The organism is Lutaonella thermophila (assembly GCF_055387725.1).
Map to the genome: position 1 here is coordinate 115,344 of NZ_AP043783.1, position 57,517 is coordinate 172,860.

Sequence of the window (57,517 nt, forward strand, 5' to 3'; positions counted from 1 at the left end):
TTGGGTTGTATTGTAAAGTTTTTAATTGTACGCTCATGCGCCAGCTTTCTGTATTTTTCTCCTTCTACTGTTTGTATGGTAATTAACTTTACAACAACCAAAATTGCAAACAAGAACATAGAGCCTGCAACAACATACAAACGGTTCATTATGTTTTTTTCTGCAATTGGCATACTTGGTTATTTTGCGTTAACTACATAAATTTTTTTTGGTGGATTTTTTGAAGGTTTTAAACCTTTACCCTCTACAGCTTTAAGCACAGACGACTCTAACTTTAATTGCTGCATTGTTGCCCTAACATCTACAAACTCACTCCTTAATTCTTTAACAGCTTCATTAAGCCTTGCTATATCATGCACTTTTTTATCAGCACTGTGCGAACTTGCAATCATAATAACTGCCAAAAAAGAAGCAAACAGAATAAAACGCCAGTTTTTAACTGAGTCTTCACTCACTAAAAACTTACCTTTAAGCACATTTAAAATGTTCTTTTTCATATGCGTTCTGCTATTCTAAGTTTTGCACTTCTGGCTCTATTATTTTCTTCTATTTCTTTTGCAGTTGGCACTATAAGCTTCCCTATCCTTTTAAACGGAACAAGTGTGTTACCGTAAAAATCTTTTTCTGCCTGCCCCTCAAAAACCCCATCTCTTATAAAACGCTTAACCAGCCTGTCTTCTAAAGAGTGATAACTAATTAAGCTTAACCTTCCTCCTTTTTTTATCACTTCGGGCATTTGCAACAAAAATTCTTTTAGTGCTTCTATTTCTTGGTTCACCTCTATTCTAATTGCCTGATACACTTGGGCCAACATTTTATTTTCTCTGCCTTTTGGCAAATACCCCAACAATACCTCTTTTAGTTGTTGCGTACTTTTTATAGGTCGCTTTTTTCGCTCGCTAACTATAGCTCTTGTTAACTTATATGCACTCTTAAGCTCCCCATACTCCTGAAACACTTTTCGCAAAGCCTCCTCTTCATATTCATTAACTACATTGTAAGCAGATATTGAGTTTTTAGCACTCATCCTCATATCTAACTCTGCATCAAAACGAGTAGAAAACCCTCGTTTAGCTTCATCAAACTGATGAGAAGAAACCCCGAAATCTCCCAAAACACCATCTACTTGCTGTATTCCATAGAACTTTAAAAAACGTTTTATGTACCTAAAGTTTTCATTAATTAACATAAAGCGCTCATCATCAATTGCGTTTGCTAAAGCCTCCTCATCTTGATCAAAAGCAATCAATCTTCCTTTAGCCCCTAACCTGCTTAAAATTTCTCTGGAGTGCCCTCCTCCACCAAAGGTTACATCAACATATACTCCGTCTTCTTTTATATTTAAGCCATCTACGGTTTCTTGTAATAATACTGGTTTATGATACATCTTCGTCATTATCTTCTCCCATTACTTCTTCTGCCAATTCTGCAAAATCTAAAGCAGCATCGTCTATTGCTTTTTCATAACTTTCTTTATCCCAAACCTCAATAATATTTATAGCAGAAGACAACACCACTTCTTTATTTATTTTGGCAAACTCAACTAAATCTTTTGGAATTAACAACCTGCCTGCAGCATCTACCTCAACTACTTTAACCCCGGCAGTAAATCTTCTAATAAAATCGTTGTTCTTTTTCTTGAACCTGTTAAGTTTGTTGATTTTTTGCATGAGCTTGTTCCACTCATCTATTGGGTACAACTCTAAGCAAGGCTGAAAAACAGCACGCTTTAAAACAAAGCCTTTTTGCAATACGGGAGCCAGCTGGTTTTTTAAAGCAACCGGCAACATAATTCTCCCTTTTGCATCTGCCTTGCACTCGTATGTACCTATAAAACTGATCAACAGATAGTTATTTTTTTAGCTCTTACTGTTCAAATATATGGAATATTTTACCACTTTTTACCACTTTTTACCACATTGTTGATAAGTTTTAACAATGAAGCTCTAAAACACTCATTTTTAATCGCTTAAAATCTCTTGTAATCATTTAAAAGTTTATACAATTAAAGCCTTTAATTTTCGGGGTGTTTTTAATACTTTTTATTATGATGTAATTGTTTATATTTGTTTTTTAGCTGAACCATAACTAACCATTGATGGCAAATAATTTAAAGAAAGAAGGAGCGTTTAGTTATCTGGATACTGGTGAGGGAACACCAATTATAATCCTACACGGCTTAATGGGAGGCCTTAGTAATTTTGAGGCTGTAACCGAGTTTTTTTCTAAAAAAGGCTACAGAGTTTTAATCCCAGAATTACCGGTTTACAGCATGTCTTTGCTAAAAACCAATGTGAAAAATTTGGCCGTTTTTTTAGAAAAATTTATAGAGCATTTGCAGTTAGACCAAGTAATTTTGTTAGGCAACTCTTTAGGAGGGCATATTGGTTTACTGCACACCAAACTCTATCCAGAAAAAGTTAAAGCGCTTGTAATAACAGGAAGTTCTGGATTATATGAAAGTGCTATGGGTGATGGTTACCCTAAGCGTGGTGATTATGAGTTTATAAAGAAAAAAAGTCAGGATGTTTTTTACGATCCGAAGGTTGCTACTAAAGAAATTGTAGATGAGGTTTATGCCACGGTAAACGACCGAAATAAACTTATAAAAACTTTAGCCATTGCCAAAAGCGCAATCAGGCATAACATGGCTAAAGATTTACCACACATGCACACACCTACCTGCATTATATGGGGTAAAAACGATAGTGTTACACCTCCAAACGTTGCAGAAGAGTTTCATGAGTTGCTTCCTGACTCTGATTTGTTTTGGATAGATAAATGCGGGCATGCACCTATGATGGAGCATCCCGAAGAGTTTAATAGAATTCTTTACGATTGGTTAAAGAAACGTAATTTTTAATAGCCGAAATGCAAATTAAATCGGCAGAATTTATAGTTAGTAACACAGATGTTACTAAATGCCCAAAAGAAGCATTACCTGAATATGCTTTTATTGGGCGTTCTAATGTTGGAAAATCTTCATTAATTAATATGCTTACCGGAAGAAAGCATTTGGCTAAAACTTCCGGTAGACCCGGAAAAACTCAATTAATAAATCATTTTAAAATTAATAATGAATGGTTTTTAGTTGATTTACCGGGATATGGTTACGCCCGAGTTTCTAAAAGTGTAAAAAAAACATTTCAGAAGTTTATTACCAACTATTTTGAAAAAAGAAAACAGCTTGTATCTGCCTTTGTTTTAATAGACGTTAGGCATGAGCCTCAAAAAATAGATTTAGAATTTATGCAGTGGCTTGGCGAGCACCAAATTCCTTTCTCAATAATCTTTACAAAAGCCGACAAACTAAAGCCTAATGCACTAGAACGTAATGTAACAAACTACATTAACTATTTACTAAACGATGTATGGGCACAAGCTCCTAATTATTTTATAACCTCTTCTGCAAATGCTATGGGACGTGACGAGGTTTTAAAATATATAGATGCTATAAACCAAGAAATTAAACAGTAGTTTTTAATCTTTTGGTTAGCAGATTTATTAACTGTGGTAATGTTTTTAGTTTATTAAGCTCTTGTGGTGTAATTAGAATTTCTGTAAAATCTTGTTGCATTAAAAGCACAATAGGATACGATAATTTATATTGATGAAACTTGCTTTTGTATAAGTTTTCAAATTCATCTTTATGCAAAAAAACCAATTGCTCTTTGTACTCATCAACAAAGCTTTTCCACTCTTTTTTTGCTGAAAATAAACCGTGTGTAATGGCACACAAATTACACTTATATGTTTGCGGACTAACCAGTTTGTGAACGCTATCTAATATTATGTTTTTAACACCAGAATTGGCATTGTAAACAAAAACAACTTTGTTATTCATAAACCGGTTAGTCTACAAAAAAAATAATTACTTACCTTTTTTTAACTCTAATTTTTCGGCAAAGTAATCGCAGAAGTCTTTCATGGTTTCTGTCATTTTCTCATCGTTTGTAGCTCTGTAATAGGTATCACTCATTGCAACAAGTGTTTGATGAAAAAATATTCGCATCTCGTCAATAGGCATTTCTTTAGTCCACAAATCAATACGAAGCGTTTCTTTGTTTTTACTATCCCAAACAGAAAGCAGCATTGCTTTTGCTTCTTCGTTTTCTACTCCTCCGTCTTTAGCAGTCCAATATAATTTTTCAGGAATTTTATTTTCGTCTAATTCTACTTGTAATAAAATATCAGATTTATGCGCACTCATTATTTACTTGGTTTATAATTAGCATTTTTAAAAATCTCTTCGGCAGGCATTTTTAGCATTTTCTCTACAGAAACATCATTCTTATCCATAAAAGATCGAACAATTTGCCATCCTATAAATTTTCCTATCATTCCGGGCGACTCATTATCTATTGCTAAATAAAATTTAGAGAATGGTGCCGGATAAACAAATCTTGCCAACAGCTTACTGTTTGTATCAAACAATAATTCTCGTTCTACAAAATAACGCCAAATTTCACTCTCGTTAGCCTTGGCCCACTCTAGCTCTTGTTTTGTGTAACCAATTCTATCGGATTCCGGTTTAAACGGAAGCAAAAGATCTTTCAAATAAAGCTCTTTCCCATAATAAATCATATGGCTTAAAAAGGTGCGGTCTTGTGCCGGTGATATTTTATTTGTTGCAAATTCAGACGCCACATCACTCACTATTAGTTCGGGGCGTAAATTTTTGCGAATATATTTTTGAATTCCACCATAAAACTTATGGTCTTCACCTAAATAGGTGTCTAACGAAATAAACAACAAACTATCTGCAAGAAGTACTTTTTGCTGATAATCTACATTATTTGTGATAGTTATTATTTTAGGAACTTGAGTTTCGGGAAAATAATAAAGCACATGTTTGTAAAAAAGCGTAAGCTCTTTATTAATAAAATCTGCATCCGGAAAAGCTTTGTTAACCTCACTATGAAGTTCTTGCTGCAAAGTATCTGTTACTTTAGCAATCCATACACTATCTGCATATTGTGCCGGAAACAAGTACGGATATTCTTTTTTTAGTTGATGAAGGTTTTCTGGTGTTACCGACGCGAATTTTTGGTCAAATCTATCTATAGTAACACTTACGTCTATAGCTTCTATCTGTTTGTTACTGGCGTTTTCTGTTTTACATCCGGCAAAAAAGAGCACTAAAACAATTAAAACAAAGCAGGTTTTTCTCATAGTTTTTAATAAACTTTGCATAAATTAACAACTGTTAGTTTGTTCTGCCAAACTGCTGTTTAATTTATACGTACAATGTAAATTTGCCACAAAGGTACAATTCATAAAAAAACACAATACTATGAAAACCCAAAAAGTTATTACACACATAGTTACTTGGTTAAAAGGGTATGCAGAAAATGCCGGCATTAAAGGTTTTGTTGTTGGTGTATCTGGCGGTATAGATTCTGCTGTTACCTCTACCCTTTGTGCTAAAACCGGGTTAGATGTTTTGTGTTTAGAAATGCCCATACACCAAGCTCAGAGTCAAGTTACAAGGGCTCAAAACCATATTGCTTGGTTAGAAAAAAACTTCACGAATGTTACCGGGCGTACCGTAAACTTAACCGATGTTTTTGATACATTTACTAATGTAGTCCCAACAAGCGATAACACAGAAAAATACAACTTAGCCATGGCAAATACCAGGGCAAGATTAAGAATGACTACATTGTATTATTTTGCCGGACTTAACGGTTATTTAGTTGCAGGAACCGGAAATAAAGTTGAAGATTTTGGTGTTGGTTTTTTTACAAAATATGGTGACGGAGGAGTAGATATTAGCCCTATTGCTGATTTAATGAAAAGTGAAGTTTATGAGATTGCAAAATTTTTAAATGTTAACCAAGATATAATTAAAGCTGCTCCGACTGACGGTCTTTGGGGAGATGATAGGACAGATGAAGACCAATTAGGAGCAACTTATAACCAACTTGAATGGGCCATGAATATGGTAGAAGCAGGTAAAAAAGCATCAGATTTTAATGGAGAACAATTACGTGTTTTTCAGCTTTATAAGAAATTAAATACAGCTAACAAGCACAAAATGATGGCAATTCCTGTGTGTAAAATACCAGATGAACTAAAATAAATTACCTTAGGACGATTTTAACTTAACTTTTACATAATCCGTAAATTTTTATATAATTTTACAATAAACAACTACACCCCAAACCTAAACAATAGTAGGTCTTTATCGATGAACGGCTTAACATATTGTGGTGGTTTTATAAGACTAACAAAAAACCAAAAATTATGATTAACGTATTAGTAGCCGACAATCATCCAGTTGTAAGAGAAGGAATTAAGCATGCACTTCCTGAGTCAGAATTTAATATTATTGGTAGTGTAAGTACCACGAGCGAACTTTTTGCATTTCTTTCTAAGAAAACTCCTGATGTAATTGTCATGGAAATGGACATCCCAGAAATTAATGGTGTTACTGCACTACGCAAATTAAAGAAAGAATTCGCAGGAGTTAGAGTACTTATGTTTAGCGCTCAATCTGAAGACGTTTATGCCATGAGTACCATAAGAGCCGGAGCCTCCGGTTATCTTTCTAAAGAAGCAAGTTTACATCAATTACAAGATGCTATTAAAAAAGTTGCCGAAGGAAATATGTTTATAACCAACGAACTTGCGCAACGTTTGGCGTTTGATGAAGGTACTCAACGTCCAAGACGTTTCTTTAGAAAACTTTCTACTCGTGAGGTTGAAGTGCTAAAGCTTCTTGCTGCCGGAAAACGTAATAAACATGTTGCCGAAGAGCTAAACCTTAATGAAAAAACAGTTAGTACCTATAAAGCCAGATTAATGCGTAAGCTTAATGTAGATAACATGGTAGATTTACTACAACAAGCAAAAGCACTTGAGCTTTATTAATCTTTTACAACACTCGGTTTAACTTTTTAGATAAAATTATTTTTAATTGATGGTAATTCATGATTTCTTCTAAGATTTCATGATTACCATTTTTTGTTTGAAGTGTTTCTTGCTGTAGCTGCTCTACACGTTTATTAATTAAATGACACCGTAAACTTAAAATAGTTTCGCTAACCAATTGTGCAATACCACTCTCTTTGGGTTTTACATAAATATTTTTTCGGTCCCAATCATGAAGCACATACTTTTCATCGTCCATTAAAATAGATGTAACTTCTTGAGCCATGTCCGGCTCTAATTCTTGCACAAATTCTGTTATTGTAAAATCAGGATTTTCGTTTAATTGCGTAATTAGCTTGTAGTAAATAGACCTGAATATTTGGTTTGTTAAATCTACTTCATCTGCCTGTAAGTCTAAAAATATTTTTTCGAAGACTTTACATTCTTGTAATTCTCTTTCAAGCTTAAGTTCACCTGTTTCTGTTTCTTTAAAAACTAAATCTTCAAATGTTTCTGTACAATTTCCATACAGCAATAAAATCTCAATTATTTTACGTTCAAGCTCATACTGTACATCTACTTTTTTAATGTCTTGCTCCTGATCTCTAACAACCTTAAAAGCTTCTTGTTGTTTTTTAAATTTTTTATTGGCGTCTGCCAGCTCTTTTTTACCAATTTGAGCAAGTGTATTAAACAATACATCTTCAGAAATGTCCATAATTCTGGAACACTCCTGAATATAAACCTCGCGTTTAATCCTATCAGGTATTTTAGCGATACTATTTACAATATCTCTAATTATTTCTGCTCGTTTAATAGGATCATTTTGAGCTTCTGCAACCAGCAATGAAGCTTTAAACTGAATAAAATCTTTGGCGTTTTCTTGTAGGTAAAGAACAATCTCTTCAAAATCATTCTTTCTAGCAAAACTATCAGGGTCTTCTCCTTCCGGAAAAGTACAAACCCTAACATTCATCCCTTGTTCTAAAATTAAATCAACCCCACGCAAAGATGCTCTTAATCCGGCTGCATCGCCATCAAACAGAACTGTAATATTATTTGTTAATCGGTTTATTAACCTTATTTGATCTGGTGTAAGCGCAGTACCACTTGACGCCACCACGTTTTTTATGCCGGCTTGATGAAACTGAATAACATCTGTATAGCCTTCTACTAAATAGCAATTATCTTCTTTTGCAATAGCTTGTTTGGCCTGATATATACCATAAAGTATTTTACTTTTTTGATAAATTTCACTCTCAGGAGAATTAATATATTTAGCCGCTTTTTTAGTGTTGGTTAAAATTCTGCCTCCAAAGCCCAACACTCTTCCACTCATTGAATGAATCGGGAACATTACTCGGCCTTTAAACCTATCAAACTGTTTGTTTTCTTTAACAATAGTAAGCCCAGTTTTCTCTAAAAATTCTAGCTTATACCCTTTTTGTAATGCCGTTTTTGTAAAAGCATCCCACTCATCCGGAGAGTAGCCCAAACCAAATTTTTTAATAGTTTCTGGCGTAAACCCACGCTCTTTAAAATATGTAAGTGCTATTGCCTTGCCTGCCTCAGAATTCCATAGGGTGTCTTGAAAGTATTCTTGTGCAAATTTGCTCACTAAGAACATACTTTCACGCTCATTAATAAGGGCTTTATCTTCTTGTGATTGTTTGGTTTCTTCTACTTCAATATTATACTTTTTAGCTAAGTATTTAATAGCTTCAGGGTATGTAAAATGTTCGTGCTCCATTAAAAAAGCAACTACATTACCTCCCTTTCCGGAAGAAAAATCTTTCCAGATTTGCTTTACAGGAGAAACCATAAAGCTTGGGGTTCGTTCATCTGTAAACGGACTTAACCCTTTGTAGTTAGAGCCTGATTTTTTTAATTGAACAAAATCTGAAATAACTTCTTCTACTCGGGCAGCTTCAAATACTTTATCTATGGTAGATTTAGATATCACTTACAACTTAATTTTTTTGTGTTGATGAAGCGTTTTGCACTTACTAAAAATAGTAATTATTTGCCTAATTACTTTTTACGATCTATAACATAATTTACCATTAAAGTTAGTGCTTCTTTGTAAGGAGATTCAGGGTATGAATTTAAAAGTTGCAAGGCTTCTTTTTGGTAGTCTTTCATTTTTTGCTCTGCATAGTCTAAACCACCTTTTTCTTTTACAAAATGTATAACCTCTTTAACTCGTTTTTTGTTCTTATTATGATTTTTAACAGAGTTAATAAGCCATTTTTTTTCTGCTTTAGAGCAATTATTTAACACGTGAATTAATGGGAGCGTCATTTTCTGCTCTTTAATATCAATCCCTGTTGGTTTACCAATTCTATCTTCGCCATAATCAAACAAATCATCTTTTATTTGAAATGCCATCCCTATAAGCTCTCCAAACTTTCTCATTAAAGCCACTTCTTCTGAATTAGGTTTAACAGAGCAAGCTCCTAAGGCACAGCATGAGGCTATTAAAGTTGCCGTTTTTTGTCTAATTATTTCATAATATACGTCTTCTGTAATGTCTAACCTTCTGGCCTTTTCTATTTGTAAAAGTTCGCCTTCGCTCATTTCTCTCACTGCTACAGAGATTATTTCAAGCAAATCAAAATCATTGTTATCTATAGAAAGCAATAGGCCTTTAGACAATAAATAGTCTCCAACTAAAACTGCAATTTTGTTTTTCCAAAGTGCATTTATAGAAAAAAACCCACGACGTCTATTAGAGTCATCAACCACATCGTCATGCACTAAGCTTGCAGTATGAATAAGTTCTATTACCGATGCGCCTCTGTATGTTCTATCGTTTACAGTACCTCCAGAAACCAATTTTGCCACTAAAAAAACAAACATTGGGCGCATTTGCTTGCCCTTTCTGTTAACTATATAGTACGTAATTCTGTTAATTAGTGGTACCCTTGAAGACATGGATTCATGAAACTTTTTCTCGAAAAGTTCCATTTCTTCATGAATTGGGGCTTTAATTTGCTCTACAATCTTCATGCTCTGATAAAGGTACTATTTTCTGTTAAAGTGTTTGGCTAAACTTAAGATTTGTTGGCTAACTGACCACAAGCTGCATCAATATCTTTTCCACGAGAACGCCTAACTTTTACAACAATTCCGTTATTTTCTAGCGCTTCTATATAGGCTTCTATGGCTTGGTTTGATGCTTGCTGAAACTGGCCATCATCTATTGGGTTATACTCAATTAAATTTACCTTACTGGGTACATATTTACAAAACTTCACTAAAGCAGCTATGTCTTTGGGAGTGTCGTTAATTCCTTTCCATACTACGTATTCGTAAGTAATTTTACTTTTAGTTTTTTTATACCAGTACTCTAAAGCCTCTCTTAAATCTGTTAAGGTAAAAGTTTCATTAAAAGGCATTATACTAGTTCTTACTGCATCTATTGCAGAGTGTAACGATACCGCTAACTTAAACTTTACACCATCGTCTGCTAATTTTTTAATCATTTTAGGAACTCCAGAAGTAGAAAGTGTTATACGTTTTGGAGACATTCCTAATCCTTCCGGCGATGTAATTTTATCTATGGCTTTTAGCACATTGTTGTAATTCATTAATGGCTCTCCCATTCCCATAAACACAATATTAGATAGGGGTCTGCCATAGTATAATTTGCTTTGCTTATCTATTGCTACTACTTGATCAAAAATCTCGTCTGGATTTAAGTTGCGCATTCGTTTTAGCCTTGCTGTTGCGCAAAACTTACAATCTAAGCTGCAGCCTACCTGACTTGACACACAAGCTGTGGTTCTGGTTTCTGTTGGGATTAAAACCGATTCTACCACTAACCCATCATGCAATTTAACGGCATTTTTTATAGTGCCGTCTGAGCTTCGTTGCATATGGTCTACTTGTATGTGATTAATCACAAAATTATCTTCGAGCATTTTACGCGTAGCTTTAGACAGGTTTGTCATTTCATGAAAAGAATGTGCTGATTTATTCCAAAGCCATTCATACACCTGATTTCCTCTAAAAGCCTTATCACCTTGAGACACAAAAAAAACCCTAAGCTGCTCTTTGCTTAATGCTCTAATATCTTTTTTGGTAGTTTGCATATGCTGCAAAAGTACTTAGAATTTTAGTTATTCTTACAAAAAGGGAAGTAATACGATAGCAGTATTAATTTGCAGTTTAATCTTTATGAAATTAAAAAAGCCTCGTTTTAAACGAGGCTTTTATTTTTAAAGTATTAGCATGGCATCGCCATACGAGTAAAACCTATATTTTTCTGCGATTGCTTCTTTGTATGCTTTCATGGTTAAATCATGACCTGCAAATGCAGAAATCATCATTAACAATGTAGATTTTGGTGTATGAAAATTTGTAACCATACAGTTAGCAATGCTAAAATCGTATGGAGGGAAAATAAATTTATTAGTCCACCCCTCAAACGTATTTAATGTTTTTTCTGAAGAAACAGAACTTTCTAAACCTCGCATAACAGTTGTACCAATAGCACAAACTTTACGCTTATTTTTCTTGGCATTATTTACAATTTTAACAGCTTCCGGGCCAATATAGAGCTCCTCGCTATCCATTTTATGTTTAGAAAGATCTTCTACCTCAACCGGATTAAAAGTACCTAATCCTACGTGAAGTGTAAGTTCTGCAAATTCAATTCCTTTAATTTCTAAACGCTTAAGTAAGTGCTTAGAAAAATGTAGCCCGGCCGTTGGCGCTGCTACTGCACCTTCGTGCTTTGCATAAATAGTCTGGTAGCGCTCTTCGTCTTCTGGCTCTACATCACGCTTAATATATTTTGGAAGTGGAGTTTGCCCCAATTCTTTTAATTTTTTTCTGAAATCTTCATACGATCCATCGTATAAAAATCTAAGTGTACGGCCACGAGATGTGGTATTATCTATAACCTCAGCAACTAAGCTTTCGTCTTCACCAAAGTATAATTTGTTTCCAATTCTAATTTTACGAGCCGGATCTACCAATACATCCCATAAGCGTTGTTCTTGGTTAAGCTCTCTAAGTAAGAAAACCTCAATTCTGGCACCGGTTTTTTCCTTGTTCCCGTATAATCTTGCCGGGAAAACTTTGGTGTTATTTAACACCATTACATCGCCTTCATCAAAATAATCTATAATGTCTCTAAAAAGTTTGTGTTCTATTTTTCCGGTATCTCTATGAACAACCATTAAACGAGACTCGTCTCTGTTCTCTGCCGGATGTTCAGCTAATAACTCTTTTGGAAGATCAAACTTAAAATTAGATAATTTCATAGGGTTTGTTTTAATAGGGCGCAAATATACAATCTCAACATAGGGGTTGTCAAGGATTTTGACAATTAATTTACATTGAGTAGCAATATGTTAAATAAGCTAAAGCTCAGATATGGTAAATGATAGTTGCTTTAAATCGTTCCAAAAGTTTGGGTAAGACTTTGTAACAACCTCTGCATCATTAATTATAATAGGTACTTTCAATGCTAAAGGCGCAAAAGCCATTGCCATTCTGTGATCATTATAGGTAGCTATGGCAATGTTTTCGTTAATTTTATTTGAGGCTTCTAAATACAATTCTGAAGCTGTTGTTTTTACTTGTGCTCCCAGCTTTGAGAGTTCGGCTTTTAGTGCCTCTAACCTATCAGTCTCCTTAATTTTTAAAGTATGTAGCCCTTTTAAATAGCATTTAATTCCTAAACCAAAACACGTTACAGCTATGGTTTGAGCAATGTCTGGAGCATTTGCTAAATCTAAATTAATTAGCTCAGGCAGATTATTATGCTGCTTTTTAAGCGTTATAGTATTACGATTAAAAACAGTTTCTACCCCAAATTGCTTATAAATTCTAGATAATACGGCATCTCCTTGTAAGCTATTGGGTTTGTATGAAGACAATGTTACTTGAGAGCCTACACCTGAAAGTGCTAAAATGCTATAAAAATAAGATGCAGAAGACCAGTCTGATTCTACAGTAATAGTTATTGGTTTACTTATATTTTTTAATGGACTGATAGAGATTTTATTGTCTGAAAAACTTGTTGTTACACCAATTTCTTGTAACAGCGAAAGTGTCATATTTATATAGGGCACAGAGGTTATTTTGCCTTCTAATGTTAATTGTAAACCATTAGATAATTTAGGTGCTATAAGCAACAGTGCCGATATATATTGACTGCTAATATTTGCGTTTAATGAAACTTTATTCTTGTTTAGTGCTTTTCCTTTAATGCTTAATGGCGGATACCCGTCTTCTTTTAAATAAGTTATATCTGCTCCTAATTGACGTAATGCATCTACAAGTATTTTTATGGGGCGTTCTTGCATGCGCTCAGAACCAGTTAAAACAACTTCTTTATTAGGGTTGGCAGCAAAATAAGCTGTTAAAAAGCGCATTGCTGTACCTGCATGATGAATATTAACTGTTGCTTTATTTTCTGCTTTAAGCCCTTTTGCCATTGCTTGTGCATCATCTGAATTTGATGCATTGCTTATTCTCAAATCCGGATATAGGGCTTGTAGTAAAAGTAATCTGTTGGTTTCACTTTTAGAACCAGTAATAGTAATTTCTCCGGAAACTATGTTGTTTTGTTTAGCTGCTTTAATATTCATAACAAAAAAATATCCCGAACAATTGCTCGGGATAACAAATATAAATTAAAAAAGTCCTTACTGTAATTTTTTGTTACTATGATGCCTATTATGGTCTCGTTTTGTTTTCTTTTCTAATTTTCTGTTAAAGGCTTCTTCAAGGTTAATCCCGGTTTGATTTGCTAAACAAAGTACAACAAAAACAACATCGGCCAGCTCTTCTCCTAAATCCTTCTCTTTATCACTTTCTTTCTCGCTTTGCTCGCCATAGCGTCTGGCTATAATTCTGGCAACTTCTCCAACTTCTTCGGTTAATTGTGCCATGTTAGTAAGCTCATTAAAATATCTAACGCCATGAGCTTTAATCCAATCGTCTACTGCTTTTTGTGCATCTTTTATATTCATCTTAAACTGTAATTAGTGCGCTGTAACAACGTTACAAAGTTAATATTTGCTAAAGTAATATTAGGTGTTAATACTTTTGTTTTGTGTCTATAATTATAGTCACCGGACCATCATTTACTAAAAAGACCTCCATATGTGCCCCAAATTTACCTGTGCCAACTTTTTTACCTGTTTCTTGCTCAAGTTTTTTTACAAACTCTTCGTACAACGGGATTGCCACATCCGGTTTAGCAGCCTTTATGTACGATGGCCTGTTTCCCTTTTTTGTAGATGCATGTAGAGTAAACTGACTGACTACTATAACATCTCCATTTACATCTAAAACAGATTTATTCATAACACCATTTTCATCATTGAAAATTCGTAGTCGAGCAATTTTTGCCGTCAACCAATCTATATCTTCTTTAGTGTCTTCTGTTTCAATACCTAATAAAATTAACAACCCGTTTTTTATGCTTGACACGGTACTGTTGTTAACGCATACTTTTGCCGATGAAACCCTTTGTATTACTGCCCGCATAATTACATATCTTTATACTCATCTACTCTGTAATTCTCGTCGTCGCCTTCAAGAATTTGCAAATAACTTTTATATCGACTCCAAAATAACTCATCATTATCTAAAGCCTCTTTAACCGCACATTTAGGCTCGTTTACATGTAAGCAGTTATTAAATTTACAATGTGCTTTTAAGGCAAAAAACTCAGGAAAATAATCGCCAACTTCCTGCTTTTCCATTTCTACCATCCCGAAACCTCGTATTCCGGGAGTATCTATAATTCTGGCATCAAAACTTAAATCAAACATTTCTGCAAATGTAGTAGTATGTTGCCCTTGCATGTGTTGCTTAGATATTTCTGCTGTTTTTAGATTAAGTGAAGGTTCTATGGCATTAATTAATGTTGATTTTCCAACCCCGGAATGACCGGAGAACATGCTTGTTTTTCCTTTCATTAAAGCTTTAACCTTATCTACATTTTTGCCGGTAGTAGCCGATATTCCAATACATTCATACCCTATTTCACGGTACATAGCAGCTAAATACTTTACCTCTAACAGTTCGTCTTCATTATAGGTGTCTATTTTATTAAATAGTAAAATAGCTTTAACGTTATAAGCTTCTGCTGTAACTAAAAATCTATCTATAAAAGTGGTAAATGTAACCGGATTATTTAGGGTTACTAATAAAAAAACCTGATCTATATTAGCAGCAATTATATGAACTTGTTTAGATAAGTTAACCGATTTTCTGATGATGTAGTTCTGGCGATCGTGAATATTGTAAATTACACCTACGGTTTCATCGCCAATTTGCTCTAAATTAAAATCTACAACATCGCCAACGGCAACCGGATTTGTACTTTTAATCCCTTTAATTCTAAACTTTCCTTTTAGCCTGCAATTGTAAAACGTATTGTTGTTTACCTTAACGGTGTACCAACTTCCTGTAGATTTATATACTGTTCCGGTCATAAACACATACGTTTTAAACTTTTGCTTTACAAATAAACAATTTTCTTAGGTTTTTAGCATTGTCTGGTTTAGTATTACCTATTTTAGCCAACTATAAATAATTTATTTAAAGACTTAAATATGAAAAAATTACTTTTTGCTGCCTTACTCTCTGTAGGCTTTTTCTCTTTTAATTATGCTCAGCAATACGAATACAAAGTTATTACCAGTGTAGAGTCTATAGTGCCTAACGGACTAGGGCGTTCGCGTATTGTTTCTGCTTCAGAAGAACGTGATTATAATGATTTTACCTCATCTAGATCTGACAATAAAGAAGAAAATAAACGCAACAAATCTAACAGATCAGAAATTAGAGTTAAAAATTTTGAAGAAACTAAGCTGCTTAATTTTTATAATTTAGGTGGTATAAGATTTCAAAACATAGCTGCTAATGATGCTGTTATAACCTCTAAAATTAATACAATGGTTGCAGATGGATGGGAACTTGCATTTGTAGTAAGTGCTGTAGAAAGTGATGCGGGAAAAGGAGACGGACAAGGTATTTTTATAACACGATATATTTTTAAAAAACCAATTACAAACTAAAATAAAAAAGCCTCAAACATTGTTTGAGGCTTTTTTATTAACTATTTAGAATTTTCTCTTGATGGTTTATAGATTCTTGATGGATTGCTTTAAATATACGTAGCACAAATTCTTCGCTTAATCCTTGCTGTTCTCCTTCTAAAATCATTTTTCCTAAAATTTCATTCCACCTTTTACTCTGTAGCACAGCCACATTACGTTCTTTTTTAAGTTCTCCTATTTTATCGGCTATTTTCATTCTACTGCCAAGCGCATTAATAATCTGATGATCTAAAACATCTATTTGGGCTCTTAAATTCTGTAATGTATTCAAATAGCTTGCTTCAGGGTCTGTTTCTTTTCTAATTTTCAAGTCGCGCATTATTTGCACCAACATTGACGGTGTTACTTGCTGAGCTGCATCACTCCATGCATTATCAGGATCATTATGTGTTTCTATCATTAGCCCGTCAAAATTTAAATCGAGTGCTGTTTGCGAAATATCAAATACCATATCTCTTTTACCGGTTATATGCGATGGGTCGCATAATAATGGTAAATCCGGGAAACGATTTTGTAGCTCTATAGCTAACTGCCATTCAGGAATATTTCTGTACTTAGTTTTCTCGTATGTAGAGAATCCTCTATGAATTACTCCGAGGTTTTTTATGTTGGCTTGATGTAAACGTTCTACAGCCCCTAACCATAATGCTAAATCCGGATTTACAGGGTTTTTAACCAAAACAATTTTATCTGTTCCGGAGAGTGCTTCGGCTATTTCTTGTACAATAAAAGGGCTAACGGTAGAGCGAGCTCCAATCCAAAGTAAATCTACATCATGCTCTAATGCAAGTTTAACATGGGTAGTATTAGCTACTTCTATAGCTGTTTTCATTCCGGTTTCTTCTTTGGCTCTTTGCAGCCATTTTAAACCAATAGCACCTACGCCTTCAAAATTTCCGGGTCTGGTTCTGGGCTTCCAAATACCGGCGCGTAAATACGTTACATCTGTATCTTTTAATTGGTGTGCTATTGTTAAAACCTGGTCTTCTGTTTCTGCACTACACGGACCTGCAATTACTAACGGATGCGATAGCTGCAGGTTGTCTAACCATTTTCGTAATGTTTTACTATTTTTCATATTACAATTAACTAATTGTCTTAATCATTCCGTTTAAAATATCTTTAATCCTATTTGTGTTTTCCATTTCGTTAAAAACAGCATCAAAATCATCTGCTTGCATAAAGGCTTTAAATTGTTGTAAGTTTTCAATATACTGCTCTAACGAAGCTATTATATTTTGTTTGTTTTGTTGGAAGATTGGAGTCCATGTTTTAGGCGAACTTTTAGCCAATCTCACAGTACTTTCAAAACCAGAGCCTGCCATATCAAAAATATCACGTTCGTTTTTTTCTTCTTCTATAACAGTTTTGCCCAACATAAAAGAACTTATATGCGATAAATGTGATACATAGGCTATGTGCTTATCATGAGAAACAGGATTCATATATCGAATACGCATACCTAAAGCATCAAATAAAGAAAGTGCCTTTTCTTGAATGGTGAAAGCTGTTTTTTCTACTTCACAAATTATATTAGTTTTTCCTTTAAATAAACCTATATGTGCTGCTTCGGGTCCGGAAAATTCTGTTCCAGCAATTGGATGTGCTGCCACAAAATTTCTTCGGTTTTTATGGTTTTGCACTGCTTCGCAAATTGGGGCTTTCGTAGAACCCACATCAAAAACTACAGTATTGTCATTAACATTATCCAGCACTTCTGCAAGTATGCTTACAATTGCATTTACAGGCACTGCCACAACTACTACATCTGCTTGAGAGAGGTCTTTTAGCTGTGCTTTTTTATCTATAACTCCTAAAGCTAAGGCTTTTTGTAAATGCTCCGGATTGTTATCTATACCGTACACGGTAGTATGTGGGATTTGCTTTTTAAAATCTAATGCAATACATCCTCCTATTAAACCTACTCCTATTACAAAAACATTCATATTTTACACTCTATTTAATGCTTCTATTATTTTATTTTCCGGCACACATAATGAAAACCTTATGTACCCCTCACCTTGATCGCCAAAAACTGTTCCGGGTGCTACAAACAAACTTTTAGTATACAGTAAATCATCAACAAAATCTTCTGAAGAAAAACTATTTGACGGAAGTTTTGCCCATACAAACAACCCTGCTGTATTGCTTGCAAAAGTGCAGTTAAGTTTTTGTGCAAGTTGATGTATTAATTTTTTTCGGTTTGCATAAACCGAGTTTAAGGTATTATACCATGCCGGTGCACTTTGTAAGGCCTTCACAGCTCCCTTTTGCACACCATAAAACATTCCGCTATCTATATTGCTTTTTACTTTAGTAATTTGTCTTATAAAGTTGCTATTCCCTAACACCATTCCAACTCGCCAGCCCGCCATATTAAATGTTTTACTCAAAGAGTTTAACTCTATAGCCACATTAAAAGCATTTTCTACCTGTAATATACTTTGTGGTTTATTATTTAAAATAAAACTATACGGATTATCATTTATTAGCAAAATGTTATGTGCTTCTGCAAAACTTATTAATTCTTTAAATTGTTTTAACGTTGCTTTAGCTCCTGTTGGCATATGCGGATAGTTAATCCACATTAGCTTTACCTTATCTAAATTTTGTTTAGATAGTTGATTTAAATCAGGAAACCAATTGTTATCTTCGTTTAAATCATAAAAAACAGGTTGTGCCCCCAACAGTTTAGTTACCGATGCATAGGTAGGATACCCGGGATTTGGAATAAGCACCTTGTCGCCTGCATTTAAGAAAGCCAAACTTATGTGCATAACACCTTCTTTAGAGCCTAATAATGGTAAAATCTCTGTGGCAGCATCTAAATTTACTTGGTATTGAGTTCTGTAAAACTCTGCCATAGCATTACGAAGCTCAGGAAGACCATTGTAGCTTTGGTATTGGTGCGCATTAGAGTTGCTAATTGCTTCTTGCAAAGCAGTAACAACTTCTGCAGGAGGTGCTAAATCCGGACTTCCTATTCCTAAATTTATAATCGGTTTACCCTGCTCTTGCAGCGCACTTACCTCTTTTAATTTTTTAGAAAAGTAATACTCGTTTACACTATGTAAGCGTTCTGCTGCCGTCATAAGTTTGCATTTTTGTATTCGCCTAATACTTTAAAATTTTCTGCCATAATATTTAGCAACGATTTAGCCTTTTGGTAATCTTCATAATCGTTAAAGGTTACATCAACAAAAAAGGCGTATTTCCATGGGGTTTCTATAATAGGAAGTGATTGAATTTTAGTTAAGTTTAGCTTGCAATCACTCATTACATTTAATACTGTAGCCAAACTACCCCTTTTATGATCTAATTGAAATTTTAAAGAAGCTTTGTTAATTTCTTCTTTATTTATAACTCCGTTACTTGTTTTGAGTAATACAAAACGGGTAGCATTATTTTTTATAGTTTGTATGTTTTCGGCAATAATTTCTAAGTTGAATAGCTTTGCAGACAGCTTGCTTGAAATTGCTGCAACCCCCATTAATTTGTTTTCTTGTATTCTTCTAGCAACAGCTGCCGTATCTACATCTTCAACCAATTTAATATGTGGGTATTTTTTAAAAAATTCTTTGCATTGTAATAATGCCATTGGGTGTGAGCAAACCTCTTTTATAGCCATTATATTTTGTCCCGGTAGTGCCAATAAATAATGATGAATGTTTAGGTAATGTTCTGCAACTATATGTAGATTATTGTTATCTATTAAAGCGTAATTTGGTATAATAGAGCCCGCTATAGAGTTTTCTATAGCCATTACCGCTTCATTAGCCTCTTTGCTTAATAAACTATTCACCATAGCATCAAAAGACAAACATTCGTGCAATGCAACATCTGCCCCATAAAACTTTGAAGCTACAATGTGATGGTTTGAACCTTTTATTCCTTGTATGGCTATTTTTTTCTTCATATACAATCAAAAAAAAGTCCCGAGAAAAATCCCGGGACTTCATAAAGCTTGTATTTACCAATACCTATAACTGTCCCGGTCTTTTTCTTAAATAGAAAAAGAAAAAATAAAAACCGTTCCAGAAATACGTATTGACAATCATTTTTAATTGCTTTACTTGATTGCTAAAGTAGCTATTATTTTGAAATAACAAAATGGTTTTTATTATTTTTTTAAGTGTGCTTATTTTTAATCTATATTTTTGCTAAAAACCCACTACATGTCTATAACTGTAAGTAACATAATTAAAACCTACGGAAACCAAACGGCTTTAAATGGTGTCTCGTTTTCTGTAAATAAAGGTGAAGTTATTGGATTTTTAGGTCCTAATGGCGCCGGAAAATCTACCATGATGAAAATTTTAACCACCTATCTACCTGCAGATTCCGGAGAAGCTGTTGTTAACGGTTACAATGTTATTTCCCAAAAAAAACAAGTGCAGCAAAGTATTGGTTATTTACCGGAGCATAATCCTCTGTATTTAGACATGTACGTGAAAGAATATTTGGCCTTTAATGCACATGTTTATGGAGTATCTGCCAAAAAAATAGACACTGTAATTGCAGAAACCGGATTGCTTCCTGAAAGCCATAAAACCATAGGGCAACTCTCTAAAGGATACAGACAACGTGTGGGCTTAGCTGCTGCTTTATTGCACAATCCTGATGTGTTAATTTTAGATGAACCTACTACCGGATTAGATCCAAATCAGCTTGTAGAAATAAGACAATTAATTAAAAACATTGGAAAAGAAAAAACTGTATTGCTTTCTACTCATATTATGAGTGAGGTTGAAGCAATTTGCGATAGGGTTTTAATTATTAATAAAGGTAATTTGGTAGCCGATAAAAAGTTAAGTGATTTAAAAGCTTCTAACACACAAGAAATTATTGTTGAGTTTGATTATAGAGTAGAAACACAGCTTTTAGAAACGCTACCGAATATTACAACCGTAACTAATACTAATAATTTTGTTTACGAGCTTTCTTTTAGTACAACTAAAGATATGCGTCCTGCCATTTTTGATTTTGCCCACGATAATGGCTTAAAAATACTACAGCTAAATCCTAAACATAAAAATTTAGAAAGTTTATTTAGAGAACTAACCACTTAATTATTAGCAGCTTCAATTAAATAGTTGATAATTTTTTTAAACTCTCGGTCTGTTTTAGGGTTTGTAACATTTGTTGCTAATGCAATTACCTTTTTTTGAGCCGGGTATATGTACAAAATAGCATACCCGCCTACTCCGTTACCAATATGCCCAAAATAAGGTCGGTTTTTGTTATCCAAACTAACCTCTAAACCTATACCATAATAAGTGCTTTTTCCATTTATAGTTGGAGGTGTTAAAAATTCACGCATTATTTCTGCAGAAGCAATTGCGTTGTTTAAAAAGGCCTGACCAAGTTTAGCCATATCTTCTGTGGTAGATAGGTATCCGCCGGCTGCCAACTTATAATAATTATTTACCGGCGATGCAGGCTTAAATCCTTTAAATTTAGATTTAGAATAGTAGGTGGCTGCATTGGGGAGCGTATCTGCTTTATCCGGAAAAGTATTTTGCATTTGTAAAGGTTCTAATACTTTTTCTTTTACATACTCATCAAATGGTTTGTTAGCTGCACGCTGCATAGCAACAGATAACAAAACAAAATCGTAACTATTGTATAAATAGTTAGTACCGGGTTTGTACAAAAGCGCATCGTTTTTAAAAACAGTAAGCCCTTCTTCTATACTGTAAGGCTTATTAAGCACATATTCTTTGCCTTTATAACTTCTAAAACCGGCAGTATGAGAGCCTAATTGCCTAATTGTAAAATCGTATTTTTTTTTAGGAAACTCAGGGACGTATTTATAAACAGATGCATCTAAATCTATAAGCCCTTCTTGAACCATTTTTGCTAAAGCTGCAGCAGTAATTGGCTTAGAAACACTTGCTATCCTAAAAATTGTTTTCTTTGGATGTACTGGTGTTTTACTAGTTATGTTAGCATAACCAAAACCGTTTTCATAAAATAATTCTCCGTTTTTTAACACCGTAATTCCCAATCCGGGAACTTTTTTTCTCTTAATTAATTTATGAATTACGCGCTCTACCTTTTTAATATTTCTTGTGGGTTGTTGAGCAAATACAGATTGAATAAAAGATAACAGGCTAAACATTAATAAAATAAATTTTAGGCTACGCATTAGTTATTATAAATTAATTTTCCTTTATAATGTTCTGTAACATCAATAGAATCCGGAATGTTTTTTAAAATTACGTTCCCGGTGCTGTAAATATTTCCGGTTACTTTTTTTATAGGATGCACAATCATATCATTACTGCCTCGATGATAAAATGTTAAGTTATCAATTTTAAAATTTGGGCCTTCAAACCTACCGTTCCCGGAAGCAAATGTAATTGATGCATTTTTGGTATTTCCTGTTATAAAACAATTAGAGAGATTGTTAAATACCAAGCTAAAGTTGTTAGAATCTATGTTTAAATAAAAGTTCCCTGTATTTTGATAGTCTGGGTTTAAATAATCTTCAGAAACTATTCTAAAACTATCAAACTGTAATATACCTTCAGATTTAACATCAAACTGGGTACTACTTCTTATTTCGGTTAAGTTTGGTGAATATACAAAGACTTGTATTGGGTTGTAACTTCTAAACCAGTTGCAATTATTGCTTGTTGCTAGTTCTAAACGATTATTTTTTACACTTACTTTTACCTCTGGTATAAGATTTTTTCCTGCTTTAACAACTACACGCTGTACAGTGTCTTGTTTAATTGTTAAAGCTACTCCTTCAAAAACTACAATACTAGAAAAATTAGCAACTGAAAATTCTTTTGTTACTATAGTTCCGGTTGTTTTAAAACAATCTGGGGCGCTTTCTGAATTACAGGCGCACATACAAAGTATTAGTAGTAAAAAAAATATGTTTCTCATAACCTAACTCCTATTCCAAACTCTACGGCTTCTGCTTTTGCTCCGTGAGATTTTAAAGTAATAGCTCCAAAAAATTTATTTGTAAAATAGTGTTTTAGCCCAACTCTAAAATAGGTTCTTCCCTCAAAATCTACCGGATAATAAACATAATACCCAAGTTGTGTAAGCAGTGATAGTTTATTAATAAATAACTCATGACCCACAAATGCCCCAACCCTTTTATAATCTTCATCTCCTTGTATATTTTCTTCAGGAAATGCTATGCTTTTATACTCAATATATTCTTTTAAGAAATTAGATAAAAACAAGTCGGCCCCAAAGTGAACAGCACTTTTTCTGTTTAAGCGTTTATCTGCATAAGCAGAAAATATGTAAAACGGAAATTGTCCGCTATCAACCACATCACTTTCATTTATTCCGGCTCTAAATGCTACATTAAACTTAATTGGCTCTGTAAAACGCTCTTGTGTTATTTTAGGTTGATAACTTAATGGTTCATCATCTAAATTATATACTACTCCAACGTTGGCCGTAATTGTATTTATACTTGTGTTGGGTGCCTTAACATTAGCATTAGAGTAATGTATTAAAGTTATCCCGGCCTGAAGTCCAAACTTATCTATGAGTCGTTCTTTTTTATATTGCAGCATAACATATGTACTGCTCATAATACGCGATCCGAAAGCTATATTCCTAAAATTGCTTTCTTTATGATACGGATTGGTTGTATATGCTAAACCCTGACCAATTCTGGCAACCAAATTTCTTTTTAAAAAGTAAAAATTATAATGTGCGTACACCCCGTAGTTTTCACCCAAAAACTCATTTTTTAAATTCTGATAGCTTACAGAAAAACCATAATCCGGATAATTGTAAAGGTGTTCCCACTCATTATACCCATACGTTTTTTTATTAAATCCTATAACAAAACCCTCAGGATGTCCGGTTATTAAGTGCTGAATATCTGTATTATGAAGTGCAATTGATCCTTTAAAGTAAGAGACATCTATAAAAGATGTATGTTGTTTTTGTTGAGCTAAACAAGTAAAACTAAAAAGTATAAAAAGAAAAAAAGTTACTTTTTTCATACGCTAATTTGATGAACAAAAGTAACTTTTTTTAAACTGGTTATGCAACCCAAAAAATACTATAAGCCAAATACTTGTTTAACTTGGTCTACATAATCTAATTTTTCCCAGGTAAAGAGCTCTACTTCTTTTTCTACTTTACCATTGTATGGAGATTCGAATACTTTTTTAACTAAACGAGGCTCTTTACCCATATGGCCATACGCTGCAGTTTCTAAATAAATTGGATTTCTAAGTTTTAAACGCTTTTCTATTGCGTACGGACGCATATCAAAAATCTCTTGTACTTTTTTGGCAATTTCACTATCGGTCATATTCACATTAGCCGAGCCAAATGTGTTTACATAAATAGAGGTTGGCTCTACTACTCCAATAGCATAACTAACCTGAACTAAAACCTCGTTTGCAACACCTGCTGCTACTAAGTTTTTAGCAATATGTCTGGCAGCATAAGCAGCACTACGGTCTACTTTGCTTGGGTCTTTTCCACTAAAAGCACCACCACCGTGAGCTCCTTTACCTCCGTAGGTATCTACTATTATCTTTCTTCCGGTAAGTCCTGTATCTCCATGCGGCCCACCAATTACAAACCTTCCGGTAGGATTAATGTGGTACTTTATAGTGTTGTTAAATAATTTTTGAACGTACTCAGGTAACTGCTTAACAACACGAGGAATAAGAATATTTTTAATATCTGCTTCTATTTTTTTTAGCATAGCCTCCTCATTATCATCAAACGGATCGTGTTGTGTAGATACTACAATAGTATCTATTCGTTGAGGCTCATTATCATCATTATACTCTATTGTTACCTGCGCTTTTGCATCGGGGCGTAAATAGGTGATTTCTTTATTTTCTCTTCTGAGTTTTGCTAATTCTTGAAGAATTTTATGAGAAATATCTAAAGCTAATGGCATGTAGTTATGAGTTTCGTTGGTTGCATAACCAAACATCATACCTTGGTCTCCGGCACCTTGCTCTTCTTTATTAGCTCTATCTACTCCTTGGTTTATATCTTGAGATTGCTCATGTATAAGAGAAATTACCCCGCAAGAATCTCCACTAAATTGGTATGCTCCTTTAGTGTAACCAATATTGTTTATAACCTCTCGCGCAATTTGCTGAACATCTAAATATGTATTGCTTTTAACCTCTCCTGCTAAAACCACTTGCCCGGTAGTAACTAATGTTTCGCATGCTACTTTGCTCTCAGGGTCAAAAGCTAAAAAGTTATCTAAAAGTGCATCACTAATTTGATCTGCAATTTTATCTGGGTGTCCTTCACTAACCGATTCGGATGTAAATAAATATGCCATAAATTTTTATTTAAAAATTGAGGATTTTGGTTTGACGTTAAATGCTAAAGAAGTTTACAAGCAAAGTGAAGCCGTGTAACTGCTTTAGCATTTTTTTGCGAGGTTGCAATCAGTCAAATCTATCCTCTTAAAAATTTCAGATGCAAATGTATAAAATTGTTACTACTTATTTTGATTTAGCGATTAGGTTTTAGCCAACAAATACTACAGCAGTACTTTAAACGTTTTATTTAAAACTAAACTATGCGATTATTACTGTTTTTTTTAATTGGATTTTTCTTTTTGGGGAATGCCCAAAAAATGGATACTAAAGATTGGATAGAAGACCTCAACTATATTGAAACAGAGCTCCCTAAGCGCCATATAAACCTTTACAAAAGTATTTCTGAACAAGATTTTAAAACCAAAATAAATACACTTAAAGAGCAAATTTCTGAGCTTGAATCAGAAACTATAATATGGGAGTTAACCAAATTACTATCTGCTATACAAGATAACCATACGTTATTACAATTTTCTATAAATAAGCAATTTCCTGTTGGTTTTGAGTGGCTTTCAGACGGCTATTACATTACCGCAATTTCAAGAGATAACGAAAACTTTATGGCTGCAAAATTATTGGCTATAAATGGTATACCGGTTACAGAACTAGAAAACAAAATCACCACAGTTTTGTATGTTCATAATGCAGCCTCTAAAAAACTTTTAGTAGCAAATGTTTTAAAAAATGTTTCGCTGCTTCAGTATCTTGGTATTGTTTCTAAAAATACTGCTCAACTAAAAGTATTAACACTTAACAACGAACAAAAAACGCTAGCAATAACTTTTAATCCGGAACACAGAAGAGGCGGACAAATGGCTTTTGCCATGCCTAATAAAATCCCTCTATTCAAACAAAACAGCAGGTCTTGGTTTTGGAGCACCAGTATAGATAATAGTACGCTTTATATAAAATATAATGTTAGCAACAGCAGAGAAGCTCTTGTTGCCAACAACACACTAAAAAATGCATCGCCCGGACAAATAGAACGTATTCCTTCTTTTATAGAATTTACCAATGTTATTATTAACGAGCTTAATAGTAAGCCTTATACAAAACTTATTTTTGATATTAGAGGAAATACAGGAGGCCATCCTGAACAAGGCACCAGTTTGCTAAATGCTATTAAAAACACTCAATTTTTTAAAGAAAACGGAAAAGTAGCAACCTTGGTTGATGCAAAGATTTTTTCATCGGCAATTAAAAATATCATTGACAGCAAAAGGCTTTTGAATGCAGTTGTAATCGGACAAGAAACATCGGGTTCACCAAATCATTTTGGCAATATAGAAGTTATGCAACTACCTAATTCTAAATTAAAACTTCAATACAGTACCCATTATTTTAAATTTGGACAAGAAAACGATAAAACTATTAAACCAGATATTGCCGTGCCGGTAACTATTCAGGATTTTATTACCGGAGAAGATCCGGTTTTACAGCAAGCATTATCTATGTAACAAAACATAACCCAATATTACACAAACACTTACGCAAATAAGTAAAAAACCCCTTTCTGTTACCGCGTAGAACTTGTATATTTACCAACTCAAAAGAAATAAAATTACCTAATATAAAATGCAAGCGATGCACGTTGCCATTGCCGGAAATATTGGAGCCGGAAAGACTACACTAACTAAATTATTAGCTAAACATTACAGGTGGGAAGCTCAATTTGAAGATGTTGTAGATAACCCTTATCTGGACGATTTTTACACTCAAATGGAGCGTTGGAGCTTTAACCTTCAAATTTATTTTTTAAACAGCAGATTCAGACAAATTCTCAATATTAGAGAAAGTGGTAAAAAAGTAATTCAAGACCGTACCATTTACGAAGATGCTCACATTTTTGCTCCTAACCTGCACGCTATGGGGTTAATGACAAATAGAGACTTTAACAACTACAAGTCGTTGTTTGAGTTAATGGAGAGCTTGGTGCAACCCCCGGATTTATTAATTTATTTACGAAGCTCTATCCCTAATCTTGTAAAACAAATTCACAGAAGAGGTCGTGATTACGAGAACTCTATTTCTATAGATTACCTAAGTAGATTAAACGAGCGTTACGAAGCTTGGATTCATGGTTACGATAAAGGTAAATTACTAATTATAGATGTAGATAATATTAACTTTGTAGATAACCCGGAAGACCTTGGTGAAATTATAAACAGGGTTGACGCTGAACTTCATGGGTTATTTTAACCAAAAGTAAAAGCTATGAAATTAAACAGTATAAAAACAATATGGGGCTTAGCCCTTTTTTTGTTTGGTAACATAGCAATTGGCCAACAAGACACATTACAAACTACAAAGCCAAATACTTGGCAAATTATAAAGTATGACACTAAGAGCTTTGTTAAAAATATGGGGTACAGTCTTTCTGCTCCAATCCGATGGGATAAAGATGATTTTTTAACAGCCGGAGGTGTTGTTATTGGAACTGTCTTACTTCATACTATAGATGATGAAGCTCAAGTTTACTTTAAAGAGCAAGGAGAGCATGCACCAAAACTTATTAGAGACACAGGATGGTATTTTGGAAGCCCTCAAAACTTTTTTTTAATTTCCGGTGGTGTTTATGGGGTTGGCCTCTTAACAAAAAACCAAAAGGTTAGAAAAACTGCTGTTCTAATCATATCGTCTGCAGCAACTTCCGGTTTAATTCAATCTATTAGTAAAACGGTAGTAGGAAGAGCCAGACCCGGCAATGAAACCGGCAAGTTTGATTTTGATCCATTTAGCAAAGAATCGGGTTATCATTCTTTTCCTTCAGGCCATACAACGCTTTCTATTTCTATGGCTCATTCAATTGCTAAACAGTTTGATAATATTTGGGTTAAAGCAGGAATTTATGCTGTTGGAGCTATAGCTCCAATTTCAAGACTATGGGATAATGCACATTGGGTAACCGATATTTTTATTGGTACAGCATTAAGTATTGCCGTTGTAGATTGCATAGACAACTACATGAAAAAAGAAAACAGATACCCGGAAGGGTACTCTACAAAAAAGAGAAAAATCTCATGGCACATTCAGCCCGGTTATAATAAAATTGGTCTGGTAGGAACATTTTAAAAAAACAAAAAACCACGCTTTTCGCGTGGTTTTTTTAACAATAAATGAGCAATTAATTTTCTTCTTCTACTTCTTTTACTTTTATAATATCCACTCTAATAACATCTTCGTTTTTTAACTCATTAATTTTAGAAGATACTTCTTCATCAGTACCTTCTATAACCTGCGTGGTAGTTTTAGTAACCCCATTTTCAGTAATAGTAGTAGTGATAGTTGCCGTAACAATACCATCATTATTTTTAGTTTTTTCTACTTTAACCTCTTTCTCTGCATGCTCATTGGTTTCTTTAATAAACTTTGCATCTTTTCCTTTTACTATTTTAACAACATGCTCTTGGCCATCAGAATCTACCCAAACATTTACTTCTTGGTTTTTTTCTGATGATTCTAAAGCGTGTCCGCCAAGTATAGGAGCAATTACTAAACCAACCAAGCATGTAAGCTTAATTAAAATATTCATAGAAGGGCCTGATGTATCTTTAAACGGATCACCAACGGTGTCTCCGGTTACTGCAGCTTTATGAGCATCAGAACCTTTGTAGGTCATCTCTCCATTAATTTCTACTCCGGCTTCAAATGATTTTTTAGCATTATCCCAAGCACCTCCGGCATTATTCTGAAAAATAGCCCACATAACACCACTTACACAAACTCCGGCCATATAACCCCCAAGCGGTTCTGCTCCAAAAACTAATCCTATAATAATAGGTGTTATTATAGTAATTAAGCCCGGTAATAACATTTCGCGTAAGGCTGCTTGTGTAGAGATAGCCACACATTTACCATATTCTGGCTTTCCGGTACCTTCCATAATACCTGGAATTTCTTTAAACTGTCTTCTTACTTCTTGTACCATTTGCATTGCTGCTTTTCCGACAGATTTCATGGCTAAAGCCGAGAAAACAACCGGAATCATACCACCTACAAATAAAGCAGCTAATACATCGGCTTTAAAAATATTAATCCCATCTATTCCGGTAAACGTTACATAGGCAGCAAATAGAGCTAAAGCAGTTAAGGCAGCCGAAGCAATAGCAAACCCTTTACCAACTGCTGCTGTAGTGTTTCCTACAGAATCTAAAATATCTGTACGTTCTCTTACTTCCGGATCCAGTTCGCTCATTTCGGCAACTCCACCTGCATTATCGGCTATTGGGCCAAAAGCATCTATGGCTAATTGCATTGCTGTTGTAGCCATCATGGCAGAAGCAGCTAAAGCAACCCCATAAAAACCAGCTAATACATACGACCCATAAATTGCAGCTGCAAAAAGTAACACCGACCAAAAAGTTGATTTCATACCAACGGCTAAACCGGCAATAATGTTAGTTGCTGCTCCGGTTGATGAATTCTGAACAATATCTAAAACAGGTTTTTTTCCTAACGATGTATAGTAAGCTGTTACAAACGATATAAGTGCTCCTACAGCTAACCCTATACAAGCTGCAAAAAACACATGCATAGAAGGAACTGTTTTATAACCTTCGCCAAAAAACTTCATAGTCATGTTTTCCGGCAACATGAAATCTATTAAAAACCAACTGGCTGCCAACGTTATTAAAATTGCTGTCCAGTTACCCATATCTAATGCTTTTTGCACCTGGGCTTCTTTAGCATCATTACTTGATATTTTAACTAAAAAGGTTCCTAATATAGAAGCTACAACACCAACCCCGGCTATCACAACCGGTAGTAATATTGGCCCCATATTATTAAAATCATCTGTAAAACCTCCATTTACAGACATGTCTTTAATAACATAATTACCAAGTACCATGGCTGCTAAAACAGTAGCCACATACGAGCCAAACAAATCGGCTCCCATACCGGCTACATCGCCCACATTATCTCCTACATTATCGGCAATTGTTGCCGGATTACGTGGATCATCTTCCGGAATACCGGCTTCTACCTTACCCACTAAATCAGCACCAACATCGGCTGCTTTAGTATAAATTCCACCTCCAACACGGGCAAATAACGCTATGCTTTCTGCTCCTAAAGAAAATCCCGCCAGAGCTTCTAGCACTATGGTCATTTCTGTATAAAAATTATCACCTCCGGTTATAAACTGGTTGGTAAAAATTAAAAAGAATAAACTTAACCCTAACACAGCTAAACCGGCAACGCCTAAGCCCATTACTGTACCTCCGCTAAACGATACTTTTAAGGCTTGTGGCAAACTGGTTTTGGCTGCTTCTGCCGTTCTGGTATTAGCCTCTGTTGCAATACGCATTCCAATATTTCCGGCTAAAGCAGAAAAAATAGCTCCGAAAATAAAAGCCGGAACTATAAGCCAGTGGGTAGTTTCTACTATGGTAGAGATAATGTATAATGCCACTGCAGCAATTAAGGCAAATACGGCAAGCAATCTGTATTCTGCACTTAAGAAAGCTAAAGCGCCTTCTTTAATACTTTTAGAAATGCTTTGCATTTTCTCGTTGCCCGGGGCTTGCTTTTTTACCCAAATCATTTTAATGAACATAAATAGCAGCCCTACAATTGCCAATGCAATTGGCACATAAATCATGTTTGCTTCCATAAACTAAAGTCTTGGTTTTGGTTAATAGTTGGTAAATGTACTAAAATAGCCCAGAAATAAAAAAGCAATAATGCAGTTGCATTATTGCTTTTTTTAACAATTATTTTTTTGGGAGTGTTTACTTTATTGTAAACATTTCTTCGGTTACTTTTTCTTTTGATGCCTGAAATCTATCAATACACTTATCTATAATTTCCCAAGCTTCTTCTACATTACCCCAACCTTCTACATCTACTTTTTTGTGCTCAAGATCTTTGTACACTTTAAAAAAGTGCTCAATCTCTTTCTTTTGGTGAGGGTTCATATCGTCTAAATCATTTAATTTATTCCAGATCGGGTCTGAAACCGGCACACAAACAATTTTCTCATCCGGACCTTTTTCATCGGCCATATGGAATACTCCAATTGGCTTAACCTCCATTACACACCCCGGAAATGTTGGTTCTGTTACTAATACTAAAACATCTAACGGGTCTCCATCTAATGCTAATGTTTCCGGAATAAAACCATAGTCTGCCGGATAATGCATAGATGAAAATATCATACGGTCATAGCGTATTTTTTTTAGTTTAAAATCGTATTCGTACTTATTACGACTCCCTTTTGGAATTTCTATTAAAACATCAAACGATTTTAGTTTTGCTGCACTCATTATCTATCTCTTTTTTTAAAGCGGCTGCAAAGGTAGTAAACTGTTTGTCTCTAACCAACAGGATTTAAGTTGTTTTTGGTTAAGTTAAGATTAACTTTTTATTAAAAATGAAATCCTAATGCTCCTGTTATAGCAAACTTTCTGGCGTTAGGATTATCTAGATAGTTTCCTCTAAAATTAAAGTCTATTCTAAACACCTTGAAAATGTTACCCACTCCAAATGAATATTCCCAATATACTTTATCTGAAGGAGCCATTAAAGGAATGTTTGTTGGTGCACTTAAATTTATATTTGCTTGCGAAAGCTCTCCCCAAGCTCCGCGTAACCCAACAATTTCACGTAAATTAAAATCTCTTAACCAAGGTATTCTAGAAAATAAACGTCCGTTAAAATTATGCTCTAAATGCAGTGTTGCATAAGTGTCTGTTACAAATTCGTAAAAATCTAAATTTGGGAACGTATTAAAAATAGAAAAATAGGTTTGGTTACCCGGAATTACACTTAGCAATCCTAACGTAACCTCTCCGTAGGTTTTACCAACTTCAAGCAAACTAAACAAACGCCCAAAACCTCCTATTTGCCATGGTTGTCTGTAGTAGAACTGTATTTTTTTGTATTCAAAATCACTATCTAAAAAGCCTTCAAGTCCTTTAGTGTAATTCACAAAAATTCTGGCATACTCATCTGTTATTTCTTTACGCTCTACACCGTAGCCTATAGTTTCTCTGCCTGGTGTGTAGGTTACAGACATATTAATATCAAACTGCCTAATTTTATTGGCTATACCGGAAGGGCTTTCTGCATCTATATAAGACAAACTAAAAGCTTCGGGTAAAGCAGATTGTAGCGTTCTGTATGATGTGCCAAAGCTGAAGTTTAAGTTTTTAAAAGGCTCTATTTGTATAGAAGCTGTTGTTAGGTTTATATTGGTGAGTTTATCGTTTGCACCGGCAGAAAATATTGATGAGGAGGCAAAGCTACGCCCCAGCACATCGTTGGTAGCTGTTAGGCTAACTCCAAGCTGCTCTATATCCCTTCTGTTCCCGGCAGAAAATATGAGTCGCATTTTCCGATCTAATAAAAACTTACCGGAAAAACCGTATTTAAATTTATTGTCTTTAAATCCATAAGCTAAGTATCCTTCTAAACGCCAAGTATCATTTTGACCAAAATAAGTTCTGGCCCCTGTGCGTAATCTTATTCCTTCGGCATCATTAAAGCCAAACGTTGAAAATATTGGTCCGTAATCTATATTCCATTTATCAAACTCTATGTATCCCGAAGCTAAAATTGAACCCCAGTTATAAAGTCTTTTAAATTTTGGAACTGTTTTTAACGTATCTAATAACTTATAAATCCCCGTTTCGTCTTTATTAAGCTCTTCTAATCTGTTTTGTTTCCAGAACTCATCACTTCTTTTGTATACCACCGGATTGTATGGATCTACTCGAGTATCGTAAAAAGATTTAGGTTTTTCTTTGTTAAAAACGTAGTTATCAAAAACAGTGGTTCGCTTACCGTAAACGCCTCGTGATTTTTCTTTTTTACTTAAACTGAAATCACTTAACATATAGTCTCGTTTAAGCAAAAAAACAGAATCGTTTAACACCTCAAATTCTTGCTCAATATAAATTTCTTTAACCCAGTTTATATTAGCGCTTTTAGTTACTTGAAGATTTATTTTTTTTATAGCGTAAGTGGTATCGTTTACCCAAAAATCTCCTTTAAAGGTTAGCTCATTTTTTCTTCTTGGATAATATACAATGTTATAACACCATTTATTGCCTATGTATGCGCTATCTATTAACACATAATTATAGGTGTCTACTCCGGTTTTAGAAAGCGGACTAACGAAGCTTTTATCAAAAAACTTTAAATAATTGTCATATATATTATAGTCTGCATATAAATCTTGCACAAAAGCAATAATACTTTGGTTAGTTTCAAAGCCAGAGTTTTTATTCCCTATTAAGTCTTCTTTATGTTTTTTAAGTTTGTTGTCTCCGTAAACCTTATAAAAAGCTTCATTTATAAAAATAGGTAAGTAGGTTTTTCCGGTTATTCGTGAGGTATCTAAATCTTCAAAAACAAACTCTAATCCTTTAAACAATTTACTTTTTATAAGAGCACTATCTATGGTGTTTAAATCAAATTCAACTTTCTCGTACTTATCAAATTGATATTGATTAAATTTTTTAAGTCCGTTTTGATGTTTCTTAGCCCATATTTTTTTTAAAATTTCTACTGCCGGATTATTTTTTTTAGGCTGATTGCCGGAGTAAACCACAACCTCATCTAATTGTTCTCCTTCGGGTAGCGTTATCGTTAAATTGTAGGTTGTTTTTTGCGTAAGCTCTATCTCTTGAGTAGCGTAACCAATAAAAGATACAACCAGCGTATTGTAATTGTTATCTGACTCTAAATAAAACCTACCATCATCATTTGTAATTGTTCCTTCAGAAGAGTTTTTAAATAATACATTAGCAAATGCAACAGGATCTCCGTTTTGGTCTATTACCATACCACTTACTTTGGTTTGAGCTAAACCAAAAAACGGGAGTAACAGTATTGCAATCCAAAAAAAGCTCCTCATAGGTATATAAACATAATAACTTCATCAACAAAAAGCCGATGAAGTTATTATAACGGTATTAATTACTTTAAATTATTTGTATAACACTTTCTTAACAGCCTTAATTACATCGTTGTAATTTGGCAACCACTCTTCTAAAAGTACCGGAGAGTATGGTGCCGGAGTGTCGGCTGTATTAAGTTTTATTATTGGCGCATCTAAATAATCAAATGCTTTTTCTTGTACCTGGTATGTAATTTCTGTTGATACGTTACCAAATGGCCATGCTTCTTCTAAAATTACCAGTCTGTTAGTTTTTTTAACCGACTTAAGAATTGTATCATGATCCATTGGTCTAACGGTACGTAAATCAATTATTTCACAAGAAATACCTTCTTTCGCTAACTCATCTGCAGCCTTATAAGCTTCTTTAATAATTTTTCCAAAAGACACTATCGTAACATCTGTTCCTTCACGTTTTATATCGGCAACCCCAAGCGGTATGGTATATTCTCCTTCAGGCACCTCTCCTTTGTCTCCGTACATTTGCTCAGACTCCATAAAAATAACAGGGTCATCATCTCTAATAGCCGATTTTAATAATCCTTTAGCATCGTACGGGTTAGAAGGAACAACCACTTTTAATCCCGGACAATTAGCATACCAACTTTCAAAAGCTTGTGAGTGTGTAGCTGCCAACTGCCCTGCAGAAGCTGTAGGACCTCTAAACACAATAGGGCAATTAAACTGTCCGCCAGACATTTGGCGAATTTTAGCTGCATTGTTAATTATTTGGTCTATCCCAACCAGAGAGAAATTAAATGTCATAAACTCAATTATAGGCCTGTTACCATTCATAGCAGAGCCTACGCCTACTCCGGCAAAACCAAGTTCAGAAATTGGAGTATCTATTACACGGTCCGGGCCAAACTCGTCTAACATTCCTTTAGAGGCTTTATAAGCACCATTGTACTCTGCTACCTCTTCTCCCATTAAGTAAACCGATTCATCTCGGCGCATTTCTTCACTCATGGCCTCTGCTATGGCCTCTCTAAATTGTATTGTTCTCATAATATTAATTAACAATGTTTAGATTTTGCCTTAAAAAAAATGAAGGCATGCAAAAATAGCAATTATTACAAGAAAACAATCGCATCTTTTTAACGAAAATTTATTATGCACGCATAGGAAATAATTAGAATTTTAATTAACTTCGTAACCTCATAAAACAAATCTATTACATCAATGAAAATATTAGTGTGCATAAGTCACGTTCCAGACACTACATCTAAAATAAATTTTACTGATGGTGATACCAAATTTGACACAAACGGTGTGCAATTTGTAATAAACCCTAATGACGAGTTTGGGTTAACCAGAGCAATGTGGTTTAAAGAAAAACAAGGAGCAACCGTTACTGTTGTTAATGTTGGCGGGCCTGAAACAGAACCTACACTTCGCAAAGCACTAGCAATAGGTGCAGACGATGCAATTAGAGTTAATGCCCAACCAACCGACGGCTTTTTTGTTGCCAAACAATTAGCTAAAGTTGCTCAAGATGGTGGTTACGATTTAATTATTTGTGGTCGTGAATCTATTGATTACAATGGCGGGATGGTTCCGGGAATGTTAGCAACTTTCTTAGGCGCTAACTTTGTAAATACCTGTATAGGATTGGAGGTTGAAGGGAATACTGCTAAAGCGGTTAGAGAAATAGATGGTGGTAAAGAAACCTTAGAAACTTCACTTCCTTTAGTAATTGGAGGCCAAAAAGGTTTAGTTGAAGAAAGCGACCTTAGAATTCCGAATATGAGAGGTATTATGATGGCTAGACAAAAAAAGTTAACTGTTGTTGAACCAGTTGATGCTACCATAGCAACCTCTTCGGTTAAATTCGAAAAACCGGCTCCAAAAGGTGATGTTAAATTAGTTGATCCGGAAAATCTTGATCAATTAATTGATTTACTTCATAACGAAGCCAAAGTAATTTAATCTGTTTATTAAGCTTAACGCTTTAATTTAAAAAAAGAAAAACCATGTCAGTTTTAGTATATACAGAAAGCGAAAACGGAAAATTTAAAAAAATAGCTTTCGAAGCTGCTTCTTATGCTAAAGAAGTAGCCAAACAACTCAATACAACAGTTACTGCTGTGGCAGTAAATGCCGATAATACAAGTGAGCTTGGCACCTATGGTGTAGACAAAGTGCTGCATATTAAAAACAATGATTTAAGCACTTTTAATGCCAACGCTTATGCAAGTATAGTAAAGCAAGCAGCAGAAAAAGAAAATGCTACAATAATTGTTGTAAGTTCTAGTGCAGATAGCAAATACATGGCACCAATGTTAGCTGCCTCTTTAGAAGCCGGTTATGTATCTAACGTTGTAGCATTGCCTGAGAGCACAGACCCTTTTAAAGTTAAAAGAACTGCTTTTAGTAACAAAGCATTTGTAGTTTCAGAAATTACTACCAATGTAAAGGTATTAGGGGTATCAAAAAATGCTTTCGGATTGGTAGAAAATCCAGCAAATGCTACAGAAGAAGATTTTAACCCAACACTTCCAGAAAATGCTTTTGCAGTAAAATCTACGGCTGTAGATAAGGCAACAGGAAAAGTAACAATTGCCGATGCAGAAATTGTTGTTTCTGGAGGTAGAGGATTAAAAGGTCCTGAAAATTGGGGAATGATTGAAGAACTTGCCGATGTTCTTGGTGCTGCAACAGCTTGCTCTAAACCTGTTTCTGATTTAGGGTGGAGACCTCATAGCGAACACGTAGGGCAAACCGGAAAACCGGTAGCTGCCAACTTATATATAGCTGTTGGTATCTCTGGTGCTATACAACACTTAGCAGGTATTAACGCATCTAAAGTAAAGGTAGTTATCAACACAGATCCGGAAGCACCTTTCTTTAAAGCTGCAGATTATGGAGTTGTAGGTGATGCTTTTGAGGTAGTACCTAAACTAATAGAAAAATTAAAAGAATTTAAAGCGCAAAACGCGTAATTTTTGCTAAATTGTGCCCAATAGGGCTGTCTAAATAATGGTTGCGCCCTTGTTTAGACAGCCTTTTTTTAGTTAGGTATAACTATGAGTTTAGTAAGGTTAAATATAAAAGGTATTTCGTATAGCCAAACACAAAACGGAGCTTATGCGCTCATTCTCAATGAAGTAGATGGCGAACGAAAACTTCCAATTGTTATAGGTGCTTTCGAAGCCCAGTCTATTGCAATAGCACTTGAAAAAGAAATTAAACCACCAAGACCCCTAACTCACGACTTGTTTAAAAATTTTGCCGATAGGTTTGATATTCAAATTAAACAAGTTATTATTCACAAATTAGTTGATGGTGTATTTTACTCAAGCATTATCTGTGAGCGCGATAAAATAGAAGAAATAATAGACGCCAGAACAAGCGATGCCATAGCGTTAGCCTTACGTTTTAATGCACCTATTTTTACTTACAAAACCATCTTAGATAAAGCTGGTATTTATTTAAAATTTTCACCAAAAGAAGAAGATGAAGATTCAGAAAAAGATGCTATAGATGAAAGCATTATGGTAGATGAAGTCTCTCAAGAAGGCGCTACCACATCTGATGAACAGTATAACAAACTTTCACTAAGCGAGTTACACGACTTGCTAAAAAAGGCCGTTGCTAATGAAGATTATGAAAAGGCCGCCAAAATTCGAGACGAAATTTCTAAACGAGAAAAGTAGCAACTAACTCTACATGCTGATGAAAAAAATCACGACCGCAATTTTTGTCTTTTTGTTATTTTCCACAACACTTATAGCTCAAGAATTAGAAGGTAAATGGCAGTTTGAAGGGATTTATAACGAAAAAAACGAATCTTTATTCCCGATAGACAGCACAGACACAATAACATTTAATAAAGGTGCTTTCTCCTATTCCTTAAAAGCAAAAAACAACTTAAAAGCCTCGGGAGATTATTTGTATCAGTACAGCCTTCTTGTTTTTTATTACGATTCTCCTAAAGATACCATTAGAAAATACAAAATCACTACTCTTACAGATAGCACTTTAGTTTTTAAAGAAAAAGGTATAAGCTACTCTTTTACTAAAGCTATCGAAAAAAATACAGCTCCCATTACAGCAGAAACTACCTCTAAAATTATTCCGAATCAAGGTTTTACCCTTACCAGTTTTTTAAGAGGCGCCTTAGGAATGTTGGCACTATTACTTCTTGCTTATTTATTAAGCAGTAAACGTAGTGCCATAAACTGGAAAACGGTTGGTATTGGCTTAAGTGCTCAGCTTTTATTGGCTTTCGGTGTTTTAAAAGTACCTTTTATTCAAAAAGCTTTTGAATTTGTTGGAAGCATATTTGTTTTAATTTTAGATTTTACCCGTGCCGGAAGTGAGTTTCTGTTAGGCGGTTTAATGAATGTAGAGTCGTTTGGATTTATATTTTTATTTCAAGTACTCCCTACCATTATTTTCTTCTCTGCACTAACCTCATTGCTGTTTTATTTAGGTGTTATACAAATTGTTGTAAAAGGTATGGCTTGGGTATTAACCAAATTAATGGGTATCTCTGGTGCAGAAAGCTTAAGTGTTGCCGGTAATATATTCTTAGGTCAAACCGAAGCTCCGTTAATGATTAAAGCCTATTTAGAACGCATGACTCGTTCTGAAATTTTATTAGTAATGGTTGGTGGTATGGCTACTGTTGCCGGTGGAGTTTTAGCAGCTTACATTGGTTTTCTAGGAGGAGATGACCCTGTTTTACGTTTACAATTTGCCAAACACTTACTTGCAGCATCTGTTATGGCAGCACCTGGAGCTATTGTAATTTCTAAAATGCTTTACCCGCAACAAGACCCAATTAATAAAGATGTACATGTTTCATCAGATAAAATTGGTTCTAACATTTTAGATTCTATTGCTAACGGAACCACCGAAGGTTTAAAATTAGCAGCCAATGTTGGTGCTATGCTTTTAGTGTTTATAGCTTTTATTGCACTTATTAATTACTTTTTAGGGTGGCTGGGCAATATTACTTCATTAAATACCATACTGGCAGAGCACACCCCTTACGATAGTTTCTCACTCGAGTCTATTCTCGGATTTATTTTTGCTCCTTTAATGTGGCTTATAGGCGTTGCAAAAGAAGATATGATGTTAATGGGGCAACTTCTGGGGATTAAATTAGCAGCCAGTGAGTTTGTTGGATACATACAATTAGCAGAACTTAAAAATGCTGCAAATATCACACATTTAACCTATCAAAAATCAGTAATTATGGCCACGTACATGCTTTGTGGCTTTGCAAATTTTGCATCAATAGGAATACAAATTGGTGGTATAGGCTCTTTAGCACCGGGACAACGCAAAACTTTATCAGAATTTGGGTTAAAAGCTGTAATTGGGGGTACTTTAGCATCACTCCTTTCAGCAACAATTGCCGGAATGATTATAGGTTAATTTTAGTTGATAAACTTTTAATAAATCAAAAGCTTTTCAAGGTAAATTTGAAAAGCTTTTTTCTATTTTTAACTGCAAATTCAACACCCATGAAGCAGTATCACAACCTTTTAAAGCATGTGTTAGAAAACGGTCATTTTAAAAGCGACCGAACCGGCACCGGAACTCTTAGTGTTTTTGGTTACCAAATGCGATTTGATTTAAGTGAAGGTTTTCCTTTAGTAACTACAAAAAAACTTCATGTAAAATCTATAATTCATGAACTTTTATGGTTTTTAAAAGGAGATACCAATATTAAATATCTTCAAGAAAACGGTGTTAGAATTTGGAATGAATGGGCCGATGAAAATGGTGATTTAGGCCCGGTATACGGACATCAATGGCGTAATTGGAATAGTGAAGGGATTGATCAAATTAAAGAAGTTATACATACTATTAAAACCAACCCTGATAGTCGTAGAATGTTGGTTTCTGCCTGGAATCCGTCGGTTTTACCCGACACTTCAAAATCTTTTAGTGAAAATGTTGCAGAAGGAAAGGCTGCACTTCCTCCTTGTCATGCTTTTTTTCAGTTTTATGTAGCAAATGGCAAATTATCTTGTCAGCTTTACCAACGTAGCGCAGATATTTTTCTGGGTGTACCATTTAACATAGCTTCTTATGCATTACTTACCATGATGGTAGCGCAGGTTTGTAATTTAGAACCCGGAGATTTTGTGCATACTTTTGGCGATGCGCATATTTACAGTAATCATTTAGAGCAAGTAAAGCTACAGCTTTCAAGAGAACCCAGACAACTCCCAAAAATGATTTTAAACAAGAATGTTACAGACATTTTTGATTTTACATACGATGATTTTACGTTAGTAGATTATAACCCGCATCCGCATATAAAAGGTGCTGTGGCTGTGTAAAACTAATTGTTTATGACAAGCAAAAAACAGAAAACATTTGATATTGAACAGCATGAGCTAGTAGAAAATGCTCAAAATCGTATTAAACAAAAAAAACGTTTATACTACCATTTTGTTGTTTTTTTGGTAGGAGGTGTTTTCTTGATTATTGCTAATAAATTTTTAAACGTATGGGCTGAAGTTGATTGGTTTGTTTGGGCTATTATATTTTGGGCTTTTTTATTAATTATTCATGTAATAAATGTTTTTGTTACTAATAGATTTTTAGGAAAAGAATGGGAACGAAAACAACGAGAAAAACTAATAGCCAAACAAGAAGCTAAAATTGCTAAAATTGAGAATGAAATTCTGAATGAAAGTAACCCTGACGATGTAAAAAAAAACCTCGAGCCATGATAACAATTATTGCTGCAGCCGGAGAAAATAATGAGCTTGGCAAAGACAATGATTTAGTTTGGCACTTACCGGATGATTTTAAGAGGTTTAAACAACTTACTACCGGACATTACATAATAATGGGAAGAAAAACATTTGAAAGCTTCCCTAAACCTCTTCCTAATAGAACACATGTAATTATTACCAGACAAAAAAATTATAATCCTAAAGGCACCATTGTTGTACACTCTTTAAAAGAAGCTATAGAAGCTGCTAAAAACGATTCGCAGCCTTTTATTATTGGAGGCGGAGAAATCTATAAACAAAGTCTTGATGTAGCTGATAAAATTGAGCTAACAAGAGTACACGGAACTTTTGAAGCCGATACTTTTTTTCCTGATATTAATGAAGATGAGTGGGAACTTGTTAATAAAGAGTACCACCCGGCAGACGATAGGCACAAATACCCTTTTACTTACTTAACATACTTAAAAAAGTAAAATGCTTTCTAATAGCATAATTACATATATACAAGAACAGCTGGAATGTTCTGTAAAAAATCAAACACCCTTAACCGGTGGAGACATTAACAACGTTTATTGTTTACAGACAGACAAAAAAACTTTAGTTGTTAAAGTAAACACACCCGAGTTTTATAATATGCTTAAAACCGAGGAAAAGGGGTTAAAGCTATTACAAAGTACAAACACCTTTACAATTCCGGAAACTTACGGTGCTTTTAAAACACAAAACCATGCTTTTTTAGTATTAGAATATATTAGTAACGGCAAACCTACTACTGATTTTTGGATAAACTTTGCCCAACAATTAGCCTTACTACATAAAAATTCTAACTCCTATTTTGGTTTAGACCACAACAACTACATCGGTACATTACCACAGTACAATAACTACGAACATGATGCTGCAGATTTTTATATAAATTGGCGATTAGAGCCTCAAATTAAACTAGCTGAAAGCAAAGGATATTCTTTTAAAAAAATCGAAACATTTTATTCTAAAATTGCAACTATTATTCCTAAAGAAAAACCCGCCTTATTGCATGGCGATTTATGGAATGGTAATTATATAGTTACTCAAAATGGTGCGCCTTGTTTAATTGATCCTGCTGTTTCTTATGGCTCTAGAGAACAAGATTTAGCCATGATGTTATTGTTTGGCGGTTTTCCGGATACTTTATTTAATTATTACAACGAGATATATCCTTTAACACATAATTGGAAAGAAAGAGTGCTTGTATGGCAATTATACTACATATTGGTTCATGTTAATTTATTTGGCGGAAGCTATTACCAATCTGCATTAAACATCATTAACAAGTTTAGCTAAAACTCTTTGTAGGTTACTTTCACGTTGGTTTTTTGAGGTACAAATTGCTCTAAAATTAAGGGATCAGCATTGGTGTAAAACTTGTATTCCGGGAGTTTTGTTGTTACATTTAACATATTTTGTTGTTGTAAAACAGCTTTAGTTTGTTTTGCAACAGCTTCACCAGAATCTATTATTTTTACATGCTTAGGGAGTATTTTTTTTAATAGTGGTAGTAAGTAAGGATAGTGAGTACAACCTAAAACCAAATGATCTATGTTTTGGGTAAGCATAGGTTCTATATACTGCCGTAACAACTTTTCTGTTTGTTTGCTTTGTCCTAATCCAGCCTCAATTAATTGCACTAAACCCTCTCCTACTTGCTCTACAACCGTAACATCGCCTCCGTATAAATTTACTGTTTTATGAAAAAGCTCGCTATTAAGTGTGCCTTTAGTAGCTAAAATACCAATAGCACCTGTTTGAGTTTGCAATGCTGCAGGTTTTATTGCTGGTTCTATACCAATAAAAGGTACTTTAAATTTTCTTCTTAACAAACTAATTGCATTGGTGGTGGCTGTATTGCAGGCAACAATAATTAATTTACAGTCGTGATTTAATAAGAGCTCTGTATTTTTAAAGCTAAGGGTTATAATTTCTGATTGACTTTTAACTCCATACGGAGCATTTTTACTATCTGCCAAATAAAGTGTATTCTCTTGAGGTAATAAAGCTATAAGTTCCTTCCAGATAGAAGTACCGCCAACACCAGAATCAAAAATACCTATGGGTTTTGTGCTCATTATAACAAAAATAAAAAAAGCCCGCTTTTAGCGGGCAGTTTTAAACAGTATTGTTTATTATAAATTAGAATCCTAATTCTTTTTTAACGTCTGCTTCTAAATCTTTACCATCAGCAACAATTAAACCACTTGCATCCATAACATATTGGTATCCTTGTGCTCTAGCAACTTTTTTAATAGCATTACGAAGCTTATCTAAAATAGGCTGATAAAGCTCCATTTGTTTTTTCTGAATTTCTTGAGCTGCACTTTGCTCTGCTTCTGCTATATTTTTCTCAAAGTTTTGAAGTTCTAATGCACGCTTATCATTTTCTTCTTTTGTTTTGTTAGGAGCTTCATTTTTATACTGATTGTACTTGTTTCTTAACTCTGCAACAGAACTTTGTAAATCGGCCTTGTAGGTTTCTTCTAATTTTTTAAGTTCTGCCTGAGCAGCTTTCATCTCCGGCATTTCGCTCAATACTTTTTGAACGTCTATATGAGCTATTTTGCTTTGTGCATTAACAAATGTAGTAGCTCCAACAAATAGTACAATAGCAACTGCTAACTTTTTGAACTGTTTCATGATCATATAAAATTACTTAAGTGTTATTACTTGTTTATTAAAAATTATTATTTACGGTTGTTGTGTCTTTAGTTTTTTCTGCTTCTTGTTGTCTTTTTTTTGCCTCACGGGCTTCTAACAGTTTTTTTCTGCGTTCTTCGTATGCTTTTTTACGCTCTTCTCTTTCTTTTAGTTTTTGTTGCCTTCTTTCTTCTATAGCTTTGGCTTGTGCTTCTCTTTTTTCTTGTGCTGCTTTCTTTCTAGCCGCTAAATCCGGATCAATTTCTTCAACTTCTTCTTCAAATTTATCTTTAGCACTTTTACCTTTAGCTATACGCTGATTTTGTTTTTTAACTGCATTTATTCGTCGTAATATCAAATCGCTAATATCATGTCTTTTATCAGAATATAGCATTACAACATCTGCAGAACGGTCAAATATAAAATCATAATTTTTATTTGCAGCTATTTCCTGAACAGCATTAAAAACTTGATCTTGTATGGGCTGTACCAGCATTCTTTTTTGCTGTACTAAATCGCCCTGAGGCCCAAATCTGTCTTGCTGGTATTCCAGCATTTCTTTTTCAAGTTGTTGTATTTCTTCTTCGCGTTCTTCTATAAGTTCTTGCGTTAAGAGTACTTTTTCTGCATTTAAATCTTTCTTCATTTGCTCAATCTGTGCCTTTTGCTGCTCGATTTCTATTTTCCATTTCTGAACTTTTTTATCGAGCTGGGCAGTAGCTTCTTTATATTCTTCTACATTTTCAAGAATATACTCCATGTCTATGTATCCTATTCTCACTCCGCGTTGGGCCACTACAGAAAGTGAGCTTAATACAATTATTGCTACAAGAACTTTTGCTTTCATGATTATGCTGCTTTAAGTATAGAAAATATCGTGCCAAAAATTAAAACTGCTGCCCAATAATAAAATGCGTTTCCCAACCATTTCGTTGTCCGGTACCGTCTATACTATCAAATCCGTATCCAAAATCAATACCTAATAAACCAAAGGCCGGCATAAAAATACGCAATCCAAATCCGGCAGAGCGTTTTAATTGAAACGGATTAAAGTCTTTAAAATTGTCAAAAGCAGCTCCGCCCTCTAAAAATGCCAGTCCGTAAATAGATGCTGATGGCTTTAAGGTTAGCGGGTATCTAAGTTCTAAAGAAAACTTGTTATAAATAGTAGATCCGTCTTGATTAGATAATGATTGGTTCGGATATCCGCGCAACTGAATATTCTCTCTACCATCTAACGTAAAGTTTCCTAATCCGTCTCCTCCTAAAAAGAAACGCTCAAAAGGTACCACGCCTCTATCGTTATTATAAGCTCCTAAAAACGCAAATTCTGCATTGGTACGCAATACTAACTTATCTACTAACGTAGTGTACCAATCACCCTTAAATTTAATTTTATAAAACTCTAACCATTTAAATTTTTCCTGATCTATTTTAGCTCTATCAGGTACGGTTTCTTCTCCTGGCTCTATTGTTGGACCAACATGCGCTGTTGTTGGGTCTGATGGGTCTGCATTAGCATTTATAAAGTTACCGTTAGCATCTTTTAACTGGTATTCTTCTTGGTTTTCTAAATCACCGTAATCTATATCTTCAAATAAAGAATACGGTGGTGTAAGTCTTGCGCTTATAGTAAATTCTGACCCTCGGGTTGGATAAATTGGGTTAATTGCCTTGCTGTTTCTGGTTAGCGCAATTGTATAGGTTAATGAGTTAGAGTAACCATCACCAAAGGTAAATAATCTTGTGTTATAGTTACGTAAGTCGTAATGCTGAAAACCTATTGCTTGTGATAGCTGAAAATAATCATCCGGCCACTCTAAACGTTTAGCTAAACCTACGGTTACACCGGTAATTAAAAAGCGTCTGTCTCTATCTGCATCTCGCGTTATCGGATCAAATAAAAACTGTACTGTGTGTGATAATGATGTAGAGAAACTTACCGGTTTTTTACCGCCAAACCATGGCTCTCTAAACGAGAAGCTATATGTTTGGAAAAACTTACTCCCTTGCAATCTGAGTGATAGGCTTTGCCCATCTCCCATAGGTAGTGGTTTGTAAGCTTCTTTCTTAAAAATATCTTTAATTGCAAAGTTGTTAAACGAGAGGCCAAGCGTTCCTATAAAGCCTCCACCGCCATAACCTCCTTGAAGCTCTATTTGGCTTGATCCTTTTTCTACCAAACCAAATTCTAAATCTAAAGTACCATCGTTAGGGTTTAAGTTTTGAAAATCTGGTGAAATTTGCTCGGCATCAAAGAATCCTAATTGCCCTAATTCACGTATGGTTCTAACTACGTTATCTTTACTATATTTTTGCCCCGGACGTACACGAAGTTCTCTATAAATAACATAGTCGTTAGTACGATCGTTACCAACTATTTTAACATTATTAATAAATGTTTCTTTTCCTTCTATAATTCTAATCTCGAAGTTTATAGTATCATTTTTAACCGAAACTTCTACCGGGTTTACATTAGAAAACAGGTATCCGTTGTTTTGGTATAAATTATACAGGTTAACACCGTCCGGTTTAGAGTCGTCTCTAATACGCTCTTCTAGCAGCACCCCATTATAGGTGTCTCCTTTTTTTATACCTAAAACTTTACGTAATTGCTCGTCTGTATAAACGGTATTCCCAATAAAATCTATATCGCCAAAATAATATTTGTTACCTTCTTCTACATTAATTTTTATGTCTAAATCTCCACCGTTATTAATTATAGTGTCTGATGTGATTCTGGCGTCTCTATATCCTTTAGATTTGTACTTATCTACAATAGCCGTAATATCTTCTTGGTAATCTGCTTCTATGAACTTTGATTTTTTCCAGAAACGAAGCGGAAATTTTTGCTTTGTGTTTTTCATTGCTTTTCTGAGTTTAGCATCAGAGAGCTTTTCGTTTCCTTCAAAAATTATATCGTCTATTTTAATTTTTTCGCCTTTATCTACAGTTACAATCATTTTTAAAGAATTAACATCTGTAGTGTCTGGCACTGTTGTAATATGAACTTTAGTATTTAAATACCCTTGCTTTCTGTATTTGTTAATAAGATAGTTTTTGGTGTTAGCAATAAAACCTTCGGTGATTTTTTTGCCTTTTTTAAGCTCGGTTTCATTTATAATCTCATCTACTTTGCGTTTTTTAACACCGTTAACTACAGCACTAGATAATGTTGGAAGCTCTTTTATGCTTAGCTCTAAAAAAACTTGATTGCCTTCTACATTAGTAATGTAAACATTAACATCACTAAATAAATTTAAGCCCCAAAGTTTTTTTATTACGCTACTTATTTCTTCGCCCGGAATGGTTATTGGTTGCCCGATTCGTAATCCTGTAAACGCTACTACAGTTTGTTCATTATAACTTTTAACTCCTGTAACTTCTATACCACCCAGTATGTATGTTTTTCCGTTTTCAAAAGAAACGTCTTGTGCTTTAGTAAGCGTTGTGGTAAATATTAAAAAAATAAAAACTAACAGTCTTAAACTCTTAGCTGTCATGTAATTATTGATTAAGTTGTTCACTTGTTTTTCCAAATCGTCGTTCTCTGTTTTGATAATTAACTATAGCCTCAAATAAGTGTTCTTTAGTAAAGTCCGGCCAAAGTGTGTTAGTAAAATACAACTCGGCATAGGCTATTTGCCAAAGCAGAAAATTACTTACTCTAAGCTCTCCGCTTGTACGAATAAGCAAATCTACATCGGGCAAATTGCGGGTGTAAAGATGATTATTTATAATGGATTCATCAATTTTTTCGGGAGAAATTATGTTATTTTTAACTTTGATGGCGATATCCTGCATGGCTCGGGTAATTTCATCTCTTGAACCATAACTAAGTGCTAACGTTAATGTTAGTTGCGAGTTGTTTTTGGTTTTTTCTATAACTTCTAAAAGCTCTCTATGTGCTTTAGCCGGTAATGCTGCAATATTACCGATTGCGTTTAGCTTTATATTATTTTTATTGAGGGTTTTAACTTCTTTTTTTAATGATGACACCAAAAGATTCATAAGAGTTTGAACCTCTGTTTTGGGCCTTTTCCAGTTTTCTGTAGAAAAAGCATAAAGGGTTAAAAAAGGTATTCCGGCCTCGCCAGCCCCTTCTATTGTTTCTTTAACTGCATTAACACCGTTTTCATGACCAAAAATTCGGCGTTTTCCTTTTTGCTTTGCCCATCTTCCGTTACCATCCATTATTATGGCTACATGTTTGGGCAGGATTTCTTTTGTAATCTTATCTTTAAAACTCATACCTGTGTTCTCTAATCCACACAATCATAACATGGTTTTCTCCCGAATGTATAGGTTAGGGTTATTCCGGAAAAAACATACCAATCATCACTAAAAACATTGCCAAATCTAAAACTTTCTAATGTATTTGCTTTTGGGTTACTACCATCTAAATTATCTGTAAAGGTATATCTGGCCCCAATTTCTGCTCCTAACACCAAAAACGTATTTAAGTTAGCTTTAATACCAACTGTCATAGGTATGGCAAATGTAGCTCTATTTCCTATTTTTTGTGCTTCGCCGGCCGGAAAATATAAATCGTCGTAAAATGTGTACGTTACTCCTGTATATAAATAAGGGGTGTACACTTTTCTGAACGTATGTAAATTAAAGTCTAAAAAATTAAACTCTAAACCGGCAGATACTTCTTTTAATGTATTCTCAAACTCATAACCTCTTTGCTGCCTTGATGCATCGTCTGAATCTATATCGAAAGCACTTATTTTACTGTAAATAGCCGACAATCTCCAGGAATAACGTTTACTAATATTCCATTTAAAAACCCCTCCAATTGCCAAATTATTGGGGGCAATGTAAGTAGTTTTACCAATATCTCCTATGTAGTTGCTTCCTCCAACAAATAAACCTGCTTCGTAGGTTTGCGCTTTTGCTCCACACACCATTAACAACCCAAAAATTATTACCTGTAATTGTCTCATAAATTAATAAGGTTTGCAAATATAACAATTATGCTTTCACATGGGGATTTACTATAAATATGTGTGATTGTTTAACAATTTTTGCAGCTTTTTATTGTTTTAATTACGTTTATCTTCTCCCCAAAGCAATTTTTTTCTGAGTGTAGTTAAGAAGCTTTCTGAAGTAAGCTCTACCATTTTTATAGTGAATTGAGCTTTTTTAATACATATTTCTGTGCTGTTACAGGCTGTTGCTATTCTGGAATCTAAAGAAATTAGATGATTTTCTTCTCTTCCGGAAACTTTTAATTTTATTTCTGTATTATCCGGTATTACCAATGGGCGAGCATTTAAATTATGTGGTGCAATTGGCGTTAACACAAAACTGTTTGTACTGGGTGTAATTACAGGACCCCCACAGCTTAAAGAGTACCCGGTAGAGCCTGTTGGTGTAGCTACTATTAAGCCATCTGCCCAATAAGAAGTTAAATATTCATCATTTAAATAGGTAGAAACCGTAATCATAGATGTGGTGTTTTTACGACTTACGGCGATTTCGTTTAAAGCAAAATTTAAATTAATTATTCCTTGTATTTGAGGATTAGTTTTTATCTCTAACAAGGTTCTATCTACCAATGTGTATTTGCCTTCTTTTAAATACGTAACTGCTTGGACAATCTCTTCTTTTTGTACTGTTGCCAAAAAACCAAGCCTGCCGGTGTTTATACCAATAATTGGAATTCCGTGGTCGCGTATGTAAGTTATCGCTCTGAGAATAGTACCGTCTCCGCCAATACTAAAAAACAAATCAAAGCTGCTATCTAAATCATCATAAGAAGAAAATGATTTGTAAGTGTTGCTTGCTTTATAGGCACTGGCTATTGCCTTAAGGTAGTCTTCTTCTATATAAACTTCAGCTTTAATAGCGGCTAAAGCATCAAGTAAAGTTTCTATATAGGTTTCTAACGTATCGTTGTAAACCTGACCGTATATTGCAATCTTCATTAAATGTTAAGGTATTTTTTTAGATAATCTGAACGCTCTTTTAGGTCTTTTAAAAACATATCGTCTTCGTTACCTAACACTATATTATATCCGTATCGTCTAAAAGTTTGGATAATGGTATTTAATCCTTCGCCGGAAACCTTTAAAGTTATCTGAACAAGATCTTCGTTCATATCAGAAATAAAGGCCCCTAATAATTTAGCGTTGTTACTCTCTACAATCTGAGAAATTTCACTTAACGAATAATCTAAAATACCTTTTTCTACTACCAACTCTCCTCCGGGCTCACTCAAAAACGGAGTTTCGCTAAATAAATTTAAAATGTCTGCCAATTCATAACATCCTAAATAGGTGTTATCTATATCTAAAACCGGCATGATATTGGTTTCATTCTGAATGCATTTTTCTAAAACATCTAACCAATGTGTATCTTTTAAAACATACACCACCTCAAAGGCGTAAGTGTATTCTTCCAGCTTTTTTGAATTATCAAAATTATACAAATCTTGTTCTGCCACTAACCCCAAAAACTCGCCATTATCAACTACAGGATAATGCGAATACGCCTGAGGTTTAATAAGGTTTACCACAGTTTCTATTTTGTTAGACAGTGATAACGGCTTAACATTATTGTATATTAAATTTTGTAGTTGCATAGCGTTACTATATAATTGGCAAATTAATTAAATAATACCATAAAAAGCATCCTTTAGTTTGTATTTTTGTGCTCATTAAAATTTACAGCAAAAAAATGACCAAACTAAGTGTAAACATCAATAAAATTGCCACACTGAGAAACTCTAGAGGTGGCAATGTACCAAATTTACTAAAAGTTGCAACAGATGTGCAAGAGTTTGGAGCGCATGGCATTACAATACATCCAAGACCAGACGAGCGACATATTAGATATCAAGATGCCAGAGATTTAAAACCTCTTGTTACCACAGAATTTAATATAGAAGGCAACCCAATACAAAAGTTTATAGATTTAGTTTTAGAAGTAAAACCAACTCAAGTTACTTTGGTTCCTGATGCTGAAGATGCTATAACTTCTGATGCCGGATGGGACACCATAAAACATCAAACCTTCTTAACCGAAGTAATTTCAGATTTTAAACGTAATAACATTAGGACTTCTATTTTTTTAGATCCTAATTTAAAAATGGTTGAACCGGCCGCTAAAACCGGAACAGACAGGATAGAACTTTACACAGAAGAGTACGCGCGCGAATTTGAAAAAGGTAACACCAAAGCTGTTGCTAAATATGCCGAAACTGCAAAATTAGCCCAAGAGTATGGTTTGGGAGTTAACGCCGGACACGATTTAAATTTAGACAACATTAAGTTTTTTAAAGAGAATATTCCTGGGCTTTTAGAAGTTTCTATTGGGCATGCGCTTATAAGCGAAGCTATTTATTTAGGTTTAGAGAACGTGATTAATATGTATATAAACAAATTACAATAATGCAACAATTACTTCACAGCAAAATACTTGGTGAGGGCAAGCCTTTGTTAATACTACATGGCTTTTTAGGGATGTTAGACAACTGGAAAACTTTAGGCTCTCAGTATGCAGAGCATGGTTTTCAAGTACATTTAATAGACCAAAGAAACCATGGTAAAAGTTTTCATAGTAATCAATTTAGCTATGAGCTTATGGCTGCCGATTTACATTATTATTGCATGAACCACAATATAAAATCATGTGCTTTGCTTGGTCACTCTATGGGAGGAAAAACAGCCATGTTGTTTGCTGTTTCTTACCCAGATTTAGTACAAAAACTAATTGTAGCAGATATTGCCCCTAAATACTACCCGCCTCATCATCAGCAAATATTAGCCGGACTACAAGCTATAGACTTTACCACATTAAGCTCAAGAAAAGAGGCCGATGATATTTTAGCTAACTACGTTTCAGATTTTGGAACCCGCCAGTTTTTACTTAAAAATTTATACCGAAAAGATAAAGACACATTCGACTTCAGATTTAATTTGCCTACTCTTGTAAGTAATGTAGAAAACATTGGTAAAGCACTACCAAGCGAATCTATTTTTGAAGGCGAAACACTTTTTGTAAGAGGAGATAAATCTGACTATATTACAGAAAACGATTTTAACCTAATAACCAAACACTTTCCGAAAGCAGAAATTAAAACCATCTCCAATGCCGGACATTGGCTACATGCAGAGAATCCGGAAGAGTTTTTTAAAGCAACCCTAAATTTTTTAAGCTGACAGTTGGATTAAATCGGTACATTATTTGCAATGTACTTTAAAAAAAGCCTATGAAATTTATATTAAAAATACTTTTAAGTGCATTAGCCGTTGTTTTCTTGGCACAATTACTCCCGGGCGTTTACGTTACTTCATACGTAACTGCTATTGTAGTTGCATTTGTTTTAAGTTTACTAAACCTATTAGTTAAACCCGTTTTAATAATTTTTACCTTGCCGGTTACCATTTTAACCTTTGGTTTATTTTTACTTATAATTAATGCTTGCATAATTTTACTGGCCGATGCTCTAGTTGCCGGTTTTAGTGTGCAAAATTTATGGTGGGCACTACTATTTAGCTTACTACTTTCTTTATTGCAATCTATTTTGTTTAAGCTTTTAAAAACAGACAAAGAACACCACATTTAATATTTGACATTCAAGCATTTAAAAACTTGTCAGGCTTGCAAAAATGTTATACTTTTGCAAGCCGATTTTTAATAACAACCACAATGAATATTACAAGAGAGCATATTGACGATTTAAACGCAATTGTTAAAGTAGCTATAACAAAAGAAGATTATAGTGATAAGGTAGAAAAAATTCTTAGAGATTACCGTAAAAATGCTAATATCCCAGGATTTAGAAAAGGGCATGTGCCTATGGGATTAGTTAAAAAACAATACGGTAAGGCGGTGTTGGTAGACGAAGTAAATAAGCTTCTACAAGATGCTCTAAATAAATATTTAACCGAAGAGAAGTTAGATGTTTTAGGAAATCCGCTTCCTAAGGTTCAAGATGATTTTAATTGGGATGCCGAAGAATTAAAATTTGAATTCGAGCTTGGTTTAGCTCCAGAGTTTGATGTAAACCTAAAAAGTAAAAAGGCTATTACACACTATAAAATAGTAGCCGATAAAAAAATGGTTGATGACCAAGTAAAACGTATTCAAAAACAATACGGCAAACTAATAAATAAAGATACTGTAGAAGAAGGAGACGAAATTACCGGAACATTTACCAATGCCGAAAAAGAAATAAACAATAAGGCTACTTTCTCTCTTGACAGAATTAAAGGTAAAAGAAACACCGATAAGTTTTTAGGAGCAAAAGTTAATGATACTCTTACGCTTAAAACCAAAAACTTATTTAACGATGAGCACGATTTAATGCAGTTTTTAAAAGTAAGCCACGATGAAGCTCATGATCTAGATATAGAAGTAACTTTTACTATTGAAGAAATAAACAAAAGAGAGCTTGCCGAATTAAACCAAGATTTATTTGATAAGCTTTTTGGCAAAGACAAAGTAACTTCAGAGAAAGAGCTTAGAGAAAAAATTAAAGAAGATGCCGAAAAGCAATTCGAGCAGCAATCAGACCAAAAATTAATCAATGATGTTACAGAATACTTAGTAGAAAATACTAAGTTTGATTTGCCTGCTGCATTCTTAAAAAAATGGATTCAAACTACCGGAGAGACCCCTCTAACAGAACAAGAAGCAAGCGAAGAATACGAAAAATCAGAAAAAGGGCTACGCTATCAATTAATAGAAAGCAAATTAGTAGAGAAACACAATCTTCAAGTAACTTTCGAGGAGCTTAAGGATTTTGCTAAAAACTTTATTAAAATGCAGATGGCTCAATTTGGCCAAGTAGACCCAAAAGATGAAGATGTTGAAAACATTGCTGCACGTGTATTAAGTAATCAAGAAGAAGTTAAGCGCTTATCAGACCAATTAATGAGTCAGAAACTTTTAAAACTCTACAAAGAAGAGGCTAACTTAAAAACCAAAGAAGTTACCTACGACGAGTTTGTTAAAGAAGTTTACGGATAAGTAGTTTAAAAAAATAAAAACTATATTTAAGGCGTTAAAAACAGTATTTAACGCCTTTTTTATAAACAGTAAAAAAACACATGGATTACGGTAAGGAATTTAAAAAATATGCAACTAAGCACCACGGAGTTAATAGTATGTATTACGATAAGTTAGTAAGCAGCCTAACTCCGTACATTATAGAAGAACGCCAGCTAAATGTGGCACAAATGGATGTCTTCTCTAGATTGATGATGGACAGAATTATCTTTCTTGGTACAGGAATAGATGATCAGGTAGCCAACATCATTCAGGCACAATTACTGTTTCTAGAAAGTGTAGACGCCTCAAAAGACATTCAAATATACATAAACTCGCCTGGTGGTAGCGTTTATGCCGGTTTAGGTATTTACGACACCATGCAATTTATAAAACCAGATGTAGCCACTATTTGTACCGGTATTGCTGCATCTATGGCAGCTGTACTGCTTTGTGCCGGAGAAAAAGGTAAACGTAGCGGATTAACACATTCTAGAGTTATGATTCATCAACCTTTATCAGGAGCACAAGGGCAAGCAAGTGATATTGAAATTGCTGCTAAAGAAGTATTAAAAGTTAAAGACGAGCTCTATCAAATTATATCTAACCATTCCGGACAACCGTTTAAAAAGGTGTATGAAGATAGCGACCGTGATTTTTGGATGCGTGCAGAAGAAGCTAAAGATTACGGTATGATTGATGAGATTTTAGTTAGAAATTAAACATTATGGCTAAAGAAAATTTAGAATGCTCTTTTTGTGGCAGAAAAAAGCCTGAAACCGATTTATTAATTGCAGGGTTAGATGCGCATATTTGCGATCGTTGTATAGAACAAGCCCATGGTATTGTTTTAGAAGAAACCCGACAATCTAAATCACAAGAGCTATCCTCAGAGCTGGTATTAAAAAAACCTCAAGAAATTAAAGCTTTTTTAGACCAGTTTGTTATTGGACAAGAAACCACAAAAAAAGTATTATCGGTAGCTGTTTATAATCATTACAAACGATTATTACAGCCTATAACCAATGATGATATAGAGATACAAAAAAGTAATATTATCATGGTTGGGCAAACCGGTACCGGTAAAACCCTTATGGCAAAAACCATTGCCAAAATGTTAAACGTTCCGCTTGCTATTGTAGATGCTACTGTTTTAACAGAAGCAGGTTATGTTGGCGAAGATGTAGAAAGCATTTTAACCCGTTTACTACAAGCAGCCGATTATAATCTTGAGAAGGCAGAGCGCGGAATTGTTTTTATAGATGAAATTGATAAAATTGCTCGTAAAAGCGATAACCCTTCTATTACCAGAGATGTTTCTGGCGAAGGTGTACAACAGGCACTTTTAAAATTACTTGAAGGAACTGTTGTAAATGTTCCGCCAAAAGGAGGAAGAAAGCATCCTGACCAAAAATTTATAGAGGTTAACACCGAAAACATTTTATTTATAGCCGGTGGTGCTTTTGATGGTATTGAGCGTATAATTACCAAACGCTTAAATATGCAAGCCGTTGGTTTTAGCGCATCAATGAAAGATTTAGCAATAGATGAGAGTAATTTATTGCAATACATTATACCAAAAGACATTAAAGAGTACGGTTTAATTCCTGAAATTATAGGAAGACTTCCGGTGCTTACGCACATGGATCCGTTAGATGCTAAAACTTTAAGAGCCATACTAACAGAGCCTAAAAATGCTATTATTAAGCAATACGAAAAGCTCTTTGCTATGGACGATATTGAGTTTTCTATTACAGAAGGAGCTTTAGATTATATTGTAGAAAAGGCAATAGAGTACAAACTTGGCGCTAGAGGCTTACGCTCTCTTTGCGAAGCTATTTTAACAGATGCCATGTTTGAACTACCAAGCAGTGAGGAGAAATCGTTACGAGTAGATAAAGCCTACGCAGAAGAGAAACTCACAAAAGCTACCATAAATAAGCTAAAAGCCGTTTCTTAGAAACGGCTTTTAGTTATTGTTAATTAACAACTCTTCTATATATTCTCTGTTATTAGATAACCTTGGAACTTTATGCTGGCCTCCCAGTTTATTTTTACTTTTTAACCAATTATAGAATAAATTAGGTTTTGCTATATGCACCTTAGGCTTGGTTAAGGTCATGTTATTATACCTTTTAGCCTCATAATCAGAGTTTAACGCTTTTAGTGCATTGTCTAGCATTTCTGTAAAATAATCCAGGTTATTAGGCGGGTTTTTAAATTCTATAAGCCACTCATGCGAGCCTTTTTCTTTTCCGCTCATAAAAACAGGAGCTGCTGTGTAATCTACAATTTCACTTTTGGTTTTTTGGCATGCTTGCTTTAAAGCTTCTTCTGCATTTTCAATTATAAGTTCCTCGCCAAAAGCATTAATAAAATGTTTTGTTCTTCCCGTAATTTTAATTCTGTAAGGGTTTGTACTTGTAAACCTAACCGTATCACCTATTAAATAACGCCATAAACCTGCGTTGGTGGTTATTACCATGGCGTAATTTTTATTTTTTTCTACTTGCCATAACGGAATTGCCTTTTGGTTAGGTGTGCCAAAAGTTTCCATTGGGATAAATTCATAAAAAATACCATAGTCTAACATTAAAAGCAGCTCATCTGAATAGTTTTGATCCTGAATAGCAAAAAAACCTTCAGATGCGTTGTACACTTCATAATATTTAAAGTTTGGATTTGGTAAAAGCTGCTTGTATTGTTCTCGGTACGGTGTAAAGCTAACTCCACCATGAAAATAAACCTCTAAATTCTCCCAAACTTCTAATAAATGCTCTTTTTTTGTTTCTTCTAAAACTTTATTTAACAACACCAGCATCCAAGAAGGAACACCTGCTAAACTTGTTACATTTTCATGAATGGTTTCTTGTACAATAGCTGGCAGCTTGGTTTCCCACTCACCCATTAACGAAATTCTGTTACTTGGAGTACTGCTAAATTCTGCCCAAAAAGGCATGTTATCTATTAATATTGCCGATAAATCTCCGAAGTAAGTTCCATTATCTTCATACAACTCTTTACTACCTCCTAAACGTAACCCTTTACCTGTAAAAAGCTGTGAGTTTTCGTTATTATTAAGGTACAAACAGAGTAAGTCTTTACCGGATTTATAATGGCAATCTTCTAATGCTTCTGTGCTTACCGGAATAAATTTACTTTTGGCACTTGTGGTACCACTACTTTTTGCAAACCATTTTATATGAGATGGCCAGAATATGTTGTTTTCACCTTTTCGGGTACGTTCAATAAGTGGCTCTACATCTTCGTAAGTAGCTATTGGTAGCCGCTCGGCAAAAACCTCATAGTTTTTAATACTCTTAAAATCATACTGTTTACCGAGCTCTGTGTTTTGGGCCACTGTAAGTAATTGATGAAGCACTTCTATTTGTACTTCTTCAGGATACTTTAAAAAAAGTTCTATTTGATGATAGCGCTTTTTTAATAGCCAAGATGCTATAGAGTTAAACAGTGGTATTGGCATTTTTTACCTTATATTTAAAGCATAAAAATAGCAAAATCTTTTTCTATGTACGAAGGCGTTTTAACAAAAATGAAAACCGAATTTACAGATCCTATAAACTACTTTTTGGTTTTTAAAAATAACTTTATAAATATGAACCAGTTACTAGATAAAAAAATAACTATATCTTTTGTAAAGTATGAATGTCTTAGTTGCGGGTTAGATAAACCTATTTATAGACAAGGTTTCTGTAAAAGTTGTTTTTTCGATACGCCTAAAGCGGGTGATTGGGTTATGCGGCCGGAGCTTAGTAAAGCTCACTTAGACCAAGAAGACAGAGATTTAGCATTTGAAAAAGAAATGCAGTTACAACCTCATGTAGTTTATTTAGCGCTGTCTAGTGATGTAAAGGTTGGTGTTACCAGAAAAGCACAAATTCCGACACGATGGATTGATCAAGGAGCACACCAGGCAATTGA

Annotated in this window: 60 protein-coding genes (2 of these 60 only partly in view); 24 read left to right on the forward strand and 36 right to left on the reverse strand. The window is 34.4% G+C overall.

All coding sequences use genetic code 11. The features are described 5' to 3' along the window. The 4 genes in view from ACZ5CF_RS00585 to mraZ are tightly spaced (at most 6 nt apart) and all read right to left on the reverse strand, a layout consistent with a single transcriptional unit that may run on beyond the window. Positions 1-173, reverse strand: partial view of a penicillin-binding protein gene (locus ACZ5CF_RS00585; protein ID WP_464579668.1) — the start only. It extends 1,831 nt beyond the left edge of the window; the window shows 173 of its 2,004 coding nt (coding positions 1-173); its start codon is at positions 171-173; its stop codon lies beyond the left edge, outside the window. Between the two features lie 6 nt (positions 174-179). Further along, positions 180-497: an FtsL-like putative cell division protein gene (locus tag ACZ5CF_RS00590; protein WP_464579669.1), complete on the reverse strand. Its 318-nt coding sequence runs from the start codon at positions 495-497 to the stop codon at positions 180-182. Next, positions 494-1,396: a 16S rRNA (cytosine(1402)-N(4))-methyltransferase RsmH gene (gene rsmH, locus ACZ5CF_RS00595; RefSeq protein WP_464579670.1), complete on the reverse strand. Its 903-nt coding sequence runs from the start codon at positions 1,394-1,396 to the stop codon at positions 494-496. The genes ACZ5CF_RS00590 and rsmH overlap by 4 nt, the downstream gene beginning before the upstream one ends. Then, on the reverse strand, positions 1,377-1,844 hold the full coding sequence (gene mraZ, locus ACZ5CF_RS00600) for a division/cell wall cluster transcriptional repressor MraZ (protein ID WP_464579672.1): 468 nt from the start codon (positions 1,842-1,844) through the stop codon (positions 1,377-1,379). Before mraZ ends, rsmH begins: the two co-directional genes overlap by 20 nt. Before the next feature lie 254 nt (positions 1,845-2,098). Between mraZ and ACZ5CF_RS00605 the strand changes: the two genes are divergently transcribed. Together ACZ5CF_RS00605 and yihA are read left to right on the forward strand one after the other, a co-directional pair. Beyond that, positions 2,099-2,863, forward strand: a complete 765-nt coding sequence (locus tag ACZ5CF_RS00605; RefSeq protein WP_464579673.1) for an alpha/beta fold hydrolase — start codon at positions 2,099-2,101, stop codon at positions 2,861-2,863. 8 nt (positions 2,864-2,871) lie between these two features. After that, positions 2,872-3,477 carry a ribosome biogenesis GTP-binding protein YihA/YsxC gene (gene yihA / locus ACZ5CF_RS00610; RefSeq protein ID WP_464579675.1) on the forward strand — a complete coding sequence of 202 codons (606 nt, stop codon included), beginning with the start codon at positions 2,872-2,874 and terminating at the stop codon, positions 3,475-3,477. Here the strand turns inward: yihA and ACZ5CF_RS00615 are convergent. Genes ACZ5CF_RS00615 through gldB form a run of 3 tightly spaced genes read right to left on the reverse strand, consistent with a single transcriptional unit; the run spans position 3,467 to position 5,172 of the window. Further along, positions 3,467-3,844, reverse strand: coding sequence for a GTPase (locus ACZ5CF_RS00615; RefSeq protein WP_464579677.1), 378 nt, complete (start codon positions 3,842-3,844; stop codon positions 3,467-3,469). The genes yihA and ACZ5CF_RS00615 overlap by 11 nt on opposite strands. Before the next feature lie 27 nt (positions 3,845-3,871). Continuing rightward, positions 3,872-4,210 carry a gliding motility protein GldC gene (gene gldC / locus ACZ5CF_RS00620; protein ID WP_464579678.1) on the reverse strand — a complete coding sequence of 113 codons (339 nt, stop codon included), beginning with the start codon at positions 4,208-4,210 and terminating at the stop codon, positions 3,872-3,874. Further along, positions 4,210-5,172, reverse strand: a complete 963-nt coding sequence (gldB, locus tag ACZ5CF_RS00625) for a gliding motility lipoprotein GldB (protein WP_464579680.1) — start codon at positions 5,170-5,172, stop codon at positions 4,210-4,212. Before gldB ends, gldC begins: the two co-directional genes overlap by 1 nt. A gap of 121 nt (positions 5,173-5,293) precedes the next feature. Here gldB and nadE point away from each other — a divergent pair, with 121 nt between their 5' ends. Both nadE and ACZ5CF_RS00635 read left to right on the forward strand, forming a co-directional pair. Further along, entirely contained in the window at positions 5,294-6,082 is a 789-nt protein-coding gene (gene nadE / locus ACZ5CF_RS00630; RefSeq protein ID WP_464579681.1) for an NAD(+) synthase, read from the forward strand. Positions 6,083-6,246: 164 nt separating this feature from the next. Beyond that, entirely contained in the window at positions 6,247-6,873 is a 627-nt protein-coding gene (locus ACZ5CF_RS00635) for a response regulator (protein ID WP_464579682.1), read from the forward strand. A 4-nt stretch (positions 6,874-6,877) separates the two neighbouring features. Here ACZ5CF_RS00635 and dnaG read toward each other — a convergent pair whose 3' ends face one another. The 8 genes from dnaG to rsgA all read right to left on the reverse strand — a co-directional run bounded on the left by dnaG (position 6,878) and on the right by rsgA (position 15,332). Then, positions 6,878-8,836, reverse strand: coding sequence for a DNA primase (dnaG, locus tag ACZ5CF_RS00640; RefSeq protein WP_464579684.1), 1,959 nt, complete (start codon positions 8,834-8,836; stop codon positions 6,878-6,880). Positions 8,837-8,904: 68 nt separating this feature from the next. Further along, positions 8,905-9,882: a polyprenyl synthetase family protein gene (locus ACZ5CF_RS00645; RefSeq protein ID WP_464579685.1), complete on the reverse strand. Its 978-nt coding sequence runs from the start codon at positions 9,880-9,882 to the stop codon at positions 8,905-8,907. Positions 9,883-9,926: 44 nt separating this feature from the next. Next, complete coding sequence (rlmN, locus tag ACZ5CF_RS00650; protein ID WP_464579687.1) at positions 9,927-10,967, reverse strand: dual-specificity RNA methyltransferase RlmN; 1,041 nt, start codon at positions 10,965-10,967, stop codon at positions 9,927-9,929. Between the two features lie 126 nt (positions 10,968-11,093). Beyond that, the gene (queA, locus tag ACZ5CF_RS00655; protein WP_464579688.1) at positions 11,094-12,143 is read right to left on the reverse strand and encodes a tRNA preQ1(34) S-adenosylmethionine ribosyltransferase-isomerase QueA; all 1,050 of its coding nucleotides are present in this window, start codon (positions 12,141-12,143) and stop codon (positions 11,094-11,096) included. Between the two features lie 99 nt (positions 12,144-12,242). Then, positions 12,243-13,475, reverse strand: coding sequence for a 3-phosphoshikimate 1-carboxyvinyltransferase (gene aroA / locus ACZ5CF_RS00660; protein WP_464579689.1), 1,233 nt, complete (start codon positions 13,473-13,475; stop codon positions 12,243-12,245). Positions 13,476-13,532: 57 nt separating this feature from the next. Continuing rightward, positions 13,533-13,859 carry a nucleotide pyrophosphohydrolase gene (locus tag ACZ5CF_RS00665; RefSeq protein WP_464579690.1) on the reverse strand — a complete coding sequence of 109 codons (327 nt, stop codon included), beginning with the start codon at positions 13,857-13,859 and terminating at the stop codon, positions 13,533-13,535. Positions 13,860-13,926: 67 nt separating this feature from the next. Continuing rightward, positions 13,927-14,379, reverse strand: coding sequence for a D-aminoacyl-tRNA deacylase (gene dtd / locus ACZ5CF_RS00670; protein WP_464579692.1), 453 nt, complete (start codon positions 14,377-14,379; stop codon positions 13,927-13,929). A 2-nt stretch (positions 14,380-14,381) separates the two neighbouring features. Continuing rightward, on the reverse strand, positions 14,382-15,332 hold the full coding sequence (rsgA, locus tag ACZ5CF_RS00675; protein WP_464579693.1) for a ribosome small subunit-dependent GTPase A: 951 nt from the start codon (positions 15,330-15,332) through the stop codon (positions 14,382-14,384). A gap of 120 nt (positions 15,333-15,452) precedes the next feature. Between rsgA and ACZ5CF_RS00680 the strand changes: the two genes are divergently transcribed. After that, entirely contained in the window at positions 15,453-15,917 is a 465-nt protein-coding gene (locus ACZ5CF_RS00680) for a hypothetical protein (RefSeq protein WP_464579694.1), read from the forward strand. A 37-nt stretch (positions 15,918-15,954) separates the two neighbouring features. Here the strand turns inward: ACZ5CF_RS00680 and ACZ5CF_RS00685 are convergent, their stop codons facing one another. From ACZ5CF_RS00685 to ACZ5CF_RS00700, 4 genes are read right to left on the reverse strand one after another with little or no spacing between them, the layout of a single operon-like run. Then, positions 15,955-17,037 carry a chorismate mutase gene (locus ACZ5CF_RS00685; RefSeq protein WP_464579695.1) on the reverse strand — a complete coding sequence of 361 codons (1,083 nt, stop codon included), beginning with the start codon at positions 17,035-17,037 and terminating at the stop codon, positions 15,955-15,957. 7 nt (positions 17,038-17,044) lie between these two features. After that, positions 17,045-17,905 carry a prephenate dehydrogenase gene (locus ACZ5CF_RS00690; RefSeq protein WP_464579696.1) on the reverse strand — a complete coding sequence of 287 codons (861 nt, stop codon included), beginning with the start codon at positions 17,903-17,905 and terminating at the stop codon, positions 17,045-17,047. A 3-nt stretch (positions 17,906-17,908) separates the two neighbouring features. Beyond that, positions 17,909-19,051, reverse strand: coding sequence for a pyridoxal phosphate-dependent aminotransferase (locus ACZ5CF_RS00695; RefSeq protein WP_464579697.1), 1,143 nt, complete (start codon positions 19,049-19,051; stop codon positions 17,909-17,911). Further along, positions 19,048-19,875: a prephenate dehydratase gene (locus tag ACZ5CF_RS00700; protein WP_464579698.1), complete on the reverse strand. Its 828-nt coding sequence runs from the start codon at positions 19,873-19,875 to the stop codon at positions 19,048-19,050. The genes ACZ5CF_RS00695 and ACZ5CF_RS00700 overlap by 4 nt, the downstream gene beginning before the upstream one ends. A 259-nt stretch (positions 19,876-20,134) precedes the next feature. On the opposite strand from ACZ5CF_RS00700, the gene gldA reads away from it, so the two are divergent. After that, positions 20,135-21,028 (forward strand): gliding motility-associated ABC transporter ATP-binding subunit GldA, encoded by an 894-nt coding sequence (gene gldA / locus ACZ5CF_RS00705; protein WP_464579700.1) that lies wholly within the window; start codon positions 20,135-20,137, stop codon positions 21,026-21,028. Here gldA and ACZ5CF_RS00710 read toward each other — a convergent pair. From ACZ5CF_RS00710 to metK, 4 genes are read right to left on the reverse strand one after another with little or no spacing between them, the layout of a single operon-like run. Then, the gene (locus ACZ5CF_RS00710) at positions 21,025-22,080 is read right to left on the reverse strand and encodes a serine hydrolase domain-containing protein (protein ID WP_464579702.1); all 1,056 of its coding nucleotides are present in this window, start codon (positions 22,078-22,080) and stop codon (positions 21,025-21,027) included. The genes gldA and ACZ5CF_RS00710 overlap by 4 nt on opposite strands. A 26-nt stretch (positions 22,081-22,106) precedes the next feature. Further along, positions 22,107-22,856: a head GIN domain-containing protein gene (locus ACZ5CF_RS00715; protein WP_464579703.1), complete on the reverse strand. Its 750-nt coding sequence runs from the start codon at positions 22,854-22,856 to the stop codon at positions 22,107-22,109. After that, positions 22,853-23,944, reverse strand: a complete 1,092-nt coding sequence (locus ACZ5CF_RS00720) for an acyloxyacyl hydrolase (RefSeq protein ID WP_464579704.1) — start codon at positions 23,942-23,944, stop codon at positions 22,853-22,855. The genes ACZ5CF_RS00715 and ACZ5CF_RS00720 overlap by 4 nt, the downstream gene beginning before the upstream one ends. A 59-nt stretch (positions 23,945-24,003) precedes the next feature. Then, positions 24,004-25,260: a methionine adenosyltransferase gene (metK, locus tag ACZ5CF_RS00725; protein WP_464579705.1), complete on the reverse strand. Its 1,257-nt coding sequence runs from the start codon at positions 25,258-25,260 to the stop codon at positions 24,004-24,006. A gap of 243 nt (positions 25,261-25,503) precedes the next feature. Here metK and ACZ5CF_RS00730 point away from each other — a divergent pair, with 243 nt between their 5' ends. The 3 genes from ACZ5CF_RS00730 (at position 25,504) to ACZ5CF_RS00740 (ending at position 28,375) form a co-directional block, all read left to right on the forward strand. Next, positions 25,504-26,760, forward strand: a complete 1,257-nt coding sequence (locus ACZ5CF_RS00730; protein ID WP_464579706.1) for a S41 family peptidase — start codon at positions 25,504-25,506, stop codon at positions 26,758-26,760. A 127-nt stretch (positions 26,761-26,887) separates the two neighbouring features. Next, on the forward strand, positions 26,888-27,502 hold the full coding sequence (locus ACZ5CF_RS00735) for a deoxynucleoside kinase (RefSeq protein ID WP_464580854.1): 615 nt from the start codon (positions 26,888-26,890) through the stop codon (positions 27,500-27,502). 15 nt (positions 27,503-27,517) lie between these two features. Beyond that, positions 27,518-28,375 (forward strand): phosphatase PAP2 family protein, encoded by an 858-nt coding sequence (locus ACZ5CF_RS00740; RefSeq protein WP_464579707.1) that lies wholly within the window; start codon positions 27,518-27,520, stop codon positions 28,373-28,375. A gap of 52 nt (positions 28,376-28,427) precedes the next feature. Here ACZ5CF_RS00740 and ACZ5CF_RS00745 read toward each other — a convergent pair whose 3' ends face one another. The 4 genes from ACZ5CF_RS00745 to ACZ5CF_RS00760 all read right to left on the reverse strand — a co-directional run bounded on the left by ACZ5CF_RS00745 (position 28,428) and on the right by ACZ5CF_RS00760 (position 35,213). After that, entirely contained in the window at positions 28,428-30,917 is a 2,490-nt protein-coding gene (locus ACZ5CF_RS00745; RefSeq protein WP_464579709.1) for a sodium-translocating pyrophosphatase, read from the reverse strand. A 118-nt stretch (positions 30,918-31,035) separates the two neighbouring features. Then, entirely contained in the window at positions 31,036-31,569 is a 534-nt protein-coding gene (locus tag ACZ5CF_RS00750) for an inorganic diphosphatase (protein ID WP_464579711.1), read from the reverse strand. A 101-nt stretch (positions 31,570-31,670) separates the two neighbouring features. After that, positions 31,671-34,163, reverse strand: coding sequence for a DUF5686 family protein (locus ACZ5CF_RS00755; protein WP_464579712.1), 2,493 nt, complete (start codon positions 34,161-34,163; stop codon positions 31,671-31,673). 72 nt (positions 34,164-34,235) lie between these two features. Continuing rightward, positions 34,236-35,213, reverse strand: coding sequence for a pyruvate dehydrogenase complex E1 component subunit beta (locus ACZ5CF_RS00760; RefSeq protein WP_464579713.1), 978 nt, complete (start codon positions 35,211-35,213; stop codon positions 34,236-34,238). Positions 35,214-35,387: 174 nt separating this feature from the next. Here ACZ5CF_RS00760 and ACZ5CF_RS00765 point away from each other — a divergent pair, with 174 nt between their 5' ends. The 8 genes from ACZ5CF_RS00765 (at position 35,388) to ACZ5CF_RS00800 (ending at position 42,229) form a co-directional block, all read left to right on the forward strand. Further along, positions 35,388-36,134, forward strand: a complete 747-nt coding sequence (locus ACZ5CF_RS00765) for an electron transfer flavoprotein subunit beta/FixA family protein (RefSeq protein ID WP_464579714.1) — start codon at positions 35,388-35,390, stop codon at positions 36,132-36,134. Positions 36,135-36,178: 44 nt separating this feature from the next. Further along, a complete protein-coding gene (locus ACZ5CF_RS00770) occupies positions 36,179-37,147 on the forward strand; it encodes an electron transfer flavoprotein subunit alpha/FixB family protein (protein ID WP_464579715.1) in 969 nt (322 codons plus the stop codon). Between the two features lie 84 nt (positions 37,148-37,231). After that, on the forward strand, positions 37,232-37,861 hold the full coding sequence (locus ACZ5CF_RS00775) for a bifunctional nuclease family protein (protein WP_464579716.1): 630 nt from the start codon (positions 37,232-37,234) through the stop codon (positions 37,859-37,861). Positions 37,862-37,880: 19 nt separating this feature from the next. After that, positions 37,881-39,590, forward strand: coding sequence for a nucleoside transporter C-terminal domain-containing protein (locus ACZ5CF_RS00780; RefSeq protein WP_464579717.1), 1,710 nt, complete (start codon positions 37,881-37,883; stop codon positions 39,588-39,590). Between the two features lie 89 nt (positions 39,591-39,679). After that, complete coding sequence (locus ACZ5CF_RS00785) at positions 39,680-40,504, forward strand: thymidylate synthase (protein ID WP_464579718.1); 825 nt, start codon at positions 39,680-39,682, stop codon at positions 40,502-40,504. Positions 40,505-40,516: 12 nt separating this feature from the next. Continuing rightward, entirely contained in the window at positions 40,517-40,900 is a 384-nt protein-coding gene (locus ACZ5CF_RS00790) for a 2TM domain-containing protein (protein ID WP_464579720.1), read from the forward strand. Then, the gene (locus ACZ5CF_RS00795) at positions 40,897-41,379 is read left to right on the forward strand and encodes a dihydrofolate reductase (RefSeq protein ID WP_464579722.1); all 483 of its coding nucleotides are present in this window, start codon (positions 40,897-40,899) and stop codon (positions 41,377-41,379) included. The genes ACZ5CF_RS00790 and ACZ5CF_RS00795 overlap by 4 nt, the downstream gene beginning before the upstream one ends. Position 41,380: 1 nt before the next feature. Continuing rightward, positions 41,381-42,229 (forward strand): fructosamine kinase family protein, encoded by an 849-nt coding sequence (locus ACZ5CF_RS00800; protein WP_464579723.1) that lies wholly within the window; start codon positions 41,381-41,383, stop codon positions 42,227-42,229. Here ACZ5CF_RS00800 and murI read toward each other — a convergent pair. The 8 genes from murI to ACZ5CF_RS00840 form a co-directional block, all read right to left on the reverse strand. Next, the gene (gene murI / locus ACZ5CF_RS00805) at positions 42,226-43,011 is read right to left on the reverse strand and encodes a glutamate racemase (RefSeq protein WP_464579724.1); all 786 of its coding nucleotides are present in this window, start codon (positions 43,009-43,011) and stop codon (positions 42,226-42,228) included. The genes ACZ5CF_RS00800 and murI overlap by 4 nt on opposite strands. A 64-nt stretch (positions 43,012-43,075) precedes the next feature. Then, on the reverse strand, positions 43,076-43,576 hold the full coding sequence (locus tag ACZ5CF_RS00810) for an OmpH/Skp family outer membrane protein (RefSeq protein WP_464579726.1): 501 nt from the start codon (positions 43,574-43,576) through the stop codon (positions 43,076-43,078). A 37-nt stretch (positions 43,577-43,613) separates the two neighbouring features. Continuing rightward, entirely contained in the window at positions 43,614-44,423 is an 810-nt protein-coding gene (locus ACZ5CF_RS00815; RefSeq protein WP_464579727.1) for an OmpH/Skp family outer membrane protein, read from the reverse strand. A 40-nt stretch (positions 44,424-44,463) separates the two neighbouring features. Then, positions 44,464-47,079, reverse strand: a complete 2,616-nt coding sequence (locus ACZ5CF_RS00820; protein ID WP_464579728.1) for a BamA/OMP85 family outer membrane protein — start codon at positions 47,077-47,079, stop codon at positions 44,464-44,466. A gap of 4 nt (positions 47,080-47,083) precedes the next feature. Beyond that, the gene (locus ACZ5CF_RS00825; protein ID WP_464580855.1) at positions 47,084-47,827 is read right to left on the reverse strand and encodes an isoprenyl transferase; all 744 of its coding nucleotides are present in this window, start codon (positions 47,825-47,827) and stop codon (positions 47,084-47,086) included. A gap of 11 nt (positions 47,828-47,838) precedes the next feature. Further along, entirely contained in the window at positions 47,839-48,525 is a 687-nt protein-coding gene (gene porG / locus ACZ5CF_RS00830; RefSeq protein ID WP_464579730.1) for a type IX secretion system protein PorG, read from the reverse strand. A 99-nt stretch (positions 48,526-48,624) separates the two neighbouring features. Next, on the reverse strand, positions 48,625-49,509 hold the full coding sequence (locus ACZ5CF_RS00835) for an NAD kinase (protein WP_464579731.1): 885 nt from the start codon (positions 49,507-49,509) through the stop codon (positions 48,625-48,627). Further along, positions 49,509-50,165: a CBS domain-containing protein gene (locus ACZ5CF_RS00840; protein ID WP_464579733.1), complete on the reverse strand. Its 657-nt coding sequence runs from the start codon at positions 50,163-50,165 to the stop codon at positions 49,509-49,511. Before ACZ5CF_RS00840 ends, ACZ5CF_RS00835 begins: the two co-directional genes overlap by 1 nt. A gap of 95 nt (positions 50,166-50,260) precedes the next feature. On the opposite strand from ACZ5CF_RS00840, the gene ACZ5CF_RS00845 reads away from it, so the two are divergent. The 6 genes from ACZ5CF_RS00845 (at position 50,261) to clpX (ending at position 55,535) form a co-directional block, all read left to right on the forward strand. Then, the gene (locus ACZ5CF_RS00845) at positions 50,261-50,974 is read left to right on the forward strand and encodes a pyridoxine 5'-phosphate synthase (RefSeq protein ID WP_464579734.1); all 714 of its coding nucleotides are present in this window, start codon (positions 50,261-50,263) and stop codon (positions 50,972-50,974) included. Beyond that, positions 50,974-51,744 (forward strand): alpha/beta fold hydrolase, encoded by a 771-nt coding sequence (locus ACZ5CF_RS00850; protein ID WP_464579735.1) that lies wholly within the window; start codon positions 50,974-50,976, stop codon positions 51,742-51,744. The genes ACZ5CF_RS00845 and ACZ5CF_RS00850 overlap by 1 nt, the downstream gene beginning before the upstream one ends. Positions 51,745-51,794: 50 nt before the next feature. Next, complete coding sequence (locus ACZ5CF_RS00855; RefSeq protein WP_464579736.1) at positions 51,795-52,151, forward strand: phage holin family protein; 357 nt, start codon at positions 51,795-51,797, stop codon at positions 52,149-52,151. Between the two features lie 83 nt (positions 52,152-52,234). Continuing rightward, positions 52,235-53,557, forward strand: coding sequence for a trigger factor (tig, locus tag ACZ5CF_RS00860; protein ID WP_464579738.1), 1,323 nt, complete (start codon positions 52,235-52,237; stop codon positions 53,555-53,557). An 80-nt stretch (positions 53,558-53,637) separates the two neighbouring features. Beyond that, positions 53,638-54,297 carry an ATP-dependent Clp endopeptidase proteolytic subunit ClpP gene (gene clpP, locus ACZ5CF_RS00865; protein ID WP_464579740.1) on the forward strand — a complete coding sequence of 220 codons (660 nt, stop codon included), beginning with the start codon at positions 53,638-53,640 and terminating at the stop codon, positions 54,295-54,297. A 5-nt stretch (positions 54,298-54,302) separates the two neighbouring features. After that, positions 54,303-55,535, forward strand: coding sequence for an ATP-dependent Clp protease ATP-binding subunit ClpX (gene clpX, locus ACZ5CF_RS00870; protein WP_464579742.1), 1,233 nt, complete (start codon positions 54,303-54,305; stop codon positions 55,533-55,535). A 9-nt stretch (positions 55,536-55,544) separates the two neighbouring features. Here clpX and ACZ5CF_RS00875 read toward each other — a convergent pair whose 3' ends face one another. Beyond that, on the reverse strand, positions 55,545-57,059 hold the full coding sequence (locus ACZ5CF_RS00875; RefSeq protein WP_464579744.1) for a GH3 auxin-responsive promoter family protein: 1,515 nt from the start codon (positions 57,057-57,059) through the stop codon (positions 55,545-55,547). Between the two features lie 45 nt (positions 57,060-57,104). On the opposite strand from ACZ5CF_RS00875, the gene ACZ5CF_RS00880 reads away from it, so the two are divergent. Then, a protein-coding gene (locus ACZ5CF_RS00880; RefSeq protein ID WP_464579745.1) for a DUF2797 domain-containing protein crosses the window boundary here: on the forward strand, positions 57,105-57,517 show its 5' portion. 382 nt of this gene lie beyond the right edge of the window; 413 of the gene's 795 nt are visible here — the first part of the coding sequence; it begins with the start codon at positions 57,105-57,107; the stop codon falls past the right edge of the window.

Bases quoted from the DNA above. Each gene is read 5' to 3' on its own strand.
- ACZ5CF_RS00590 (WP_464579669.1), bottom strand. From the start codon at position 497: ATGAAAAAGAACATTTTAAATGTGCTTAAAGGTAAGTTTTTAGTGAGT.
- rsmH (WP_464579670.1), bottom strand. From the start codon at position 1,396: ATGACGAAGATGTATCATAAACCAGTATTATTACAAGAAACCGTAGAT.
- ACZ5CF_RS00605 (WP_464579673.1), top strand. From the start codon at position 2,099: ATGGCAAATAATTTAAAGAAAGAAGGAGCGTTTAGTTATCTGGATACT.
- yihA (WP_464579675.1), top strand. From the start codon at position 2,872: ATGCAAATTAAATCGGCAGAATTTATAGTTAGTAACACAGATGTTACT.
- ACZ5CF_RS00615 (WP_464579677.1), bottom strand. From the start codon at position 3,844: ATGAATAACAAAGTTGTTTTTGTTTACAATGCCAATTCTGGTGTTAAA.
- gldC (WP_464579678.1), bottom strand. From the start codon at position 4,210: ATGAGTGCGCATAAATCTGATATTTTATTACAAGTAGAATTAGACGAA.
- gldB (WP_464579680.1), bottom strand. From the start codon at position 5,172: ATGAGAAAAACCTGCTTTGTTTTAATTGTTTTAGTGCTCTTTTTTGCC.
- nadE (WP_464579681.1), top strand. From the start codon at position 5,294: ATGAAAACCCAAAAAGTTATTACACACATAGTTACTTGGTTAAAAGGG.
- ACZ5CF_RS00635 (WP_464579682.1), top strand. From the start codon at position 6,247: ATGATTAACGTATTAGTAGCCGACAATCATCCAGTTGTAAGAGAAGGA.
- ACZ5CF_RS00645 (WP_464579685.1), bottom strand. From the start codon at position 9,882: ATGAAGATTGTAGAGCAAATTAAAGCCCCAATTCATGAAGAAATGGAA.
- rlmN (WP_464579687.1), bottom strand. From the start codon at position 10,967: ATGCAAACTACCAAAAAAGATATTAGAGCATTAAGCAAAGAGCAGCTT.
- queA (WP_464579688.1), bottom strand. From the start codon at position 12,143: ATGAAATTATCTAATTTTAAGTTTGATCTTCCAAAAGAGTTATTAGCT.
- aroA (WP_464579689.1), bottom strand. From the start codon at position 13,475: ATGAATATTAAAGCAGCTAAACAAAACAACATAGTTTCCGGAGAAATT.
- ACZ5CF_RS00665 (WP_464579690.1), bottom strand. From the start codon at position 13,859: ATGAATATAAAAGATGCACAAAAAGCAGTAGACGATTGGATTAAAGCT.
- dtd (WP_464579692.1), bottom strand. From the start codon at position 14,379: ATGCGGGCAGTAATACAAAGGGTTTCATCGGCAAAAGTATGCGTTAAC.
- rsgA (WP_464579693.1), bottom strand. From the start codon at position 15,332: ATGACCGGAACAGTATATAAATCTACAGGAAGTTGGTACACCGTTAAG.
- ACZ5CF_RS00680 (WP_464579694.1), top strand. From the start codon at position 15,453: ATGAAAAAATTACTTTTTGCTGCCTTACTCTCTGTAGGCTTTTTCTCT.
- ACZ5CF_RS00685 (WP_464579695.1), bottom strand. From the start codon at position 17,037: ATGAAAAATAGTAAAACATTACGAAAATGGTTAGACAACCTGCAGCTA.
- ACZ5CF_RS00690 (WP_464579696.1), bottom strand. From the start codon at position 17,905: ATGAATGTTTTTGTAATAGGAGTAGGTTTAATAGGAGGATGTATTGCA.
- ACZ5CF_RS00695 (WP_464579697.1), bottom strand. From the start codon at position 19,051: ATGACGGCAGCAGAACGCTTACATAGTGTAAACGAGTATTACTTTTCT.
- ACZ5CF_RS00700 (WP_464579698.1), bottom strand. From the start codon at position 19,875: ATGAAGAAAAAAATAGCCATACAAGGAATAAAAGGTTCAAACCATCAC.
- gldA (WP_464579700.1), top strand. From the start codon at position 20,135: ATGTCTATAACTGTAAGTAACATAATTAAAACCTACGGAAACCAAACG.
- ACZ5CF_RS00710 (WP_464579702.1), bottom strand. From the start codon at position 22,080: ATGTTTAGCCTGTTATCTTTTATTCAATCTGTATTTGCTCAACAACCC.
- ACZ5CF_RS00715 (WP_464579703.1), bottom strand. From the start codon at position 22,856: ATGAGAAACATATTTTTTTTACTACTAATACTTTGTATGTGCGCCTGT.
- ACZ5CF_RS00720 (WP_464579704.1), bottom strand. From the start codon at position 23,944: ATGAAAAAAGTAACTTTTTTTCTTTTTATACTTTTTAGTTTTACTTGT.
- metK (WP_464579705.1), bottom strand. From the start codon at position 25,260: ATGGCATATTTATTTACATCCGAATCGGTTAGTGAAGGACACCCAGAT.
- ACZ5CF_RS00730 (WP_464579706.1), top strand. From the start codon at position 25,504: ATGCGATTATTACTGTTTTTTTTAATTGGATTTTTCTTTTTGGGGAAT.
- ACZ5CF_RS00735 (WP_464580854.1), top strand. From the start codon at position 26,888: ATGCACGTTGCCATTGCCGGAAATATTGGAGCCGGAAAGACTACACTA.
- ACZ5CF_RS00740 (WP_464579707.1), top strand. From the start codon at position 27,518: ATGAAATTAAACAGTATAAAAACAATATGGGGCTTAGCCCTTTTTTTG.
- ACZ5CF_RS00745 (WP_464579709.1), bottom strand. From the start codon at position 30,917: ATGGAAGCAAACATGATTTATGTGCCAATTGCATTGGCAATTGTAGGG.
- ACZ5CF_RS00750 (WP_464579711.1), bottom strand. From the start codon at position 31,569: ATGAGTGCAGCAAAACTAAAATCGTTTGATGTTTTAATAGAAATTCCA.
- ACZ5CF_RS00755 (WP_464579712.1), bottom strand. From the start codon at position 34,163: ATGAGGAGCTTTTTTTGGATTGCAATACTGTTACTCCCGTTTTTTGGT.
- ACZ5CF_RS00760 (WP_464579713.1), bottom strand. From the start codon at position 35,213: ATGAGAACAATACAATTTAGAGAGGCCATAGCAGAGGCCATGAGTGAA.
- ACZ5CF_RS00765 (WP_464579714.1), top strand. From the start codon at position 35,388: ATGAAAATATTAGTGTGCATAAGTCACGTTCCAGACACTACATCTAAA.
- ACZ5CF_RS00770 (WP_464579715.1), top strand. From the start codon at position 36,179: ATGTCAGTTTTAGTATATACAGAAAGCGAAAACGGAAAATTTAAAAAA.
- ACZ5CF_RS00775 (WP_464579716.1), top strand. From the start codon at position 37,232: ATGAGTTTAGTAAGGTTAAATATAAAAGGTATTTCGTATAGCCAAACA.
- ACZ5CF_RS00780 (WP_464579717.1), top strand. From the start codon at position 37,881: ATGAAAAAAATCACGACCGCAATTTTTGTCTTTTTGTTATTTTCCACA.
- ACZ5CF_RS00785 (WP_464579718.1), top strand. From the start codon at position 39,680: ATGAAGCAGTATCACAACCTTTTAAAGCATGTGTTAGAAAACGGTCAT.
- ACZ5CF_RS00790 (WP_464579720.1), top strand. From the start codon at position 40,517: ATGACAAGCAAAAAACAGAAAACATTTGATATTGAACAGCATGAGCTA.
- ACZ5CF_RS00795 (WP_464579722.1), top strand. From the start codon at position 40,897: ATGATAACAATTATTGCTGCAGCCGGAGAAAATAATGAGCTTGGCAAA.
- ACZ5CF_RS00800 (WP_464579723.1), top strand. From the start codon at position 41,381: ATGCTTTCTAATAGCATAATTACATATATACAAGAACAGCTGGAATGT.
- murI (WP_464579724.1), bottom strand. From the start codon at position 43,011: ATGAGCACAAAACCCATAGGTATTTTTGATTCTGGTGTTGGCGGTACT.
- ACZ5CF_RS00810 (WP_464579726.1), bottom strand. From the start codon at position 43,576: ATGAAACAGTTCAAAAAGTTAGCAGTTGCTATTGTACTATTTGTTGGA.
- ACZ5CF_RS00815 (WP_464579727.1), bottom strand. From the start codon at position 44,423: ATGAAAGCAAAAGTTCTTGTAGCAATAATTGTATTAAGCTCACTTTCT.
- ACZ5CF_RS00820 (WP_464579728.1), bottom strand. From the start codon at position 47,079: ATGACAGCTAAGAGTTTAAGACTGTTAGTTTTTATTTTTTTAATATTT.
- ACZ5CF_RS00825 (WP_464580855.1), bottom strand. From the start codon at position 47,827: ATGAGTTTTAAAGATAAGATTACAAAAGAAATCCTGCCCAAACATGTA.
- porG (WP_464579730.1), bottom strand. From the start codon at position 48,525: ATGAGACAATTACAGGTAATAATTTTTGGGTTGTTAATGGTGTGTGGA.
- ACZ5CF_RS00835 (WP_464579731.1), bottom strand. From the start codon at position 49,509: ATGAAGATTGCAATATACGGTCAGGTTTACAACGATACGTTAGAAACC.
- ACZ5CF_RS00840 (WP_464579733.1), bottom strand. From the start codon at position 50,165: ATGCAACTACAAAATTTAATATACAATAATGTTAAGCCGTTATCACTG.
- ACZ5CF_RS00845 (WP_464579734.1), top strand. From the start codon at position 50,261: ATGACCAAACTAAGTGTAAACATCAATAAAATTGCCACACTGAGAAAC.
- ACZ5CF_RS00850 (WP_464579735.1), top strand. From the start codon at position 50,974: ATGCAACAATTACTTCACAGCAAAATACTTGGTGAGGGCAAGCCTTTG.
- ACZ5CF_RS00855 (WP_464579736.1), top strand. From the start codon at position 51,795: ATGAAATTTATATTAAAAATACTTTTAAGTGCATTAGCCGTTGTTTTC.
- tig (WP_464579738.1), top strand. From the start codon at position 52,235: ATGAATATTACAAGAGAGCATATTGACGATTTAAACGCAATTGTTAAA.
- clpP (WP_464579740.1), top strand. From the start codon at position 53,638: ATGGATTACGGTAAGGAATTTAAAAAATATGCAACTAAGCACCACGGA.
- clpX (WP_464579742.1), top strand. From the start codon at position 54,303: ATGGCTAAAGAAAATTTAGAATGCTCTTTTTGTGGCAGAAAAAAGCCT.
- ACZ5CF_RS00875 (WP_464579744.1), bottom strand. From the start codon at position 57,059: ATGCCAATACCACTGTTTAACTCTATAGCATCTTGGCTATTAAAAAAG.